The organism is Kocuria coralli (assembly GCF_008831305.1).
Classification (GTDB): domain Bacteria; phylum Actinomycetota; class Actinomycetes; order Actinomycetales; family Micrococcaceae; genus Kocuria; species Kocuria coralli.
Window position 1 is genome coordinate 1 of sequence record NZ_ML708619.1, and the last position, 55,969, is coordinate 55,969.

General features: G+C 68.3%; 53 protein-coding genes and 3 tRNA genes (1 of these 56 cut by a window edge). 37 read left to right on the top strand and 19 right to left on the bottom strand.

Annotated features, from left to right (window positions below):
• Positions 1-1,240: 1,240 nt before the first annotated feature.
• Entirely contained in the window at positions 1,241-1,882 is a 642-nt protein-coding gene (locus FCK90_RS09330; RefSeq protein WP_181954264.1) for a YveK family protein, read from the bottom strand.
• A gap of 500 nt (positions 1,883-2,382) precedes the next feature.
• On the opposite strand from FCK90_RS09330, the gene FCK90_RS09335 reads away from it, so the two are divergent.
• Genes FCK90_RS09335 through FCK90_RS09360 form a run of 6 tightly spaced genes read left to right on the top strand, consistent with a single transcriptional unit; the run spans position 2,383 to position 8,716 of the window.
• Positions 2,383-3,849: a hypothetical protein gene (locus tag FCK90_RS09335; protein ID WP_158034043.1), complete on the top strand. Its 1,467-nt coding sequence runs from the start codon at positions 2,383-2,385 to the stop codon at positions 3,847-3,849.
• 50 nt (positions 3,850-3,899) lie between these two features.
• On the top strand, positions 3,900-4,982 hold the full coding sequence (locus tag FCK90_RS09340) for a glycosyltransferase family 4 protein (protein WP_181954265.1): 1,083 nt from the start codon (positions 3,900-3,902) through the stop codon (positions 4,980-4,982).
• Positions 4,979-6,061, top strand: a complete 1,083-nt coding sequence (locus FCK90_RS09345) for a prenyltransferase/squalene oxidase repeat-containing protein (protein WP_246180115.1) — start codon at positions 4,979-4,981, stop codon at positions 6,059-6,061. The genes FCK90_RS09340 and FCK90_RS09345 overlap by 4 nt, the downstream gene beginning before the upstream one ends.
• On the top strand, positions 6,042-6,887 hold the full coding sequence (locus FCK90_RS09350) for a WecB/TagA/CpsF family glycosyltransferase (protein WP_181954266.1): 846 nt from the start codon (positions 6,042-6,044) through the stop codon (positions 6,885-6,887). The genes FCK90_RS09345 and FCK90_RS09350 overlap by 20 nt, the downstream gene beginning before the upstream one ends.
• On the top strand, positions 6,877-8,154 hold the full coding sequence (locus FCK90_RS09355) for a lipopolysaccharide biosynthesis protein (protein ID WP_158034046.1): 1,278 nt from the start codon (positions 6,877-6,879) through the stop codon (positions 8,152-8,154). Before FCK90_RS09350 ends, FCK90_RS09355 begins: the two co-directional genes overlap by 11 nt.
• A 58-nt stretch (positions 8,155-8,212) precedes the next feature.
• Positions 8,213-8,716, top strand: a complete 504-nt coding sequence (locus tag FCK90_RS09360) for a phosphoribosyltransferase (protein ID WP_158034047.1) — start codon at positions 8,213-8,215, stop codon at positions 8,714-8,716.
• Positions 8,717-8,813: 97 nt separating this feature from the next.
• Here FCK90_RS09360 and FCK90_RS09365 read toward each other — a convergent pair whose 3' ends face one another.
• Positions 8,814-9,965, bottom strand: coding sequence for an acetate/propionate family kinase (locus FCK90_RS09365; RefSeq protein WP_158034048.1), 1,152 nt, complete (start codon positions 9,963-9,965; stop codon positions 8,814-8,816).
• Positions 9,966-10,083: 118 nt separating this feature from the next.
• Positions 10,084-12,177 carry a phosphate acetyltransferase gene (gene pta, locus FCK90_RS09370; protein WP_158034049.1) on the bottom strand — a complete coding sequence of 698 codons (2,094 nt, stop codon included), beginning with the start codon at positions 12,175-12,177 and terminating at the stop codon, positions 10,084-10,086.
• A 217-nt stretch (positions 12,178-12,394) separates the two neighbouring features.
• On the opposite strand from pta, the gene FCK90_RS09375 reads away from it, so the two are divergent.
• Genes FCK90_RS09375 through FCK90_RS09385 form a run of 3 tightly spaced genes read left to right on the top strand, consistent with a single transcriptional unit; the run spans position 12,395 to position 14,247 of the window.
• Positions 12,395-12,727, top strand: coding sequence for a thiamine-binding protein (locus FCK90_RS09375; protein WP_158034050.1), 333 nt, complete (start codon positions 12,395-12,397; stop codon positions 12,725-12,727).
• 7 nt (positions 12,728-12,734) lie between these two features.
• A complete protein-coding gene (locus FCK90_RS09380) occupies positions 12,735-13,352 on the top strand; it encodes a GNAT family N-acetyltransferase (RefSeq protein ID WP_158034051.1) in 618 nt (205 codons plus the stop codon).
• 1 nt (position 13,353) lies between these two features.
• Positions 13,354-14,247, top strand: a complete 894-nt coding sequence (locus FCK90_RS09385; protein ID WP_158034052.1) for a spermidine synthase — start codon at positions 13,354-13,356, stop codon at positions 14,245-14,247.
• 42 nt (positions 14,248-14,289) lie between these two features.
• Here FCK90_RS09385 and FCK90_RS09390 read toward each other — a convergent pair whose 3' ends face one another.
• Positions 14,290-15,762, bottom strand: a complete 1,473-nt coding sequence (locus FCK90_RS09390) for an NCS2 family permease (protein WP_158034053.1) — start codon at positions 15,760-15,762, stop codon at positions 14,290-14,292.
• A 274-nt stretch (positions 15,763-16,036) separates the two neighbouring features.
• On the opposite strand from FCK90_RS09390, the gene FCK90_RS09395 reads away from it, so the two are divergent.
• A complete protein-coding gene (locus FCK90_RS09395; RefSeq protein WP_246180117.1) occupies positions 16,037-16,837 on the top strand; it encodes an HAD-IIA family hydrolase in 801 nt (266 codons plus the stop codon).
• 19 nt (positions 16,838-16,856) lie between these two features.
• Here FCK90_RS09395 and FCK90_RS09400 read toward each other — a convergent pair whose 3' ends face one another.
• Together FCK90_RS09400 and FCK90_RS09405 are read right to left on the bottom strand one after the other, a co-directional pair.
• Positions 16,857-17,294, bottom strand: coding sequence for a YchJ family protein (locus FCK90_RS09400; RefSeq protein WP_158034158.1), 438 nt, complete (start codon positions 17,292-17,294; stop codon positions 16,857-16,859).
• A gap of 117 nt (positions 17,295-17,411) precedes the next feature.
• Entirely contained in the window at positions 17,412-17,636 is a 225-nt protein-coding gene (locus FCK90_RS09405) for a hypothetical protein (protein ID WP_158034055.1), read from the bottom strand.
• Positions 17,637-17,789: 153 nt separating this feature from the next.
• Here FCK90_RS09405 and FCK90_RS09410 point away from each other — a divergent pair, with 153 nt between their 5' ends.
• Positions 17,790-18,458, top strand: a complete 669-nt coding sequence (locus tag FCK90_RS09410; RefSeq protein ID WP_158034056.1) for an HAD hydrolase-like protein — start codon at positions 17,790-17,792, stop codon at positions 18,456-18,458.
• A gap of 89 nt (positions 18,459-18,547) precedes the next feature.
• Here the strand turns inward: FCK90_RS09410 and FCK90_RS15385 are convergent, their stop codons facing one another.
• The 4 genes from FCK90_RS15385 to FCK90_RS09430 all read right to left on the bottom strand — a co-directional run bounded on the left by FCK90_RS15385 (position 18,548) and on the right by FCK90_RS09430 (position 22,576).
• Positions 18,548-19,069: a glycosyltransferase family 2 protein gene (locus tag FCK90_RS15385; RefSeq protein ID WP_181954267.1), complete on the bottom strand. Its 522-nt coding sequence runs from the start codon at positions 19,067-19,069 to the stop codon at positions 18,548-18,550.
• Positions 19,070-19,542: 473 nt separating this feature from the next.
• Positions 19,543-20,319: a glycosyltransferase gene (locus FCK90_RS09420; RefSeq protein WP_220433312.1), complete on the bottom strand. Its 777-nt coding sequence runs from the start codon at positions 20,317-20,319 to the stop codon at positions 19,543-19,545.
• 227 nt (positions 20,320-20,546) lie between these two features.
• On the bottom strand, positions 20,547-21,596 hold the full coding sequence (locus tag FCK90_RS09425) for a glycosyltransferase (RefSeq protein ID WP_158034058.1): 1,050 nt from the start codon (positions 21,594-21,596) through the stop codon (positions 20,547-20,549).
• Positions 21,593-22,576, bottom strand: coding sequence for a glycosyltransferase family protein (locus tag FCK90_RS09430; RefSeq protein WP_158034059.1), 984 nt, complete (start codon positions 22,574-22,576; stop codon positions 21,593-21,595). The genes FCK90_RS09425 and FCK90_RS09430 overlap by 4 nt, the downstream gene beginning before the upstream one ends.
• 160 nt (positions 22,577-22,736) lie before the next feature.
• On the opposite strand from FCK90_RS09430, the gene FCK90_RS09435 reads away from it, so the two are divergent.
• The 5 genes from FCK90_RS09435 (at position 22,737) to FCK90_RS15390 (ending at position 27,560) form a co-directional block, all read left to right on the top strand.
• Positions 22,737-23,735, top strand: coding sequence for a WcbI family polysaccharide biosynthesis putative acetyltransferase (locus tag FCK90_RS09435; protein ID WP_158034060.1), 999 nt, complete (start codon positions 22,737-22,739; stop codon positions 23,733-23,735).
• An 11-nt stretch (positions 23,736-23,746) separates the two neighbouring features.
• The gene (locus FCK90_RS09440) at positions 23,747-24,757 is read left to right on the top strand and encodes a glycosyltransferase family protein (RefSeq protein WP_158034061.1); all 1,011 of its coding nucleotides are present in this window, start codon (positions 23,747-23,749) and stop codon (positions 24,755-24,757) included.
• Positions 24,754-26,052, top strand: a complete 1,299-nt coding sequence (locus FCK90_RS09445) for a glycosyltransferase family 2 protein (protein WP_181954268.1) — start codon at positions 24,754-24,756, stop codon at positions 26,050-26,052. The genes FCK90_RS09440 and FCK90_RS09445 overlap by 4 nt, the downstream gene beginning before the upstream one ends.
• A gap of 92 nt (positions 26,053-26,144) precedes the next feature.
• Positions 26,145-27,308 carry a glucose-1-phosphate adenylyltransferase family protein gene (locus tag FCK90_RS09450; RefSeq protein ID WP_158034063.1) on the top strand — a complete coding sequence of 388 codons (1,164 nt, stop codon included), beginning with the start codon at positions 26,145-26,147 and terminating at the stop codon, positions 27,306-27,308.
• A 75-nt stretch (positions 27,309-27,383) separates the two neighbouring features.
• Complete coding sequence (locus FCK90_RS15390) at positions 27,384-27,560, top strand: hypothetical protein (protein ID WP_181954269.1); 177 nt, start codon at positions 27,384-27,386, stop codon at positions 27,558-27,560.
• A 140-nt stretch (positions 27,561-27,700) separates the two neighbouring features.
• On the opposite strand, the gene FCK90_RS09455 is transcribed toward FCK90_RS15390, so the two are convergent.
• A complete protein-coding gene (locus FCK90_RS09455; protein ID WP_158034064.1) occupies positions 27,701-28,306 on the bottom strand; it encodes a pyridoxine/pyridoxamine 5'-phosphate oxidase in 606 nt (201 codons plus the stop codon).
• 242 nt (positions 28,307-28,548) lie between these two features.
• On the opposite strand from FCK90_RS09455, the gene FCK90_RS09460 reads away from it, so the two are divergent.
• The 8 genes from FCK90_RS09460 (at position 28,549) to FCK90_RS09495 (ending at position 37,951) form a co-directional block, all read left to right on the top strand.
• A complete protein-coding gene (locus FCK90_RS09460; protein WP_158034065.1) occupies positions 28,549-30,246 on the top strand; it encodes a nitrite/sulfite reductase in 1,698 nt (565 codons plus the stop codon).
• Complete coding sequence (locus FCK90_RS09465; RefSeq protein ID WP_158034066.1) at positions 30,243-31,004, top strand: phosphoadenylyl-sulfate reductase; 762 nt, start codon at positions 30,243-30,245, stop codon at positions 31,002-31,004. The genes FCK90_RS09460 and FCK90_RS09465 overlap by 4 nt, the downstream gene beginning before the upstream one ends.
• A 112-nt stretch (positions 31,005-31,116) precedes the next feature.
• Positions 31,117-32,058, top strand: coding sequence for a sulfate adenylyltransferase subunit CysD (cysD, locus tag FCK90_RS09470; RefSeq protein ID WP_158034067.1), 942 nt, complete (start codon positions 31,117-31,119; stop codon positions 32,056-32,058).
• Positions 32,058-33,479, top strand: a complete 1,422-nt coding sequence (locus FCK90_RS09475; RefSeq protein WP_158034068.1) for a sulfate adenylyltransferase subunit 1 — start codon at positions 32,058-32,060, stop codon at positions 33,477-33,479. The genes cysD and FCK90_RS09475 overlap by 1 nt, the downstream gene beginning before the upstream one ends.
• Positions 33,480-34,733 carry an ABC transporter substrate-binding protein gene (locus tag FCK90_RS09480; protein WP_158034069.1) on the top strand — a complete coding sequence of 418 codons (1,254 nt, stop codon included), beginning with the start codon at positions 33,480-33,482 and terminating at the stop codon, positions 34,731-34,733. It abuts the gene before it with no gap.
• Positions 34,730-35,557 (top strand): ABC transporter ATP-binding protein, encoded by an 828-nt coding sequence (locus tag FCK90_RS09485; RefSeq protein ID WP_158034070.1) that lies wholly within the window; start codon positions 34,730-34,732, stop codon positions 35,555-35,557. Before FCK90_RS09480 ends, FCK90_RS09485 begins: the two co-directional genes overlap by 4 nt.
• Entirely contained in the window at positions 35,535-36,458 is a 924-nt protein-coding gene (locus FCK90_RS09490) for an ABC transporter permease (RefSeq protein WP_158034071.1), read from the top strand. Before FCK90_RS09485 ends, FCK90_RS09490 begins: the two co-directional genes overlap by 23 nt.
• An 89-nt stretch (positions 36,459-36,547) precedes the next feature.
• Positions 36,548-37,951 (top strand): FAD-dependent oxidoreductase, encoded by a 1,404-nt coding sequence (locus tag FCK90_RS09495; protein WP_246180119.1) that lies wholly within the window; start codon positions 36,548-36,550, stop codon positions 37,949-37,951.
• 51 nt (positions 37,952-38,002) lie between these two features.
• On the opposite strand, the gene FCK90_RS09500 is transcribed toward FCK90_RS09495, so the two are convergent.
• The 3 genes from FCK90_RS09500 to FCK90_RS09510 all read right to left on the bottom strand — a co-directional run bounded on the left by FCK90_RS09500 (position 38,003) and on the right by FCK90_RS09510 (position 41,127).
• Positions 38,003-39,076 carry a hypothetical protein gene (locus FCK90_RS09500; RefSeq protein WP_158034072.1) on the bottom strand — a complete coding sequence of 358 codons (1,074 nt, stop codon included), beginning with the start codon at positions 39,074-39,076 and terminating at the stop codon, positions 38,003-38,005.
• A gap of 225 nt (positions 39,077-39,301) precedes the next feature.
• Positions 39,302-40,654 (bottom strand): D-arabinono-1,4-lactone oxidase, encoded by a 1,353-nt coding sequence (locus FCK90_RS09505; RefSeq protein ID WP_158034073.1) that lies wholly within the window; start codon positions 40,652-40,654, stop codon positions 39,302-39,304.
• Between the two features lie 122 nt (positions 40,655-40,776).
• Complete coding sequence (locus FCK90_RS09510) at positions 40,777-41,127, bottom strand: metallopeptidase family protein (RefSeq protein WP_246180121.1); 351 nt, start codon at positions 41,125-41,127, stop codon at positions 40,777-40,779.
• Positions 41,128-41,176: 49 nt separating this feature from the next.
• Here FCK90_RS09510 and FCK90_RS09515 point away from each other — a divergent pair.
• The 3 genes from FCK90_RS09515 (at position 41,177) to FCK90_RS09525 (ending at position 41,612) form a co-directional block, all read left to right on the top strand.
• Positions 41,177-41,249 (top strand) — tRNA-Glu (locus tag FCK90_RS09515).
• Between the two features lie 162 nt (positions 41,250-41,411).
• Positions 41,412-41,485, top strand: a tRNA-Asp gene (locus FCK90_RS09520).
• Between the two features lie 54 nt (positions 41,486-41,539).
• A tRNA-Phe gene (locus FCK90_RS09525) sits at positions 41,540-41,612 on the top strand.
• 137 nt (positions 41,613-41,749) lie between these two features.
• On the opposite strand, the gene FCK90_RS09530 is transcribed toward FCK90_RS09525, so the two are convergent.
• Complete coding sequence (locus FCK90_RS09530; RefSeq protein ID WP_158034075.1) at positions 41,750-42,532, bottom strand: PH domain-containing protein; 783 nt, start codon at positions 42,530-42,532, stop codon at positions 41,750-41,752.
• Positions 42,533-42,592: 60 nt separating this feature from the next.
• On the opposite strand from FCK90_RS09530, the gene FCK90_RS15395 reads away from it, so the two are divergent.
• Positions 42,593-43,099, top strand: coding sequence for a hypothetical protein (locus tag FCK90_RS15395; RefSeq protein ID WP_181954270.1), 507 nt, complete (start codon positions 42,593-42,595; stop codon positions 43,097-43,099).
• Positions 43,100-43,116: 17 nt separating this feature from the next.
• On the opposite strand, the gene FCK90_RS09540 is transcribed toward FCK90_RS15395, so the two are convergent.
• Positions 43,117-43,989: a DUF8083 family protein gene (locus FCK90_RS09540; RefSeq protein ID WP_158034076.1), complete on the bottom strand. Its 873-nt coding sequence runs from the start codon at positions 43,987-43,989 to the stop codon at positions 43,117-43,119.
• Between the two features lie 7 nt (positions 43,990-43,996).
• Complete coding sequence (locus FCK90_RS09545; protein WP_158034077.1) at positions 43,997-44,803, bottom strand: exodeoxyribonuclease III; 807 nt, start codon at positions 44,801-44,803, stop codon at positions 43,997-43,999.
• A 467-nt stretch (positions 44,804-45,270) separates the two neighbouring features.
• Here FCK90_RS09545 and FCK90_RS09550 point away from each other — a divergent pair, with 467 nt between their 5' ends.
• Positions 45,271-46,461 (top strand): putative glycoside hydrolase, encoded by a 1,191-nt coding sequence (locus FCK90_RS09550; RefSeq protein ID WP_181954271.1) that lies wholly within the window; start codon positions 45,271-45,273, stop codon positions 46,459-46,461.
• Positions 46,462-46,488: 27 nt separating this feature from the next.
• Here FCK90_RS09550 and nadE read toward each other — a convergent pair whose 3' ends face one another.
• Positions 46,489-47,310, bottom strand: a complete 822-nt coding sequence (gene nadE, locus FCK90_RS09555; protein ID WP_158034079.1) for an ammonia-dependent NAD(+) synthetase — start codon at positions 47,308-47,310, stop codon at positions 46,489-46,491.
• Positions 47,311-47,496: 186 nt separating this feature from the next.
• Here nadE and FCK90_RS09560 point away from each other — a divergent pair, with 186 nt between their 5' ends.
• The 6 genes from FCK90_RS09560 to FCK90_RS09585 all read left to right on the top strand — a co-directional run bounded on the left by FCK90_RS09560 (position 47,497) and on the right by FCK90_RS09585 (position 52,239).
• Positions 47,497-47,895: a TOBE domain-containing protein gene (locus tag FCK90_RS09560; protein ID WP_158034080.1), complete on the top strand. Its 399-nt coding sequence runs from the start codon at positions 47,497-47,499 to the stop codon at positions 47,893-47,895.
• Positions 47,892-48,728, top strand: coding sequence for a molybdate ABC transporter substrate-binding protein (modA, locus tag FCK90_RS09565; RefSeq protein ID WP_158034081.1), 837 nt, complete (start codon positions 47,892-47,894; stop codon positions 48,726-48,728). The genes FCK90_RS09560 and modA overlap by 4 nt, the downstream gene beginning before the upstream one ends.
• A gap of 101 nt (positions 48,729-48,829) precedes the next feature.
• Positions 48,830-49,615 (top strand): ABC transporter permease, encoded by a 786-nt coding sequence (locus FCK90_RS09570; protein ID WP_246180137.1) that lies wholly within the window; start codon positions 48,830-48,832, stop codon positions 49,613-49,615.
• Positions 49,612-50,247 carry an ATP-binding cassette domain-containing protein gene (locus FCK90_RS09575; RefSeq protein ID WP_158034082.1) on the top strand — a complete coding sequence of 212 codons (636 nt, stop codon included), beginning with the start codon at positions 49,612-49,614 and terminating at the stop codon, positions 50,245-50,247. The genes FCK90_RS09570 and FCK90_RS09575 overlap by 4 nt, the downstream gene beginning before the upstream one ends.
• Positions 50,248-50,386: 139 nt before the next feature.
• Entirely contained in the window at positions 50,387-51,427 is a 1,041-nt protein-coding gene (locus FCK90_RS09580; RefSeq protein ID WP_158034083.1) for an NAD(P)-binding domain-containing protein, read from the top strand.
• Positions 51,424-52,239 (top strand): enoyl-CoA hydratase, encoded by an 816-nt coding sequence (locus FCK90_RS09585; RefSeq protein ID WP_158034084.1) that lies wholly within the window; start codon positions 51,424-51,426, stop codon positions 52,237-52,239. The genes FCK90_RS09580 and FCK90_RS09585 overlap by 4 nt, the downstream gene beginning before the upstream one ends.
• A 121-nt stretch (positions 52,240-52,360) precedes the next feature.
• Here FCK90_RS09585 and FCK90_RS09590 read toward each other — a convergent pair whose 3' ends face one another.
• Complete coding sequence (locus FCK90_RS09590; protein WP_158034085.1) at positions 52,361-54,142, bottom strand: AMP-binding protein; 1,782 nt, start codon at positions 54,140-54,142, stop codon at positions 52,361-52,363.
• Between the two features lie 349 nt (positions 54,143-54,491).
• Here FCK90_RS09590 and FCK90_RS09595 point away from each other — a divergent pair, with 349 nt between their 5' ends.
• Entirely contained in the window at positions 54,492-55,700 is a 1,209-nt protein-coding gene (locus tag FCK90_RS09595) for an acyl-CoA dehydrogenase family protein (protein WP_158034086.1), read from the top strand.
• 103 nt (positions 55,701-55,803) lie between these two features.
• A protein-coding gene (locus tag FCK90_RS09600; RefSeq protein WP_158034087.1) for an SDR family NAD(P)-dependent oxidoreductase crosses the window boundary here: on the top strand, positions 55,804-55,969 show its 5' end (the start). 602 nt of this gene lie beyond the right edge of the window; 166 of the gene's 768 nt are visible here — the first part of the coding sequence; its start codon is at positions 55,804-55,806; its stop codon lies beyond the right edge, outside the window.

The following is a 55,969-nucleotide window of genomic DNA, read 5'->3' on the forward strand; positions in this document are numbered from 1 at the left end:
CCCCGTCCCAGGCGGCCACGTTCCGCAGGGTCTTCCCCCATGCCGAGGTCAGCAACTTCTACGGCCTCAGCGAGCGGACCGTCTTCGCCGTCATGCACCGCGACTGGGGCTCCCATCCCGAGCCGCTGTACGGGATCACCGAGATCCTGAAGGAGGACGGCACCGCCGCCCAGGTGGGCGAGCGCGGGCGGATCATCACGACGGGACTGCGGCTCCATGGCCAGCCGTTCCTCCGCTACGACACCGGCGACTCCGCCGAAGTGGTGAGTTTCAACGAGTGGGGCGACCCCACGTTCCGGGAGATCAAGGCCCGCCGCGGGCGGGAGGGACTGGTCCGCGCCGACGGCTCCCTGTTCCCCACCACGTCTATCGTTATTCATGGGCATCAGTTCCTGTGCGTGAACCGTTTCAGGTTCCGTCAGGACGAGCCCGGCAAGGTCGTGCTCATGGTCGAGCCCTCCGCGTCGGCCACCCAGGAGGAGCTCGATGAGTTCTACGCCACCATGGTCAGCCGCACCAGGGGACAGGTCANGCCACCACGCCCCTGAACGTCCATGGGCATCAGTTCCTGTGCGTGAACCGTTTCAGGTTCCGTCAGGACGAGCCCGGCAAGGTCGTGCTCATGGTCGAGCCCTCCGCGTCGGCCACCCAGGAGGAGCTCGATGAGTTCTACGCCACCATGGTCAGCCGCACCAGGGGACAGGTCACCCTCGGACTGGAGATCGTGGACCGCCTGGAGGTCCCGCCCAATGGCAAGCGGCGCCTGGTGGACCAGAACATCCCGGGCGTGGTGACCACGTGGGCCTGACACGCTGAGCCCTCGCCGCTGCCCCCGATCTCTCACGGTGCAGCAGTCTGCATTCGTGCTCGGCGTCGAGTTTCGGTGGGACCCATAGGGAGGATGAGTGCCCTCGCTCACCCGATAGGGAGAAGTCACCTGCCGAGCACGTCGAGATGCCCCAACATGTGGCTATCGTCCTACAGGCGCAGAAGCATCAACCCTGATGCCGTACCGTGATCTCCCAAGTCAGGTCACGCAATGCGGTATGGTGCACTCAATGGCGATACCGACAACTTGACAAGCCAGTAGCCATCAGTTCTGCCGTGGGGGCGGCGAGGGCGGCGGTACTTTCGACTGTTCGTCCTCTCTTGTGGCTGGCTAGGGGAGACTATGATTTCTGTNAGGTGCTGATCGGGGGCAGCGGCGAGGGCTCGAACAGCAGCCGCGTGCCGGTCAGGTTCAGGGCCGCCGGCTGGGATTGTTCTTGGGGCGGCCCAGGCTGACGGCCGCGATGATCCCCAGCAGAAGGCCCACCGAACCCCCGATGGCGTAGACCAGAGGTACGGAGAAACTGGACGGTTCCTCGGGGACCGTGGGCTCACCCGCCGGGACGACCTCGATATTCTCTCCGGGCAGGGGAACTCCGGCTGAATCGGCCAGAGCGTCACGCCATGCCACGGCCAGTTCGGTGGCTTGCTGGGGAGTGGCCGCCGTTGCAGTGATTTCCAGCCCTGTGGTGTCCGGGCTGGCCACTACGCGAACGTCGTCCAGCAGGGTGTTCGTAGGAGTATCCAGGTTCAGTTCATGCTTGACGGTGTCGGCGACCACCACGGAGTTGCCCAGGGACTCGTAGGTTGCGGCTCTCGACTTGGCGAGTTCTTCGGCGGCCAGGCGATCGGCGGCGGTGTCTTCAGCGGCCGCGGTGCGGACCAATGCGGTGGCGACCGACTCGTATTTCGGTTCTTGAGTTACCGAGAATGCCAGGCTGAGTCCCAAGCCGAGCAGCAGCCCGAGCAGGGGCAGCCACCATCGCTTCCATACTGCATGGCCCACTTCCCGGGTGGTGATCTCGTTCGTCTCGTACGGAGATGATTCGCGCAACTTTTGCTTCCCCCCACCGAATCCCCTATTGGGCTTCGGGATGGTTTGTTGAGGCATGACTTCTCTCCTAGTCAATGCGTTGTTCTTTCGTAGCCCGCGGGGCGGGCCTGCCCGGGATCCCCGCTCCCGCTCACCCGCATGGATCGTGCGGTGGTTGTCGCGAACGCGTATTTCCCCGTCGTGGTTCGCTCCCCAGCGGCCACAAGCACGCCCAATGTTAAACCCCACGAAATAACCATGAACGAAAACACATATTGTTAACTGCTCAGTAGTGCACTTTGGTGGACAACTCCCGGCGCGAGTCGGGGCGCGATGCCCGATCGTGCAACGATGCTAGGAGCCCATGGGGAGTGGGCAGATAGTCGATGAGGCTCCGGGGCGCCCGTGGCATCCGTCCTTGGGGAAGGACGGATGATCCGATACGAGCGCCCGGAGCCCGGACCGAGGTCGCCACGCGTCGCGTACTGCGTCGGCGACCGCTGAGGGGGAAGAAGCTTGCATTGGTTGAGGTAGCCACGGTCCTAACCGTGATCCTCGCCCTGCTCATGGGTGGGTTCGCGGTGCTGTTGTTGGGAACCGCGGCTTTCGTGCACCCCAAGGTCACCGCGGGTCTGATCGTGTTGATCACGATGCTGTCCCAGACCATTCAGACCGTGACGGGAGTGAACGCGCTGGGTTACGGGGATGAGTTGGGCGTGCTCCTGGCTCTCCTCCTTTTCACGGGGCGGCGGCTGTATCTCAGGGGCTCCATCCGGTTCTACCCCGCGCTGTGGTTCTTCCTGGCCTTCGCTCTCCTGGGCGTCGTCAGCAGCATCGTCAACGATGTGTCCCTAGGCACACTGGCCACCGGGGGCTTCCTGTTTCTCAAGGGTCCCGCGCTGGGCTTTGCCGTGGCTCAGCTCGACTGGCGCCGCGAGGATATCCCGCACCTGATCCGTGCGGGCGTCATATTTATCCTGTTCGTACTGGTCACGGTGGTGATCAACGCAGTGCAACCGGCGGCGTGGAATGCCTTCATCGGACGTGTAGCCACTATCAGCGAGCGGGCCGGATTCAGCAGTCTCACGGGACCGTTCGACCACCCCGTCGGGCTGGGTACCATGATGTCCATGGCCTTCCTGGCGATACTGCTGTATCGCCAGCTGGTGCGGAAGGGCGTCTTCAGCTTCGCCCTGCTCTGCGCGACCGGTCTGACCTGCATCGCGGCGTTCAGGCGCAAGTCGATCGCGGCGGCAACGATCACCGCTGTGGGGATGCGCGCGATGCTGCCGGGGCCTAAGGCGCTGTACCTGGCCCTGCTTGCCGTATTGATCCCGGCGGCCCTGATGATCGGCTGGGACCCGCTGACTGCCGTCGTGCAGAGCACTTATCAGGAATACACGGAAAACGTGGTCGAGACCGCCCGGGTTCGCATGACCGTGGACTCCGTCGCCCTCAGCCTCGGCGCCTTTCCGCTCGGAGTGGGTTTCGGGCGGTTTGCCTCCTTCACCGCAGGGGAGAACTACAGCCCCCTGTACCAGGATTTCGGATACCAGTGGATCTACGGCATGGGACCCGGCGAGCGAGGAGGCTTCCTCTCGGACACCTTCTGGCCGGCGCCGCTGGCCGAGACGGGGCTCCTGGGTGCCCTGTGCTACGCCGGCGGGCTCTACCTGCTCGCCGTGACGGGCTGGCGCCTGATGCGCCGGTCACCGTCGAGGCGCGTGCGCTGGATGGGTGCTGTGACCGTCGCCTGGTTCGTGACCCTCGGGATCGAATCCGTGGTGGCGCCGGTGTTCGTCTCCCCGCCCATGTTCGCCCTGCCCTTCGTGGCTGCAGGTATAGCCACGGCGCTGACCGCAAGTCTCAAGGAAGCAAGCCCGGATGAGCCCGCAGGTGAAGCAGAGCTTTCATACGAGTCTGGTGAGGAACGCGCCGTCGCACCATGGAATAACCAGCCGCCGACCATCACGGAGGGTAGTCGATGAAGGTCCGTATCGTAGGCCCGGCACCGGGCTCCACAGGTGGGGTAGGGGTGATGTCCTCCTACTTGGAGTCGACGAGTTCGCAGCGCACCTCGCTCGAGTTCATCGAATCCGGCGGGGCTCCGGGACCAAAACTGTGGCGACTCAAGAATTTCGCCATGGCCATGCTCGCGGCTCTGCGGAAAGGCGGTGATGGCGATGTCTGGGTCCTGCAACTCGCCTCAGGCGGCAGCACCTGGCGCAAGCTACTCGTGAGCTGGGTGCTGCGCGCTCGGAAGAAGCCCTATCTGCTCCATCTGCACGGTGCCGCCTACCCTATGTTCTTGAGCGGCCAGCCCGCCATGCTGCGGCGGGCGATTCTCTCGTTCTTCCAGCATGCGACCGCTGTGCTGGTTCTGGGATACGAGTGGCGTGACTTCGTGTCCCGGGAGCTGCGAGTGACGGCGGACCGGCTCGTCCTGCTGCCCAACGCCGTGCCAGGTCCTGAGATGCTTCCGACTCGGTCACTTCCCGTGCGGGTCCTCTTCGCAGGGCGGGTGGGCGTCCGGAAAGGCGCCCCCACCCTGCTGCAGGCGTGGGCTCAAGTGGAGACAAGCGGCCGCGCCGTCCTGGTGCTGGCCGGCGATCTCGACGACCCCGACGGGACCATCGCCGAGGCCGTCAAAGCCTCCACTGACGTTGAGGTCCTGGGTTGGCTCGACAGCGATGGCCTGCGCGAGCAGATGGCCCTGGCCCAGGTCCTGGTACTGCCCAGCCAGGTCGAGAACCTTCCCCTCTCCCTGCTCGAGGGCATGGCGTGGGGACTGGCCCCGGTGGTCACCCCGGTGGGTGCGGTTGCCGAGGTGGTTCAGGACGGCCGGGACGGACTCCTGGTCCCCGTCGACGACGCCGATGCCCTGGCCGCGGCGCTCCGGCGGGTCATCTCCGACGACGACGACCGGGCCCGTCTGGCCCGGTCCGCCCGGCAGAGATGGGAGACCGGTTACACGCTGGAGAGCTATCGGCCGAGGTTCGACGACATCGTCGAAGCCGCCCGCCGTCGTCACACCGCAGAACGTATCGCAGAACACGGAGCAGAACACGGGCGCGGCCGGCGGAGAAGCCGTGCCGCCCAGAGGAAGGGGAGGACATCGTGAGACCGCAGACCATGCTGGATCCGCAGCTGCAGCGCCAGGTGGAGGATTCCCTGCGCCAGGCCTTCCGCTTCGCCCGGATCCGGGATTTCGCCGGAACGGACCCTTACGACGGCCTCCTCTCGCCCCACGCCCGCCTGCTGCGGGGCCGCAGGGCCCGGCAGGCCTGGGTGCAGGCGCATAAGCGCAGCGGGCAATGGCTGCGCGATCTCACCGACGTGCCGCCCGTGCGGATGACCAAGGGCATGGCCCTTTTCGCCCACGCCGCGGTCCTCGACGGGCAGGACGACCTGGCCGGGAGCCTGGTGAGCCGGATCATCGGTGAACACGGGGCCGGTCCGTGGGGCTATGAGTTCGACGTCCAGACCCGCTGGGCCTTCTATCCGGCCGGCAGCCCGAACGTCGTGGCGACCACCTTCGCCCTGCGCGCGTTCCGCGCCACCGGACGGCTGGAGGAGGCGAGCCCCGCGGTGGCCGAATGGCTGGAGGGCCAGTTCCTCGACGGGTATTTCCGGTACACCACGACCTCCGACCGCCTGGTGCACAACGGGTCGCTGCTGGCCGCGGAGAGCCTGGCGATGCTCGGGGGCGACCGGGCCATGATCCAGGCCGCGGTCGACCGCACCGTCGCCGCCCAGGCCGCGGACGGGTCGTGGCCCTACGGAGAGGGGCCCGGGCTGGAATGGATCGACAGCTTCCACACGATCTACAACCTGGACTCGCTCTGGGCCCTGCGGGAGGCCGGGTTCGAGACCGGGGAGGTCCTGGAGAGGGGGCTGCGCTTCTGGGCGGATCACTGCCTGGACGGCGCCGGTATCCCGTTGTACTACGCGGACGCCGAACGTCCGTCGCAGGATGTGCACAACGTCGCAACCACCGTGGGCTTCATGGCCCGGGCGGCGGAACGGGGATGGTCGATCCCGGACCCGCAGCCGGCGGTTCGACACCTCCTGGCGTTGCAAGGAGACGATGGCGGTTTCCGGAGTTCGGGGACGGGACTGCCGCATATGAGATGGAACCAGGGCCATGCAACGCTCGCCCTGGCCGGATGGGGGAACAGCAATGAGCCAGCCGACTCGTGACCGAGACGTCAACAGTCACTCCGACAGCGGTTTCGACAGCTACGACCACGGCGACCAGGTCCAGCCGCCGAGGCAGCCGCGCCGCAGACCCCGCCGTGATGTCATGGGCGTGGGAATCGACCCGCTGACCATGGACCAGACGGTCGAGAGGCTCAAGAGCCTGATGACCGATGGCGGGCACCACAACCACCTGTCGATCAACGCCGCCAAGATCGTCTCGGCGAAAGAGGACTGTTCCAAACGCCGCGAGTTCAATGCCGCGGACATCGTCAGCGCCGACGGTCAGGCGGTCGTCTGGGCTTCCAGGCTCCTGGGCCGGCCGGTGCCCGAGCGGGTCGCGGGTATCGACCTGATGAACCGCCTGGTGGATCTCTCGGCGGCCGAGGGGCAGCGCATCTACCTGCTCGGCGCTCAGCGGGAGGTCGTGGATGCGGTGGCCGAGGAGTTCGCCGGCCGTGGTGCGAATATCGTGGGCAAGCACGACGGATTCTGGCGTGACGAGGGCCTGACCGACGAGGACATGGCCAAGCTCATCGGCGATCTGCACGTCGATCTCCTGTTCGTGGCCGTCCCCTCACCCATGAAGGAGGACTTCATCTACGGGCAGCGCGACCTCATGGGCGTCGGCGTGTGCGTGGGGGTGGGAGGTTCCTTCGACGTCGTCGCCGGGCAGACCAAGCGGGCTCCGGAGCTGGTGCAGAAGCTCGGCATGGAATGGGCCTTCCGGCTGGCGATGGAGCCGCGCCGCATGTTCAAGCGCTACGCCGTGGGCAATACCAAGTTCCTCTGGTACCTGGCGAAGGACCGCACCAAGAGTGGCGAGTGACAGGGCGGCCGGCGCTCGTGTGCAATCGCTCGCAGTCCTCGCGATCCGCATCGGCGGAGCCGTTCTGCAGATGCTGCTGGTCGCCGTGGTCGCCTTGCGGTTCCCCGTCGAGGACGTGGGCCTGAACGGGCTGGTATGGTCCATCGCGCTCGTGGCCCGGATGGCCGGCACCTTCGGGCTGGACACCTCAGGGGTGCGCGAGCAAGCGCCCCTGTGGGCGGCCAACCACCGCAGGCGTGCCCGGATGCTGGCGCGTCGCGATACCCGCACCGTCCGGGTCATCTGGTCCTCCGTGGGCGCCGCCGCGCTCGTGACGGCGGTGGCCGCCGAGATCATGGGCTACCCCGGGCGCTGGCTGCTCGTGTTCTGGGCCGTGGCCACGGCCTCGGCCTTCGCCCGCCTCTTCATGGTCCAGCGCATGGCGCGGCAGATGCCGGTGGCCGGGCAGTTCCTGGAATCCGTGGCGCTGCCCTTCTTCGGGCTGGCCGCAGCGCTGACGGCCTCCTTCACCAGGCCGGAGCTGCTGATCCCGGGCCAGATCGCCGCCTTCGTGCTGACGGCGGTCATCATGTGGTGGATCTCCCCCGTCCCCGGGCGGCGCATGTCCCACTACCGGGACCGAGGGGAGGACGTGCCCCGAACCCCGTGGCGCGTGGCCCTGCCCCTCGGCATGGGTGCCGCGCTGACGGCACTGTGCGTGCGCGGGCCCATGTTCGTGCTCTCGGCGCGATCGCTGGCGATGGCCGGTACCTACGACGTCGCCCAGCGCATCCAGTCGGCCGGGGCCATGGGAACCTCGGCGGTGACCACCGTCTTCAGCCCCCGGATCGCGGTCTCCGTCCGCGACCGCGCCAGACTGTGGCGACTGGTGGGGGAGGCCGCCGTCGCCTCGGCGATCCTGCCGGCGCTGCTGCTGATCTTCCTGCTGGTGGCGGGGGAGCGCTCGCTGGTGGCCCTGCTGGGCGAGGAGTACAGCGGCACCTGGGGTGCCGCCGTCATCCTGGTGATCTCCACGCTGATCAATGCCACCACGTCCGCCACCAGCAACGTCCTGATGCTCGGCGGCTACGAACGGTGGTTCATGCGCATCGCCGGGGTGCAGCTGCTGATCGTGGTGGGAGGGGCCTGGCTCACCGGGGCGGACACCGCTCCGGCCATGGCCGTGTGGGTGCTGGTGGGGGAGGTCTTCCGGTCGGCCGCCATGGCCACGGGCTATGCGCTGCACCTCCGCTCGCTCAAACGCCATGAGGTTCCCGCCTCGGGATGACCGCACCGGCGAGGTCATGGGGATGCTGGAAACCCGCGGACCCGACTAGGGTTGGTCCATGGCCTATCACGCGGATTCCACCGAGCTTGAGAACAAAGAGATCCTGACCTGGCAGGGCTTCGGCGATGCCATCCGAGAGCAGGCTCAGGAGATCGCCGACAGCGGCTTCGAGCCCGATCTGATCATCGGTGTCGCCCGTGGTGGCCTGGTGCCCGCCGGGGCGCTCTCCTACGCGATGGGCGTGAAGCTCCTCGACGCCGTGAACGTCGAGTTCTACACCGACGTGCACGAGACCCTGCCGGACCCGGTCCTGCTCGCGCCCATGCTCGACGTCGACTCCATCCGGAACAAGAAGGTCCTGGTGGTCGACGACGTCGCCGACTCCGGCCGCACGCTGGCCCTGGTCCTGGAACTGCTGGCCGGGTTCGGCGCCGAGTGCCGCAGCGCGGTGATCTACTCCAAGCCGCGGTCCATCATCGAACCGGACTACCTGTGGAAGGCCGTGGACGAGTGGATCGTCTTCCCATGGTCGGATCTGCCGCCGGTCACCGCCGCGTCCTGACGCTCCGCCGTCGTCGAACGGCCCGAGATGTGAGTTGAGCCGCCCATCAGCCTTGATGGGCGGCTCAACTCACACCTGGGCCGGGTCCTCCGCGCGATCAGCCCTTGATGAGCTCCGCCGTGGCCTCGGCGATCGCACGCTCCTCGTCGGTGGGGACCACCAGGACGTCCAGGGCGGAGTCCGGAGTGGAGATCGGGCGGACCTCCCCGGAACGGAGCTCGTTGGCCTCCGGGTCCAGCTTGATCCCCAGGGCACCCAGGCGGTCGACGACCATCTTGCGGAAGGTGTGCGCGTTCTCGCCGATGCCCGCCGTGAAGATCAGGGCCTCCGCTCCGCCGACGGCCACGTGGTAGCCCCCGATGTACTTGGCCAGGCGGTAGGCCGCCATCTCGAGCGCCAGCTGGGCACCTCCGTCGCCCGCCGCGGCGGCGTTGTCCACCTCCCGCATGTCGGAGTGCCCCGCGATCGCCTTCAGCCCCGACTCCTTGTTCATCATGTCGTCCAGCTGCTGGGCCGTCATGTCCGGGTCGCGGCGCAGCATGGCCGTGATGATCGAGGGGTCGAAGTCGCCGGTCCGCGTCCCCATGATCAGGCCCGCCAGCGGGGTGAAGCCCATGGAGGTGTCGTAGGACTTGCCGTCCTTGATCGCCGTCACGGACGCGCCGTTGCCCAGATGGGCAACGATCGCGTTGAAGCTCTCGCGGTCCCGGCCCAGGTACTCGGCGGCCAGCCCCGTGACGAAATCGTGCGAGGTGCCGTGGAAGCCGTAGCGGCGGACGCCGTACTCCTTGTACATCTCGTTGGGCAACGCGTAGCGCCACGCGTGCTCGGGCATGGAGCGGTGGAAGGCCGTGTCGAAGACGCACACCTGCGGCATGTGCGGCCACTTCGTCTGGATGGCGCGCAGCCCCAGGGCGTGGGCCGGGTTGTGCAGCGGCGCCAGGGGAGAGAGCCGCTCGACGGCGCGGATGATCTCGTTGTCCACCAGGACCGGATGGGAGAACCGCTCGCCGCCGTGGACCACGCGGTGGCCGGCGGCGTCGATCCGGCGGTCGCCCAGCTCCGCCTCGATCCGCTCGGCCAGGATGTCCAGCGCCTGGGTGTGGTCCTCGATCTCCGAGGTGCCGATGTTCTCGATCAGCCCCTTGGTGACCACGGTGCCGCCGGCGTCCCCGGCCGGGTCGTCCGCCATCTCGCGGACCTGGTACTTGATCGACGACGAGCCGCAGTTGACGACGAGGATGAGCATGAGTCACTTCTTCCTGCGACACCCCACGGGGTCGCGTGCTGGCGGGACCTGGAGAACGGCCCCATGGTGCAGGACGCGTCGCTGTGAACCCAGGGCCGGGTCGGTTTCTACGGGTTGATCACATGGTCTGGGCCTGGATGGCGGTGATCGCCACGGTGTTCACGATGTCCTCCACGGTGCAGCCGCGGGAGAGGTCGTTGACCGGCTTGCGCAGGCCCTGCAGGACGGGACCCACGGCCACGGCGCCCGCGGACTGCTGTACGGCCTTGTAGGTGTTGTTGCCGGTGTTCAGGTCGGGGAAGACGAAGACCGTCGCCTGTCCCGCCACGGAGGAGCCGGGAAGCTTCGACTTGGCGATCGAGGCGTCCACCGCGGCGTCGTACTGGATGGGCCCCTCGACCTCGAAGTCCGGGTTGGTGGCCTTGACGATGTCCGTGGCCTCGCGGACCCGCTCGACGTCCGCACCGGCACCGGAGCCGCCGGTCGAATAGGACAGCATGGCGACGCGCGGGTCCACCCCGAACGCACGGGCCGTGGCCGCGGACGCTGTGGCGATGTCCGCGAGCTGGGCGGCGTTCGGGTTGGGGTTCACGGCGCAGTCGCCGTAGACGAGCACCCGGTCCTCCAGGCACATGAAGAACACCGAGGAGACGATCTTGACCCCTTCGGCGGTCTTCACGAACTCCAGTGCGGGGCGGATGGTGTTGGCGGTGGTGTGCACCGCACCAGAGACCATGCCGTCCACGTCGCCGAGCTGGACCATCATGGTGCCGAAGTAGGATCCGTCGCGCATGCGCTCCAGGGCGGCCTCCTTGGTCACGCCCTTGTGCTTGCGGTACTCCACATAGGCATCGGTGTACCGGTCGATCTTCTCCTGGTCGTTGAGGTGATCCACCAGGGTCAGGCCGTCGTCGTCGAAATCCAGGTTGATGCCCTGGGCGTCGCACAGCTTGGCCACCTGCTCGGGATCGCCCAGTATGGTTATGTCGCAGAAGTTGCGGCGGTGGATGATCTCGGCGGCGCGCAGCACGCGGGGGTCGTCGCCCTCGGGGAGCACGATGTTCTTCCGGTCGGACCGGGCGGCCTCGACGAGGTCGTGCAGGAAGCGCAGGGGCGTGCGGCGGACCGGGCGCTCGAGATCCAGGCGCGAGACCAGCTCACGGGAGTCGATCCGGCGGGACCACTCGCCGAGCGCGGCCGCGGACTTGCGGGGGCTCGCGGAGCTGAGGCGGCCACGGGTCTGGGCGACCCGCTTGGCGGCCTTGTAGGTGTCGTGCCCGGTGGTCAGCACGGGGAAGGGCGCCGTCTGCATGAAGGACTGGACCAGCTCGCCGGGCAGCAGTCCGCCGGTCAGCAGCATGCCTGCGGGTGTCGGACGTCCCGGTGACAGCGCGGCCGCCAGGCAGGACATCAGCACGTCGGAGCGGTCGCCCGGCACGATGACGAACTCGCCGTCGACCAGCTGGTCCAGGAAGTGCTCGACCGTCATGGCCGCGATCTTCACGCCGTTGATGTCACGGTCCAGGGGCACGGAGGACAGATCCGTCCCGAACCCCGCCGACTCGACGAGCTCCTCGACCGTGGGGCTCGCGACGGCGGGAACCTCCGGGATGACGTAGACGGGCAGCTGGTGCTGGCCCCGCGGGGCCGTCTCGGTGACCTCGTCCACCCACTCTGCGGGGCAGCGGTTGACCATGATCGCGAAGATGTCGCAGCGGGCCTCGCGCAGCTCGGTGCGGGTGACCTCCACGGCGTTGAGGATCTGGTCGGGCGCCTCCGTCTGGTTGGCACCGATCACCGCGAGCACGGAGCAGCCCATGTCGTTGGCCAGCCGCGCGTTGAGATCGAACTCCGCGATCGCGGCGTTGTGGGCGACCATGTCCGTGCCGTCCACCACGATGACGTCGCAGTGCGTGGCCATCTCGGTGTAGATCGCCACGGCCTGCGAGTCGAGCTCGTCGTAGTCGCCGCGGGCCAGGATCTCGCGGGTCCGTGCGAGGGAGACCGCGCCCCGGCAGCGTTCCGGCGGGAGCTCGAAGGTCTCCGCGATCAGCTGCAGCAGAGGATCGTCTTCCGGGGCGTCGCCGGCGTGGACCGCGCGGAAGAATCCCACCCGATCGGAGTTCTTGAACAGGGTGTCCATCAGGCCCAGGGCGACGAGGGACTTGCCCGACAAGGGCGTCATGGCGCTGAGATAAATGCCGTTGGTCATGCGGGGGCTCCCCGTCCGTGAGGCGTCATGGATGCTGGCGCCAAGCCTATAGGCGTTACCCCCTCACCGCACCGGGTATTGCTCCGCGTTCCGAGTGGCCCCGGGCCGGGGATCTCGCGTGAACCCTCGCTGTTGTCCCGCATCGGAGGCTGATGCGGGACAACAGCGAGGGTCCGGCGGTCTGTCCCACTCATCCCCGGCGTGCGACCATGGACACATGATCGTCGCATTCTCCGTTTCGCCCATGGGTGGGGACAACCCCGATGCCTCGGTGCACGACGCCGTGGCGGCCGCGGTCCAGGTGGTCCGCGAATCGGGGCTGCCGCACCAGACCGATTCCATGTTCACCTCGATCGAAGGCGAGTGGGACGAGGTGATGGACGTGGTCAAAAAGGCCACCGCCGTCGTAGGCCGCTACGGCCCGCGGGTCTCGCTGGTGCTCAAAGCCGACATCCGTCCCGGGCACGCCGGCGAGATGACGGGCAAGATCGACCGACTGGAAGCCGCCATCCAGCGGCAGCAGCTCGAGCGCGGGCCCTCCGATCAGTGACCTCCGCGTGAAGCCCGCCGGTTCCGGCCCACGGGTTGGACCGCGGACTCACGACGACGGCGGCCGGCGCCCCGTCTTCAGCCTGCGAGAGGCCACGGCCCGGGACGCCGAGGCCCTGACCGCGCTGCGGCGCCGCTGCCAGGTGCAGACCTACGGTCCGCTCTTCGGCCGGCAATACGTCCGCTCGATCCAGTCCGCGCCGTCGGGGGCGCCGGATGAATATCCGGCTGGGCAGGCCGGGGCCGAGGATCGCGGGCATATCGCCGAGCCGTCCACGCGCGTGGTCCTGGCCCATGACAGGGACGGCGAGCCGGTCGGCTTCGCCATCGCCGCCGACGGCCCCGCCGACTGGGAGTACGGGCTGGTCGGGGACCAGGAACCCTGCCGCGAGCTGGTGAGCCTGTACACGGTCGACGCGGTTCACGGCACCGGCCTCGGCGCCCGTCTTCTCGAGACGGTGCTGGATGACCGGAGCGCCGCGGAACCCGTCTACCTGTGGGTCATGGAGGGCAACGACCGGGCCGTGGCGTTCTACCGCAAGCACGGGTTCGTGCCCCTGGAGGACGGCTTGCCGTGCGAGGGCGCCTGGGCGGGTCAGCGGACTTTCCGTATGAGGAGGGGCTGAGATGGGCCGTCGTCGCCAGGCCAAGGCCGGCTCGCAGTCCTCGGCGAGCGCTCATGCCGGGGTCTGGGAGGTCGAGACGGGCACGGTCGAACTCGTTCCCGACGATCTGGCCCCCGGCGCCTGGACGGTGCTGGTCAACGGCGTCCCCTCGTCGCATATCGACCCGGCCCGGCCGGAGCGCCTGGATTTCGAGTACATGCGGTGGATGGCGGAGGTGCTGCGCATGTACGTGCCGGCCCACCTCGATCCGCAGCGGCTGAGGCTCCTCCATCTGGGTGGTGGGGCGTGCTCCATGGCGCGCTGGGTGGCGCAGGAGTGGCCGGCGGCCCGGCAGGTCGTGGTCGAACTCGACGGCCGTCTGGTGGAACTGGTCCGCGAGTGGTTCGACCTGCCCCGCGCGCCGCTTCTGCGGATCCGCGCCGGAGAGGCCCGGGCGGTCACCGAGTCGCTGACGGAGAGCTCGCGGGAGGTGGTCATCCGGGACGTCTTCGCCGGGGCGGTCACCCCCGAGCCGCTCACCACGCTCGAGTTCACCCGTCAGGTGGAGCGGGTGCTCACCCCGGAGGGGATCTATCTGCTCAACGTCGGGGATCACCGGGACCTGCGCGGCACCCGCGAGGAGCTCGCGGCACTGCGATCGGTGTTCGAGCACACCGCGGCGGTCGCCGACCCCGCCATGCTCAAAGGCCGGCGGCGCGGCAATGTCGTCCTGGCCGCCTCCCACCGCCCGCTGCCGGAGACGGGGTCGCCCGAGGCCGCCGCCATGACGCGGTCGCTGCTCATCGACGCGGTGCCCGCGCAGTACAAGGACGCCGCCTGGACCCGGCGGCTCACGGGAACGGTCGCGCCGCGCCTGGACCCGCCGTCGTCGGAGGAAGCCGGCACCCGGCACTGAGCACCGGTGCGGTGCGGGCCGGCACGGATGCTCAGGGCGGACTCAGTGCATCCAGCCCTCGATCACGCCCACGCCGAAGAAGACGACGAAGGCGATCCCCACGATCCACATCAGCGGGTGGATCTCCCGGGCACGACCCTGGATGACGCGGATGAAGACGTAGGAGACGAACCCTGCGCCGATGCCGTCGGCGATCGAGTACGTGAAGGGCATGACCACGAAGGTGAGGAAGGCGGGGACGGAGATGCCCCAGTCCTCCCAGTCGATGTGCACCACGTTCTTGGCCATCAGGAAGCCCACGACCACCATCGCGGGTGCCACGGCCTCGAACGGGACCACCTGCACCAGCGGGGTGATGAAGGTGGCCAGCAGGAACAGGACGCCCGTGATGATGTTGGCGAAGCCGGTGCGGGCGCCCTCGGCGATGCCGGTCGAGGACTCGACGAAGATCTGGTTCGAGGAGACGGACCCCGCACCGCCGGCGATGGCGCCGGCGGCATCCACGAGCAGGACCTTGTCGACGTTCTCGATCCTGCCGTCCTTGATCAGGCCGGCCTGATCGGACAGGCCCACCATGGTGCCCATGGCGTCGAAGAAGATCGACAGCAGGATCGTGAAGATCAGCAGGAGCGCGGTCATGGCGCCGAGCTGGCCCAGCGCGGCGATCGGGCTGGCCTCGCCGAACAGGGACAGGTCCGGGAAGGACAGCAACGCGGTGGGGTTCTCGGGGACCACCAGGGACCAGCCCGTGGGCGCCTCGACGGAGGAGCCGGAGGGGACCACGGCCTCCAGGATGTGGGCGAAGATCGTGCCGATGATGACGGCGATCAGGATCCCGCCCTTCACGTTGCGCACCATCAGCGCGACCATCAGCAGCAGGGTCACGATGAACACCAGGGTGGGCCAGCCCACCAGGTGACCGCCGATGCCGAGGTTCACCGGCACCGTCGTGTTCGCGTCGTCGGGCATGCGGCGCACGAAGCCGGCGTTGACGAATCCGATCAGAGCGATGAACAGGCCGATGCCCACCACGATCGCGGTCTTCAGCGATGACGGGACGGCGTTGAAGACCGCCGTCCGGAATCCCGTGAGCACCAGGATGAACATGAGCGCCCCGGCCCAGACCACCAGCCCCATGACCTGGGGCCAGGTCAGATCCGGGGTGGTCGCGATGGTCACGGCCAGGAAGGCGTTGACGCCCAGGCCCGTGGCGATGGCGAACGGCGACTTGGCGAAGACGCCCATCAGGATCGTCATGACCCCCGCGATCAGGGCGGTCATCGCGGCTACCCGCTCGACGCCCAGGACGTTCCCGTCGGCGTCGGGGCCGAGGCCGAGGACCAGGGGGTTGAGCACCACGATGTAGCTCATGGCGATGAAGGTGGCGATGCCGCCTCGCACCTCGCGGCTCATGGTGGAGCCGCGGTCGGTGATCTTGAAATAGTGGTCCAGGAGGCCGCGGTCCTTGGAGGGAGGAGCGGTGACTGTGCTGGACCCGGAATCGGTGTGCGACATGGTGGTGGCTCCGAGTTCGGGAGAGCTGCGGTACACGAACCCGGCAAGCCTACGCTCAGCTCACAGTGAAATGGCGGTGAGCGTGGTTCACCTCACGTGCACGGGTCCGGGGTGGGCGGAGGCGACATCTTGGCCCTTTCCCGGTGACGTGACTCCCAATCGTTGGTCCGGGCAGACGATCCCCTCTACCGTGAGATGCAGAGGCGGCGGGCCGTCGTCGTTCTGGTCCTCACGGAAGGCAGGAGCCATGGAAGTTGCACGGACTCAGCGACTCATGACCACGAATTCGTGGTTGACCGACATGGACGGCGTGCTCGTCCGGGAGGAATCGGTCATCCCGGGAGCCGCCCGCCTGCTGGAGATCTGGCGCGACCGCGGTCAGAAGTTCCTGGTGCTGACCAACAACTCCATCTACACCCCGCGGGACCTCTCCGCCCGGCTGGCCCGGTCGGGGTTGAAGGTCGGGGAGAACGAGCTGTGGACCTCGGCGCTGGCCACCGCGGAGTTCCTTCGGGACCAGGCGGCCGGTCACCGCGCGTACGTCATCGGCGAGGCGGGTCTGACGACGGCGATGCACGAGGCGGGTTTCGTCCTCACCGACAACGACTGCGACTACGTGGTCCTGGGCGAGACCCGAACCTACTCCTTCGAGGCGATCGCCACGGCGGTGCGGCTGATCGAGGGCGGGGCGCGGTTCATCGCGACCAATCCGGACACCACGGGGCCCTCGCCGCACGGCCCCCTTCCGGCGACCGGGGCGGTGGCCGCGATGATCTCGGCGGCCACCGCCCGTCAGCCGTACATCGTCGGCAAACCCAACCCCATGATGTTCCGTTCCGCGTTGAACCGGATCGGGGCCCACTCGGAGACCACGGCCATGCTCGGCGACCGCATGGACACGGACATCATCGCCGGCATGGAGGCGGGGCTGGCCACGTTGCTGGTCCTGAGCGGAGTGACCCGGCGGGACCAGGTGGAGACCTTCCCCTTCCGGCCCAGCGCCGTCATGGAGTCGGTGCAGGACCTGGTCAACCTGCTGGAGATGCCCGGGCCCGACGGCTCCGAGAAGGGCTGACCGCAGCCGGAGGGAGGGATCAGCCGGAGATGATGTTGCCGTCCACGTAGAACCACTGGCCGTCCTGGCGGCGGAAACGCGAGTTCTCCCGCTGGGCCCCGCGGGGAGCGTCGGTTCCGGACCTGGGCCGGTAGTAGGCGGTGAAGTCGACGGTGCCCCATTCCTCGAACGGCCCGCCACCCGTGGTGCCGTGGATGTCCAGGCGGTACCACCGCAGGCCGGGGTCCAGCTCGATCCTGTCCGGGCGGTTGGCCTGGTACCAGGTCCGCAGCAGATAGTGCTCGTGGCCCACGGCGAAGGCGGAGAAGCGCGAGCGCATGAGCGCCTCGGCGGTCGCGGCGGGCCGGCCGTCGTGAAGCGGCTGGCAGCAGTTGCCGTAGGTGTCCCCCGAGCCGCATGGGCAGCGGCTGCCGGAGTCCGTCCTCGTGGCGCTCTGGGCGTTCACCGTGTGATGCATGGATTCCCCGCTCGTCGTCGTAGCAGTCATCTCGATCCGTACTGTCGCACATCCCGGACTCGATGCACCGCTCTGCCCGCATGTATTTCTCCGGCTTCACGCCATCGGGTAGGGGACTCAGTCGGGGTCTTTTCCGGTGTTCTTCTGCCCGAATCTCCCGCCGATGAGAACCAGCAGGGAGCCGATGGCGAAAATACCGAGGGGGACAAGAATCGACTGTTGATTGAAACTCGCCCATGACACTCCCAGCGCCCAGAGGCCGAGATTCAGGGCGATCGCAATAAGACAGCCGACTCCGAGCCCCAGGATCGCCGGCCTGGCTCTGGTGTTTCTGCCGTTCATGTTCCGCTCCGCCTCTGTGGCTCGTCGCGGAGTTCACCATATTCATGCCTGCGGCGCTTACGGCAAATCGTCTGTCACAGATCGGCGGGCGGCAGCAATGCCTCCCTCCCAGGATGGTCGGCTGCCTCCGCGGAAGCTCTTAGGGTAGGGGATATGGCTAAATCACCCTGGTCCTGTGTTCTGTGGGATGTCGACGGCACCATCGCGGACGCCTCCGCGGGTATCGCGCCGCGGATCGCCCAGGTCCTCGACGAGATCGGCGAACCGCCCGTTCCGGCGGATCAGATCAACCAGTGGATCGGCCCGCCGATCCTCGAGTCCTTCGAGCGCTTCGCCGGGCTCTCCGGACCGCAGGCGCGCGAGGCCGTCGCCCGCTACCGAGGGCTCGCGGCGCAGCAGGGTTACGCGTCGTCGGTGCGGTTGTACGACGGCGTCCCGGAGCTCGTGCGCGAGCTGCACGCCGCGAAGGTGCCGCAGTCGACCGCCAGCACGAAACCTCAGAACCAGGTCGCGGCGATCCTCGAGCACTACGGCATCGAGGGGTGCTTCGAGGCGATCCACGGGGCCGACCCCGACCCGGAGGCCCTCGATACGAAGTCCGAGGTGCTCGGCCGAGCCCTCGCCGACCTCCGGGCGGGCGGGTTCGACGTGTCGAATCCCGTCCTGGTGGGGGACCGGCATCACGATATCGACGGCGCCGCCCACCACGGCGTACCTGTCATCTTCGCCCGCTGGGGTTTCGGCTCCCCGGCGGAGGAGTCCGGGGCCATGGCCGTCGTCGACTCCCCGGCCGCGCTGCGCCCCCTCCTCCTCACGGAGTGAGGCCGCCGGTTCGCCGGCCACGACGATCTCCTAAATTGTCAGTGAGTGCGCCACTTCTGAGGGTAGTTCTCCGACCCGAGCGCAGCTGATCAACTGTCGGCCGACCCGTCCTGCAGTGACTCGGCCGGGTCGCAGACCCACCGCTGGCCGTCGTGATGGGCTAGCCCAAGCCTGTGGAATTCCTCCAGCCATCCGAGCATGGGCCACCAACCCCAGCGGTCGAAGAAAAGGCCTGCGTTGTTCACGATGTCCTGAAGGTGCTCTACAGGTGGCGAAGAAACCTGGTGCCACTGGTGATATGCGTGAGCGCCACCGACCCAGAAGAGGGGAATTGAGTACCGTTCGAGGTTCATGGCGAAATCGGTGTCTTCACCCCCGTAGCCCTCGTACTCTTCACAGAATCCGCCGAAGGCCCTGCGAAGGTAGATCCATTGCGAACTCGAGACGGCAAAGGACAGGGACCAGAAAAGGCTGTACTCCCCAGTGTCCGCTAGACGTAGGCTGCCGTCCGGCGGATCCGGCCTGGCGCGGTGGGGCGCTGTCAGATTAGGCAGATGTTCCCAGGCGTCAGGATGATCCAAAGATGGCGTGTGGCGGGGCAGGTAAGTCACCGGGCCGCAGTAGATGCCTCCGTGGGCCGGATGGAATGCGCCTTGGTGGACGGGCTCGCCAGTCGTCGTACTGTGCGGATCTCTCGTGGTTCTGCCCCGGCAGCCCGCGACTGCGAGTTCGTAGAACCTGCCCAATCCGGGCCCTGGAACGCAGTCTGCATCCAGGAAGACGATGACATCCGCTCCTGCTTCCACAGCTGCGTCGCCAGCAGTATTGCGTGCCCGCGCGAGATTGAGGCGTTCCGTTCCCGTGTGGTCAATGAGATGGGAGCCTGGCACCTCAAAAGGTTTATCTCCGATGAGCACAGTGTGGTGTCTCGCAGATGACATCCACCGATTCCGTCCCTGCACCTGGTGCAACACGTGGGGACGCCGGTGTGGCGAGCACACGGTCACCACATGTGTTTGCAGTCCGTCAGCGGAACGTTCCCCTGAGTAGTGCGTATCACTGTTCTTCTCGGCATCCGGATAGTTCACCTGGCCACCCCCAGGAGGACTTGAGCAGCTCGAGATGCCGCGCCAGCCGTCTGCCACCGCTCCCAGCCGGGGTCCGTTCCGAGAGCATGCTCGATCAAAGCCGGCCATCGTTCGACACTGTTCACCTCATGCCAATCCGGTTGTAGGACCACCGCGAGACCGCTGGCTGCCAGCGTTTGCGCCGTTGCCTGTTGTTCTTCGAAGGGTCGTGTCTGAGGGACGACCACTGCCCGTTTGCCCAGGGCCGCCAGGTCCGCCACGGAGTTCTGCCCGGCGGCGCTGACCACGACATCCGCTGTTGAGATGGCGCGGAAGGGGTCGGTGACCCAGGAGTTCTGGCCGATGAGCTCACAGGAGTGTCCAGCTGCTCTCAGGCATTCCGCGACGCCCTGCCAATAGGCGGTAGGGGCATCCGTCCCCCCGGCGCCGAGCATGATCGTCACCGATCCCGCGTCCCCCGTCTCAGTAGGGCGCCTGAAGGTCTCCTTGGGGTAATAGCTGTCCGCGAACCTGCTGATCCCGCCCACTCGATGAACCCGGGGGGCGATGTCGTTCAAGTGCACGGGGAGAGGGACCCAATCGGGCCATGCCGCGATGACCGCATCGGCGAGTCCGTATCCCAGTGCGTGAGGCCGATCGGCGCGCACACCCGGCATGGCCTGTACGGTGACCGGAATACCCATGGCGCGGACGAACACAGCCATCTCCACGGAGACATCGACGTGAAAAGCGACCGGACGATGGATATCGACCCACCGGGCGACCTCGGCCATCCGCCGCGCCAGTCCTTCATGACGGGGCGGGGCCCAGTGCAGGCAACCGTGCGCAGTCAGCTGATCATGGCTCAATGTGCTGGGCGATGGGGCGTCCATCGGCAGGATGACATCGGCGTTCGGATGCGATGAAAGAACCGTGGTGTCCGTTGCCCCCGACAGAGCTGTCGCGATGGCTCGGCATCGCGTGATGTGTCCCGACCCCTGATGGTGGGCGTAGAAGCCGATCATCGCGTCAGCACTCCTTCGAAGAGCGTCAGATATCGCTCCAGCATGGTGTGGATGTCAAAGCGGCGCACAGCCGTCCGGCGTGCGTGTTCGCGTGGTTGCTGCAGGGCGGCTCGGGCTGCCCTGACGAGGTCGTCGACGTCGCCCGGTACCGCCAAGTGAGCCGGTGAATCCTTCAGGACCTCAGTGACGCCGCCGCGGGCGAATGCCGCTACTGGGGTCCCGCAGGCCAGGGCCTCGATAATGACCAGTCCGAAAGGCTCGTCCCATTCAGGGGTCACGAGGGCTACATCGGCGTGTCCGACAGTGCGGGCGATCTCCTCGGGAGGCAGAGAACCTAGCCATCGGATGTCCGGACCCAGGCGCGGTGCGATCTCCTTCCGGAAATACGGGGGTTCGACGCATCGGCCGATCAGCGTGAGGGGTAGGCCCAGCCGACGAGAGACATCGATGGCGATATGCGGGGCTTTCTCCCTGGTGATGCGCCCGAACCACACAACCCCTTGCCCGCCTGGCCCCGGGCGCCACTGGTCGGTGTCGACGCTGTTGTGGATCACGTCGACCGGTGTGGGGATGCGCCACTGGTCCGCGGTAAATCTGCTGACCGCCGTGAACCGCCCATTGGAGGGGCCGAGGGTGTCCACGATCTGCTGGAGTTCGGGTTGCGGCGGCACGTGCAAAGTGGTGATCATGGGCGGTGCCTTCCCAGGGTCCATGACCAGCATGGCGGGGTGAACGCTGTTGTTGTGCACCAGGTCGTAATCGGACCGCTCCAAGAGCTTGCGCACCCGCCGGTATGCGGCGGCTTCGGACTCCATTGCGCCCGGCGGGTAGGCGTCGTCCCGCGCCGAAGCTTCAAAGCCCGTCCAGTCGATGCCTGGGAATTCCAGTGACTGTATATGTCCGATCGAGCCGCGGGCGGCGAACAGGTCGACCTCCACACCGCGCAGACGTAGGGCGCTGACCAGCCGATGGACGAAGACCTCGAGTCCACCTCCGAACGGTGGCGCGATGGGAAGACGTGAGGGGCCGACGACGGCGATTTTCATTGATCCCCTCCTAGTGGGGTGTTTTGGAGACGGCGCGGACCGTGACGCCGAGCATCGGAGTAGATGAGGCGGTGGGCTCCGAGGATCTGCTGATGCTGTGCGAGACGATCACCCCCGAAAGACAGAGGACCCAGAGCGATGGCCCGCGAGACCGCCGAGGCAGCGCTGGAACCATCACCGGTCGAATAGAGCTGGATGGCACCGTGGCGGTCCGCCTGCCCCCCGTAGTGCCCGCAATCCGGTGCGACGACGGTGACGCTTAGATCGCGGCACATCTCCAGCCACCCGGAATGACTGCCGCGCAGATAAGGAAGAACGGCAACGTCGAAGGCAGCCAGTGTCTCGTGCAGCAGCCTGTCTGGCATGCGTTCGTGGAGGTGTACCCGAGGATGCGTCCAACGGTCCATCGCGTGCAACAGGGGGTGCTCGGCAGAACTGCGGTGAGCGAAAACGTGCACCTCGGTCTCGGGTGCCCCGTGGGCGAGATCCAGGAAGAAGGCCGGGTCCGTGACCGTGTTGGCGCGGACGTCCTTCAGGAAGATGCAGACCTTGCGACCGGTCCGGTGCGGCATATGTCGGGAGGCGATCTGGAAAGCGAGGGGAGGTGCGACGACGAACGGGTGAGGAATGACAGCCGGTCGACTGCCGTACAGCGCCTCGACTTCGAACGCCGCCGAATCCGTGAGCGTCACCACGTGCCGTGCAGCAGGTACGAGTTCGCTCAGCCGGGCGTAATGCGACGTCTGGTCGACGAGGTGCGGATTGTCCAGGTCGTGGACGGTCAAGATCAGCTCGATGCCGAGTTCGCGGCAACTGGTGACGAAGGTTCGGACCTGCGCCGGCGTGCGGTGTTCGAAACCGAAATGCAGGTGAACCGCGTCGATGCTCCGGGCGTGATCCGATAGGGCCGCGGGATCCAGTAGGGGGTGCGGGAACCACTGCCCGGGTCGGGCCCCGGGCGGGACAGCGGGGGCGACCACGACGATGTGGTCCTCGCCGGCAAGCGGCGGTGGTATGACGGCGTCCACGTAGGGGTGATGGGCTGGAATGGGTGCTACACGGAAAACGCCTGGCCGGGCCGGAGATGGGCCGCTCATGGGGTCGCCGGCCCGCGGCGGCGGCCGTTCGTAAGATCGGGGCATGGAAGAACGAGCGCGCCGCCACCACTACCGAGACTTCTATGCTTTTCGTACCGGTCGCGGCCACCCGACCGGACATAACCTGAGCGGCGGAGGGGCAGCCACTGATCTGCCTTTGCTGGTTGTAATCGGAAACTGCCAGGCGGAGTCGTTGCGGGTGCTGCTCGAATGCAGCGCTGCGGTTCGCAGCATTCGCGTTCCGCCTGTGTTCGAATGGACGAACGAGGATGTGGCGGTCGCGCATCGACTCCTGCGCCGTGTGGATGTCCTGATCGTTCAGCCCATCCGCAATGACTACCGATCTCTCGCATGCGGGACGGAGCAGCTGGAGGCACTACTGGCCCCGGGTGCGACCAGCATCCGGGGCCCCGTTCTACGTTTCGCAGGGCTGCACCCCTTTCAGGTGATCGCTCGTGATCCTGTCAATCCGTCGTGTGATCCACCCCTGGTCCCGTACCACGACCTGCGAGCACTCGTAGCAGCTCACCGAGGGCAGCTGCGCAGGGAAGAGGGCCCGGATTTTTCAGGGATTGATGAGTCTTCTGTCGATCTCCTCGCACTGCGAGCAGCGGCGAAGGAGTCGGTCGACCAGCTTCGCTATCGGGAGACGGCTCACGGGACGATTCGGATGACGGATGTGCTTGAGAGGTATCCGCATTGGCACACCATCAACCACCCGGATAACAGTACACTTACAATTCTGGTCGAACGGGTTCTCGAAACTTTTCTCGGCGGCTCGAGAGCCGGTTCGCCGGGCCGTGAATTGCTGCGGTCTATCGAAGCCCCGGTCCAGTCGGAGCTGGCGAGACGGCTGGACGTCACCTTGCGACCCGATGCCACGGACCAGTGGCGGCTCGGATACGGCCCGGATGCCCGCTGCATCCCCCATAGCGAGGTGGTCGACGCCCACCTCGATTACTACAGGCACCGACCCGAGCTGGTGTCCAGCGCCATGAGACGGTACAAAGAAAGGATCGAACTCCTGGGGCTGGCCCCGTGAGTACTTGAACTATGGCTGAAACTATCGCCCACATCATCTGTGGGCCGCCGGAGCATGGTGTCTCCCGCTACGCCAGGCACCTGTTGCACCAGCTCACGACCGCGCAGGGTTTACGAGGCGGCCCGGTTCGGCACGACTGGTTCAGTCCCTCGGATGGCAGTGGATCTAGCGATCTGGTCCATGTCACCTTCACCGACCATCTCTTCGGCCCTGATCCGGACGCCGCGGTCAAGAGGATTCTTGGTCTCCTCGACGGACGTCCGTTGAGCCTCAACCTTCACGACATCCCGCAGGTCGAGGAGGGGGCGCAGAGGTTCGACCGGCGACGCCGAGCCTATGAGGAGCTGGCCGGTATCGCTTCGATCGTCGTCGTCAATTCCGACCATGAAGCTCGCGCGGTCAAAACGTACCCGGCCGGCCAGAGGACTCGTCTGGAAGTGGTTCCGCTGCCCCTGGAGGCCCCGGCTGGCCCATCCGCTTCCCGACAGCGGGTTTCCGACCGAGGGCAGGCTCCTCCCATCATCGGATTGATGGGTTTCGTCTATCCCGGGAAAGGGTATGAACGAGTGATCCATTCAGCACCCGAAGGGGCAAGCATCCGGGCCATCGGAAGCGTTGTAGCCGGTCATGAGGGCTACGCCCAGCAGCTCAGCGCTGCTGCCGCGCGGCGTGGCATCGGTCTGGAAATCACGGGGTTCGTGCCGGATTCCCGCCTTTCCTCCGAGCTGGCGCAGGTGACCGTACCGGTTTGCCCCCATCTGCACGCCTCGGCGTCGGGCTCGTTGAACACCTGGATCGCCCACGGGCGCCGGCCGATTGTTCTCGAAGGACCGTACATGCAGGAGATTGCGCAGCGGTGGCCGGGTTCACTGAGCCTGTGCCGACCTGAAACCCTAGGGCAGCACCTCGTCCGGGGTATCCAGGATCCTGGTTACACGCGCGCCTGGCGGCCTTTGCCGCAGTGGGGGTGGGCGGAGGTGGCCTCGGCCTATACCCGGATCTGGCGGGGGGTCCAAGGGTGACCCCGGAACTCGTAAGCGATCGGCAGGGGCCGCCCGCGGTTTCCGTGATCATCGCTTACTTCAATGATCCGGAGGGCCTGGACGCGGTGCTCGGTGGCCTCCGACAACAGACGTACCCCGGCTCGTTTCAGGTCATCGTGACCGATGACGGCTCGACGATCCCGCCGCCGGTCGTCCACGGTGCTGAGGGTCCCGGAGGGACCGAGGTAGTCGTCGTGCATCAGGCAGACCGCGGTTTCCGCCTTGCCGCAGCACGCAATCTCGGCGCGCAGGTGGCGACAGGTGAGGTGTTGGTTTTTCTCGACGGGGACACCGTGCCCTGCCCGGGGTATCTATCCGCGGTGACGGAGGCACTCGAGACGGCACCGAAGTCGGTAGTGGTCGGTACTCGCACCCATCTGGACATGGATGTGGAGCCTCCTCGCGACCTCGGCGAACCAGGCTGGCTCGCCGAAGCGTGGTTGACCACGGATCACCTTCGCGGTGGTGATGAGACGAACTTCCGATTCATGATTGGCGCCGTCCTCTCCTGCCGACGCGAGGTATTCGAGACCATCGGCGGCTTCGATGGGAGCATCGTGGGTTACGGAGGCGAGGACTGGGAGTTCGCCTGGCAGGCACACTTAGGGGGTTTCGACCTACGCCACGAACCGCAGGCCGTCGCCACACACCGCGGTGCGGATTGGGGTGCTCGCAACCGGGCGGATCCGGTTGAGGCGATCCTCCAGAAGAACGCGGAGACAACTCGCCTGTCGCCGAAGATCACCCATCCGACGATGCGTGCTGCGGGTGTCCTCCACGCCGTCCCCGATATTCATGTCTTATGGATTCCGGGTGATGGTGAACGCCGATGGAGGGCTGGCGTCACGGCAGTCGTCCTGACGAGTCTTCTTGCTGCAGGTGACGTGCGTGTGCAACTCGTGACCCAAGAGAATCTGGACCTTTTCGAAGCGGACCCCCGCGTCGAAATACACCACGATCTGCCCGGCGCAGGCAACCGGGCTCAGGCGGGAAGGAGCAGGGCCCGCCCGCGGTTCCGGGTCGAGTTGCTGGCTCCCTGTCAAATACCTGCTGGCGGTCTCCAGTCGGTATGCGAGCAGATTGCCACGAGCGGCAGTTGCGCGGATGTTGTGAATGCCCGGGGGAAACTCCTTTGCCGGGTTCGCCCCGAGCGAGCAGTCGCTCAAGGGCGGACAGGCCTGAACCGCGTGGTCCGGGCGTGGAGCGTGATTCAAGAGGATATTAGTCTCGAGGACGAGTTTCGCCGCTCGGGCCTGGCCCGCCTGAAACAGTAGGCTTATAGTTGCAGCGTTGTGATGACGCTCGTCGGGGAACCCAATAGCGTAACTGTTTCCTCGAATGCATATCCAGGCGGAAGGGAAGACTCATGCAGATCCCCCGGACACTCGCCCTGATCCTCGCCGGCGGCAAGGGATCCCGGCTGGAGGCGCTGACCGACAAGAAGGTCAAGCCGGCGCTGCCGATCGGGGGGACCTACCGGCTGATCGACGTGTCGATGTCCAATCTGATGCACTCGCACATCTCGGACGTCTGGGTGATCCAGCAGTACCTGCCGCACAGCCTCAACGTGCATCTGGACAACGGGCGTCCCTGGGACCTCGACCGGACTCACGGCGGGTTGCACGTCCTCCCGCCCTTCCAGGGTGCCGACGGCGAGGGGTTCGCCCAGGGCAACTCGGATTCGATCTACCGGCAGCGCGACCTGATCCGCGACTTCGACCCGGACCTGGTGCTGGTCCTGAGCGCCGATCACCTCTACACCATCAACTTCCTGGACGTCATCGACACCCACGTCAGGGAGCAGGCGGATCTGACCATGGTGACCACGGTGGTCGACGAGGATCCCTCCCGGTATTCGGTGGTCCAGTCGGACAACCGCGGCTCGGTGATCGGCTTCCAGTACAAGCCCGACGAGCCCGAAGGACACGTCGTGGCGGGGGAGATGTTCCTCTTCAGCGCCGACTCGCTGCTCGAGGCCCTCGACGTCCTCCACGAAGAGCACGGCCGGCTCGAGGACTACGGGCACGACCTGCTCCCGTGGTTCGTCTCGAACCGGAAGGTGACCGAACACCGCCTGGACGGGTACTGGCAGGATCTGGGGACCCTGCAGTCCTACTGGACCGCGCACATGCAGCTCCTGGACGACGACGGCGCGGTCCTGGACGATCCGCAGTGGCCCATCCTCTCGGCGCAGCCGCAGCTCCTTCCGGGGCGCGTGGCCGACGGCGCGACGGTGCGCGACAGCATGGTGGCCGCCGGATCGAGGATCGCGGGCACCGTGGAGCACTCCGTCATCGGCCCCCGCACGATCGTCGACGAGGGTGCCGTGGTCCGCCACTCCGTGCTCCTGGACGGCGTTCACGTCGGACCGGGCGTGGTCCTGGAGAACGTGATCGCCGACGTCGGAGCGGATATCACGGGCGGCTCGCAGCGGGGCACGGCGGATGCCGTGACACTGATCGACGGGGACGGGCTGGTGCACGTCGCCGAGAAGTTCGACCGGAGCGCCACGCTGCCCCGGGGGTTCTGACGACCAGTGGATCTCGTTAGCGCAGTCGACAACCCATGACCCGACAACCCATCCGTACAGTGAAAGGACAGTCCGATGCAGCAGAACGACCCCCAGTCCACCGCGGCCGGCAAGGGCGGCGACTCCATCAGCATGAGCCCTGACGAGGAGCGCGAGTTCGCCGAGTCCAACCAGGACGAGGCCGAGCCCGCTGACGAGGGAGTGGGCGCGATGACCGATGAGCAGGACATCGATCCGGCCACGGAGAACTGACCGCTCCCCCGCTGAGTAGCGACTTGAGCCACCCATCGGCACCCCTGTTCCGCCGAGTAGCGAGTTGAGCCGCTGATCAGCGCCGACAGGCGGCTCAACTCGCTACTCGGCGGGAGGGAAGCCCCCATGGCGCACCACGCTCAGGGCTGCAGGCGGGTGGCCGACCACGATCCCGCGCGGCGGTCGTACCGCAGCCGTCGATGCACCTCGTCCTCCCGCCACTGCCAGAACTCGAAGCAGTCCGGGACCAGGCGATAGGCCACCTGATGGTCGGGGCGCCGTAGCGGCTCAGCGCGCCCGCGCAGTTCCTCGCACTGGGAGCGCAGCTCCTCCTCCGAGGCCAGCGGGGCGCTCTGGGCGGAGACGATGGCCACGGCCCTGGCCGCCTCCGATCGCCCGTCGAAGTACCGGTCCGCGATCTCGGGCGGCAGCTGGCCGACCCGTCCCAGCACCTCGACCTGGCGCATGACCTCGCGCCAGTAGAAGTTCATGCTCGCTCGCGGGTTAGCGGCCAGCTCCCGGCCCTTACGACTGGTCGTGGAGCTGGTGAAGATCAGGCCGTGCTCGTCGACGTCGCGCAGGATCACCACCCGCTGTGACGGCCCGCCGTCGTCACCCGTCGTGGCCAGGACGACCGCGCGGGGGCCGGCCACCTGCCTCGCGTGGGCATCCGCGAGCCAGGCGCGGAACAACTTCAGCGGATCCGCCGCGGGCCCGGTCGATGGCCATGCGGTGCTCTCGGACATGGGCACTCCCGGTCTTGATCTGTGACGTTGACGACGCTATGACATCCCGCTATGACGTCCATAGGACATCCACGACGACGCCGCAGGCCGGTTACCCCGCCGAGTAGTGAGTTGAGCCGCCCATCAGCGCCGATGAGCGGCTCAACTCACTACTCGGCAGGGGTAGGGACCACCGTCCCGCTCTATGACTGTTTGTGACGATAAACGTGACCCCGCAGGGTCGGGCAGCGTTCACTGGACTGATGACAACTTCCACCCCAACGCGCCCTACGCGTGCGCGCAAGCCCAAGCCCGAGGGCCAGTGGAAAGTCGATGGCCAGGACCCCCTCAACCACAACGAAGAGTTCAAGGCTGCCGACGACGGCTTCCATGTTCGCGCCCGGATCGAGGAGAAGTACTCCAAGGAGGGCTTCGCCTCGATCGACCCAGACGACCTGCACGGACGCTTCCGCTGGTGGGGTCTCTACACCCAGCGCAAGCCGGGGATCGACGGCGGTAAGACCGGCTCCCTGAGCGACGCCGAGATCGAGGACGAGTACTTCATGATGCGCGTTCGCCTCGACGGCGGCACGCTCACGCGCGACCAGCTCAAGACGCTGGCGACGATCTCGACCGAGTTCGCCCGCGGCACCGCGGATATCACCGACCGGCAGAACATCCAGTACCACTGGATCCGCGTCGAGGACGTCCCGGAGATCTGGCGGCGCCTGGAGGAGGCCGGGATGGACACGGTCTCCGCCTGCGGTGACGTCCCCCGCGTGGTCCTCGGCTCCCCCGTGGCCGGGGTGGCCCAGGACGAGATCATCGATCCCACACCCGTGATCGAGGTGCTCAAGAAGGAGATCCGCAAGCTCGAGTTCTCCAACCTGCCGCGGAAGTACAAGACCGCGATCACCGGATCCCCCGCGCTGGACGTGGTCCACGAGATCAACGACTGCTCGTTCGTCGGCGTCGTGCATCCCGAGCACGGCCCGGGCTACGACCTCTGGGTGGGTGGCGCGCTGTCCGTGCAGCCCTTCCTGGGACAGCGGCTGGGCGTGTTCGTGAGGGAGGACCAGGCCCTGGACGTCTGGAAGGGCGTCACCGGGATCTTCCGCGACTACGGCTACCGCAGGCTGCGCAACCGCGCGCGCCTGAAGTTCCTGGTCAAGGACTGGGGCGTGGAGAAGTTCCGCCAGGTCCTGCAGGACGAGTACCTGGGCTATGAGCTGCCCGACGGCCCCGCCCCCGAGCAGCCCACCGAGCCCGGCGACCACATCGGGGTGCACAAGCAGAGCGACGGCCGCAACTTCATCGGCGTCGCGCCCCGTGCCGGCCGGGTGCCGGGACGGCTGCTGCACGAGATCGCCGATGTGATGGAGCGCTTCGGGTCGGACCGGCTGCGCACCACCCCGCACCAGAAGCTGCTGATGCTGGACATCGCCGACGCCGACGTCGATGCCGCCGTCGAGGCCCTCGACGGCCTGGACCTGCCGACCAGGCCTGGGCCCTTCCGCCGGACCACGATGGCCTGCACGGGCATCGAGTTCTGCAAGCTGGCCATCGTGGAGACCAAGCAGGTCGCCTCGGACGTCATGGACGAGCTGGACCGCCGTCTCGACGACGTCGACCTGCCCGCGCCGATCACGGTGCACATCAACGGCTGCCCGAACTCGTGCGCTCGCATCCAGACCGCGGACATCGGGCTCAAGGGGCAGCTCCTGCCCACCGAGGACGGCGGCCAGAAGCCGGGCTACCAGGTGCACCTGGGCGGCGGTTTCTCCTCGGCCCACCGCGGCATGGACGCCAGCCTCGGCCGTACCGTGCGCGGCCTGAAGGTTTTCCAGGACGAGCTGGCCGACTACGTGGAAAAATTGACCCGGCGCTTCCTGGAACAACGGGAGCCGGAGGAGAGCTTCGCTGCATGGACGATCCGTGCTGAGGAGGACGATCTGAAATGACTGCTTCAACCATCGATGCACCGGCCCGCGGCGAGCAGCAGCTCCGCGAGCTCGCGGCTGCGGGGGCCAGGGAGCTGGGCGCCGAGCTGAGCTCCGAGGGAACCGCCCCCGCCGTCGGCGAGGCCGACCATATCGCTGCCATCCGCTGGGTCGCGGAGAACTTCCCCAAGGCCCGGATCGCAGTGGCCTGCTCCATGGCCGACGCCGTGCTGCCCGCCCTGGTGGCCGATCAGGTCCCCGGTGTCGACGTGCTGTTCCTGGAGACCGGCTACCACTTCCCGGAGACCGAGGGCACCAAGGAGGCCGTGAAGGTCATGCTGGACGTCAACGTGGTCGACGTCATGCCCAAGCTGACCGTGGCCGAGCAGGACGAGGAGCACGGCAAGGACCTCTTCTCGGTCGACCCGGCCGCGTGCTGCCGGATGCGCAAGGTCGAGCCGCTCGCCGAGGCCCTGGAGGGCTACGACGTCTGGTTCACCGGCGTGCGCCGCGACGAGTCGCCGACCCGGACGAACGCTCCCATGGTGGCCTTCGACGAGACCCACAAGATCGTCAAGGTCAACCCGATGGTGCGCTGGTCCCTGGACGAGCTGACCGACTACAGCAACAGCAACGGCCTGCCCATGAATCCGCTGCTGTCCGACGGCTACCTGTCGATCGGCTGCGCACCGTGCACCCGCCGCGTGGCACCGGGGGAGGATCCCCGAGCCGGCCGCTGGGCGGGCACCGACAAGATCGAGTGCGGCATCCACCTCTGAGTCCGACGCGGCCGGCAGCTGCGGGAGGCCCCGCAGCTGCATCCGGCCGTCCCACCACACCCGCCCGCCAGGGCCGCCCGGAACGGGCTCATCAGCCAGGAGAACATCATCCATGACGCAGACCCCCGACACCGCGGTGCGTGATCACGCCGCGGCCACCGGTGAACAATCAGCGCTCGACGCGCTGGAGTCCGAGTCCATCCACATCATCCGCGAGGTGGTGGCCGAGTTCGACCGCCCCGCGATGCTGTTCTCGGGCGGCAAGGACTCCGTGGTCATGCTGCACCTTGCGGCCAAGGCCTTCTGGCCCGCCGCCATCCCGTTCCCGGTGCTGCACGTGGACACGGGGCACAACTTCCCGGAGGTCCTGGACTTCCGCGACCGCACGGTCGAGCGCCTCGGACTGCGCCTGGTGGTCGCCTCGGTGCAGGACTACATCGACGACGGCCGGCTCACCGAACGCGCCGACGGCACCCGCAACCCGTTGCAGACCGTGCCGTTGCTCGACGCGATCATGGACAACAAGTTCGACGCCGTCTTCGGCGGAGGCCGCCGTGACGAGGACAAGGCCAGGGCCAAGGAGCGCATCCTGTCGCTGCGCGACGAGTTCGGCCAGTGGGACCCGCGCAACCAGCGTCCCGAGTTGTGGAACCTGTACAACGGCCGGCACACCGCGGGCCAGCACGTGCGCGCGTTCCCGATCTCGAACTGGACCGAGCTGGACATCTGGCGCTACATCGAGCGCGAGAAGATCGAGCTGCCGCCCATCTACTTCGCCCACGACCGTGAGGTCTTCCGCCGGGACGGCATGTGGATGGCCGTGACGCCCGTGTCCCGGCCCAAGGAGACCGAGCCGGTCGAGGTGCAGAAGGTCCGCTACCGTACCGTCGGCGACATGTCCTGCACCGGAGCCGTGGTCTCCGAGGCGGACTCGGTGGGCGACGTCGTCGCCGAGGTCGCGGTCTCCACGCTGACCGAGCGCGGCGCCACCCGCGCCGACGACCGCCTCTCGGAGGCCGCGATGGAGGACCGCAAGAAGGACGGGTACTTCTGATGGCCGCCCTCGACACCGCTACCGCAACCGACATCCACGAGAGGCTCGACCCTGTGACGGAAACCTCCACGATCGACCCCGGATCGCTCTTCCGCTTCGCCACGGCCGGCTCGGTCGACGACGGCAAGTCCACGCTGGTGGGCCGGCTTCTGCACGACGCCAAGGCGATTCTGGCCGATCAGCTCGAGGCCGTGGCCCGGACCTCGGCCGAGCGTGGATTCGGCGGCGGCTCCGGTCAGATCGACCTCGCGCTGCTGACCGACGGTCTGCGCGCCGAGCGGGAGCAGGGCATCACGATCGACGTCGCCTACCGCTACTTCGCGACCGACCGCCGCTCCTTCGTGCTGGCGGACTGCCCGGGGCACGTGCAGTACACCAAGAACACGGTCACGGGCGCCTCCACGGCCGATGCCGTGGTGCTGCTGGTCGACGCGCGGCACGGCGTGGTCGAGCAGACCCGCCGTCACCTGGCCGTCACGGCCCTGCTGCGCGTGCCGCACGTGATCGTGGCCGTGAACAAGATCGACCTGGTCGACTACTCGCGCGAACGCTACGACGAGATCGTGGAGGAGATCTCCGCCGTCGCCGGAACCCTCGGCGTCGAGCGGCTCAAGGTCGTCCCGGTCAGCGCGCTCGAGGGCGACAACGTCGTGAACGTCTCCGAGCGGACCCCGTGGTACACGGGCCCTGACTACGACGGCCGCCCCCTGCTGCGGATCCTCGAGGAGCTGCCGACCCTGGACGAGTCCGGCTCGGGCGAGGCGCGCGCCTTCCGCTTCCCCGTGCAGTGGGTGATCCGCCCGCAGGGCGGCGTGGCCCAGGGCGTGGACCCGGAGTCCACCCGGGACTACCGCGGATACGCCGGGCAGATCGCCTCGGGCACCGTGGCCGTGGGCGACGAGGTCGTCGTGCTGCCCTCGGGACGCACGACGACGGTGACCGGCATCGACGTCGCCGGGACCGCCTCCGAGCCCGGCGGGGCCTTCCCGGGGGAGCAGCTCCAGCAGGCCGCCGCGCCCCGCTCCGTGACCCTCCGCCTGGCCGATGAGCTCGACGTGGCTCGCGGCGAGCTCATCGCGGGTGCCACCCCGGCACCGCCGGAGCCCGTGCAGAGCTTCACGGCGCGCCTGGCCTGGCTGGGCGCCCAGCCGCTGCAGCCGCGTGTCCGCGTGCTGCTCAAGCACGGTACGGCCACGGTCCAGGCCATGGTGGTCTCTGTCGAGGGGCGGGTGGACCTGGAGACCATGGAGCTCTCGCCGGCCACCGCCCTGGAGCTCAACGACCTGGGCACCGTCACCCTGCGCACGGCCTCGCCGCTGCCGCTGGACGACTACGCGGACCTGCGCCGTACGGGTGCTTTCCTGCTGATCGACTCCCAGTCCGGCAACACGCTGGCGGCCGGTCTGGTAGGGGAAAGCTGAGTGGCGCCGGAGAACGAACGAGGGGCCGGAGAGCGTCCGCCGATCCGGACCGAGGTCCGCACGGCGGGTGTCGACAGGAAGCGGACGGGCCGCCGCCGTCTCGGCTGGCCGGCTGTGATCGCGGGGCTGGCGATCCTGTGCGTGGTCACGGTGACCGCCACCGTGCTGCGCGCCAACGGGACCCTGGACGCCCTGGAGCAGGCGGTCACGGAGACCTCGGACGCTGAGGAGATCACCCTGGGCTATTTCGGAAACCTGACGCACGGGCCGGCGCTGGCCGGCGTCGAGCGCGGGTTCTTCGAGGAGGCCCTGGGCGACACGGAGCTGTCCACGCAGGTATTCAACACCGGGCCCACCACGATCGAGGCGATGAACTCCGGTGAGGTGGACATCGCCTTCATGGGGCCGAACCCCGCGATCAACTCGTTCGTGCAGTCCGGCGGCCAGTCGGTGACGACGGTCGCCGGGGCGACCTCCGGTGGCGCGCAGTTCATCGTCTCCGACGACGTCGCAGGGGAGGACGACCTGGCCGGACGCACCTTCGCCACCCCGGACTTCGGCGGAACCCAGGACGTGGCCCTGCGCGTCTGGCTGCAGGACCGCGGCTACGAGGTCGACACGGGCTCCCCCGAGTCGGTGTCCATCACGCCCATGCCCTCGGGCCAGGCCTTCCAGACCTTCCGGCAGGGCTCCATCGACGGTTTCTGGGGGCCGCAGCCGTGGGTGACCCGCATGGCGCAGGAGGAGGGCGGCAACGTGCTGGTCGACGAACGCGATCTGTGGCCCGACGGCCGGTACCCCACCACGATCCTGGCGGTGCGCACCGAGTTCCTGCAGCAGCACCCGCAGACGGTGGAGAAGCTGCTCGGCGGTCTCGAGGACTCGGTCGACTACCTCGACACGGCCGAGACCTCCGAGGTGATCGAGACCTTGAACGACGGTATGGAGGCCGCCCGGACGGAGCCCCTGGAGCCGGAGACCATCGCGGCCTCCCTGGAGGCCATGGAATGGACGACCGATCCCATGGAATCGACCTATCCGACGCTGCTGGAGAACGGCGTGCAGGCCGGCACCACCCAGGACGCCTCCCTGGACGGGTTCGTGGACGACACCTATATCAACACCGTGCGGGAACAGCGCGGGCAGGAGCCCGTGGGCGGTGAGCTGGCCGCCGCCGTCGTTCCCTCGGGGGCGCAGGGCTCCGCGAGCGCCGGGGGTTCCCTCGGCTCCGGCGGACGGAGGCACGCCGCATGAGCACGACGACGAACGCCGCCCCGGCCGCGGCGTCCTCGCCCGCGCCCGAAGCCGTGATCCGCCTGGAGAACCTGGGCAAGACCTTCGTGGCCGGCGACGGCCCCGTGCTGCAGGGCCTCGACCTCTCGATCCAGCGGGGGCAGTTCGTGGCTCTCCTGGGCGCCTCGGGATCGGGCAAGACCACGCTGCTCAACGTCGTCGCGGGCCTGGAGGACCCCACGGAGGGCTCCGTGTCCGCGCCCGCGCAGGGTGCGGCGATGATGTTCCAGGACGCCGGGCTGTTCCCCTGGCTGACCGCGGGGAAGAACGTCGAACTGGCGCTCGAACTGGCGGGCATCCCCAAGGCGGACCGCGCCGATCGCGTCCAGGAGCTGCTCGAACTCGTCCGGCTGCCGCAGGTCGCCGACAAGCGCCCCCACGAGCTCTCGGGCGGCATGAGGCAGCGCGTGGGCCTGGCCCGGGCGCTGGCGCAGGAACGGGAGGTGCTGCTCATGGACGAGCCCTTCTCCGCCCTGGACGCCATCACCCGCGACCTCCTGCAGGACGAGGTGCTGCGCATCTGGGAGGTCACGGGCCGGACCATCGTGTTCATCACCCACAACGTCTCCGAGGCGGTGCATCTGGGACAGCGCGTCCTGCTGCTGTCCTCGCGCCCCGGGCGGATCGTGCAGGAATGGGACACGGGGCCCTGGAAGGATCCCGATTCCTACGGGTTCGAAGCCAGCGGCCAGTCCCGGGAGGAAACCCTGGACGAGCTGACCCGCACCATCACCCACCGGCTCAGGGAGGAGATCGGACGCCATGCCCGCTCATCGCGAACCTGAGCTCGACGGCTCGGTCTCCACCGCAGCCACGGACCGGGACGGTTCCGGCCGGGACAACGCCGCGGCACTCGCGGGCCTGGATGCCCTGCAGTCCCGCGGGGGACAGAGCCGAACTGCTGCGGAGATCTTCCGCACCCGGGTGGCCCCGCCGGTCGTCGCCCTGCTCGCCGCCGTGATGGTGTGGCAGCTGGTCGTCGCGATCGTCGACCCGCGCCCGGACATCATGCCGGGACCCCTGGAGGTCGGCCGTCAGATCGCCGCTTCCGTGGCGGACGGCACCCTGCCCGGCGCCCTGGCCACGTCGCTGTGGCGCGGGCTCAGCGGCTTCCTGGTGGCGGTCCTGGTGGCCACGCCGCTGGCGCTGCTGATCGCCCAGTGGGCCGGGCTGCGCAGCGCGGTCGGCCCCCTCATCACGGGGCTGCAGGTGCTGCCCTCGGTGGCCTGGGTTCCCGCGGCCATCGTCTGGTTCGGGCTCTCGGACGCCACCGTGTACTTCGTGGTGCTCATGGGCGCCATCCCGTCGATCGTCAACGGCATGCTCTCGGGCATCGACCAGATCCCGCCGCAGCTGCTCAAGGCCGGCCGGGTCCTCGGCGCCGACGGCTGGCGGCTGGCCGTCAAGGTGATCCTCCCCGCTGCCATGCCCGGTTACGTCGCCGGGCTCAAGCAGGGGTGGGCCTTCTCCTGGCGTTCGCTGATGGGCGCCGAGCTCATCGCGATCGGCGGATCCATCGGATTCGGCCTAGGCTCGTTGCTGGCGCAGGGCCGGACCGTGTCCGACATGGCGATCGTGCTCACCGCGGTGCTGAGCATCCTGCTCGTCGGAATCATCGTCGAGCTGCTGTTCTTCAATCCCTTGGAGAAGCGCCTTCTCCGCGGGCGGGGCCTCCTGGCCCGCTGAGAGACGCACCGGCGGCATCCGTCCGCCGTCGTCATCGAACCTTGCTGTACAACCGGGGCTCACGGGAGCGCCGAGAAGAGAGGAAACCAGTGGTAGAGACCATCCCGGGTAAGCGTCCATTGCGCGTGGCTGTGATCGGTGCCGGTCCGGCCGGGATCTACACCGCGGACATGCTGACCAAGTCGGATGCGGTGAAGAACGGCGAGATCGAGGTCGCCATCGATCTCTTCGACCGTTACCCCACCCCCTTCGGGCTGATCCGCTACGGCGTTGCCCCCGACCACCCCCGCATCAAGGGCATCGTGACCGCGCTGCGCTCGATCCTGAGCCGCGGCGACATCCGCTTCTTCGGCAACGTCGACTACGGCTCCGACCTCACCCTCGGTGACCTCAAGGAGTACTACGACGCGGTCGTGTTCTCCACCGGCGCCGTCGACGACGCCCCGCTGGAGGTCCCGGGCGTGGAGCTCGACGGCGTCTTCGGAGCCGCCAAGTTCGTGGCCTGGTACGACGGCCACCCCGACTACCCGCGCACGTGGCCGCTCGAGGCGGAGAAGGTGGCGGTGATCGGCAACGGCAACGTGGCGCTGGACGTGGCTCGCGTCCTGGCCAAGCACGCCGACGACATGCTGACCACGGAGATCCCCGGCAACGTCTACCAGGGCCTGAAGGCCAACCCGGTCACGGACGTGCACGTGTTCGGCCGCCGCGGCCCCGCGCAGATGAAGTTCACCCCGCTGGAGCTGCGCGAGCTGGCCAAGGTCCCGGATGTGGACCTCATCGTGCACGGCGAGGACATCTCGGAGGAGCACATCTCCGAGGCGGCCGCCGGGGATAACAACCAGACCAAGGTCATGCTCAAGACCCTGCGCAAGTGGCTCGAGGACGATTCGCCCAAGACCGCCTCCCGGCGCCTGCACCTGCACTTCTTCCAGCGTCCCGAGGAGGTCCTGGGCGAGGACGGCAAGGTGACCGCTCTGCGCACCGAACGGACCCGCCTCAACGAGGACGGTTCGGTCTCCCCGACCGGCGAGTACATCGACCACGAGGTCGGCGCGATCTACCACGCGATCGGCTACCTCGGCTCGCCCCTGGCCGAGATCCCGTTCGACCTCCAGCGCGGCGTGATCCTCAACGACGAAGGCCGGGTGCTGGACCCGAACGGCGTGGTGCACCCGGGCGTGTACGCGACCGGGTGGATCAAGCGCGGCCCGGTGGGCCTGATCGGCGCCACCAAGTCGGATGCCCTGGAGACCATCACCCACCTGCTCGAGGACGTCCCCACGCTCGAAGGCGCCGACCACCCGGAGCAGGGTGCGATCAAGCACGCCATGGAGGCCAAGGGGATCGAGTTCACCACCTGGGACGGCTGGCTGCAGCTGGACGAGTACGAGCAGCACCTGGGCGCCTCCTCCCACGACGCCGAGGGCAACCCCCGCGAGCGCGTCAAGGTGGTCGAGCGCGACGAGATGGTGCGCGTCTCGCGGGCGTGATCACCGGCCGGCCATCCCGGCCGAGTCGTGACTTGAGCCGGTAGTTCCGGCTCAGTGGTGAGTTGGGCCGCCCATCGGTTTCGATGGGCGGCCCAAGTCGCATCTGACTGGTGGTATGGTTCGCCGCGCCGCGTGGGCACGCATGCCATGACGATTCAGCAACGACGGCGGGCCTCCGCGACCAGGTCCAGCAGTCCGGGCGGTCCGCCGCGCCACGGAGCGGAGATCCCGGTCCGTGGCGCGGACCTCCTGCCAGCCGGCAGCTGCCGTCGCCCGGGCCCGTTCGATGTCCCGGACCCGCTGCTCCGCCGAGTCATGGTGCGGGCCCTCGAGCTGGAGGCTCAGCCGGTGGACGGTGTCGGCGAGGTCGGGCCACACGGGCCGGAAGCCGGGTGCGCGGAGTTCGAGGTCGGTGACCCAGTCGCCGTCGTCGTGCTCGGCGAGGAGCAGGCGGGCGCGGGTCTCCATGGCCGAGTCGACGCCTGCGGCTGCGCGGGTGAGGGCCCGGCGGACCCTCGCCACGCCACGGTGCCCTTTCCAGCGAACCAGGCCGGCTTCCAGAGCGGCCCGTGACCGCAGGGGGACCAGCCCGGCCCTCGGCCCGTATCCGTGCTCGCAGATCACGCCGTCGATCAGGCCCACCAGCTGGTCGTCGGAGAGCAGAGGCCTGCCGTGGTGCTGCATGGCCGCGATGTCGACTAGTGTGCGCGCCGGGCCGGTGAGCAGGACGGCGTGGGCGCACAGGATGTCGTCCGCGGGCAGACGGCTCAGATGCCCCGCGATCCGGTCCCCGGTGGGGCGGTGGCGACCGCTGATCCGGGTCAGGTGGATCGGACGGCTCATGCGCAGCGGACCCGGCAGACGAAGCGCCAGCAGCACCCCGGCCGTCACGTGGCTGGCCACGGTGTCGGGCTTCGTGTGCTGGATGGCGTAGAGGTCCTCCAGGATCCGGGCCGCAGGATCTCCGGGTTCGGGCCTATCCGTGCGGGCCCAGACGCCGCGGGTCACCAGCTCGTAGGCGGGATTCTCGAGCTGATGCCGGGTGAGCCCGAGTGCGATGGCCTCGGCGCGGGTGAAGCTGCGGACCGGGATCTGGCTCGGCGGGCGATGAGGGGGAGTGGGCATGCCCCCAGCGCATCAGGCCGTCGGGCCTGAGCCGAGGACGCGATCGGCTCTGGGGGTAACCGCTCCTGGGGGCGGGTGAGCGTCTCAGTCTGTGGAGCCGTCCGTCCGGGGCGGAGGAACCAGGCCCGGACGTCGTCATCCTTCTCCCCCGCCGAGTAGTGAGTTGAGCCGCCCATCGAGGATGATGGGCGGCTCAACTCGCTACTCGGCGGGAAAGGGGAGGGCTCAGACCCCCAAGAGGCGCCGCGTGGGCTCCGACAGCAGCACGCCGTCCGGGTCCAGGTGCTCGCGGATGCGCAGGAAGTCGTCCCAGTGCTTGTACTTCTCTGCCAGCTCGGCGGCTTCGAGAGTGTGCCGCCCACCCCAGTGGGGGCGGGCGCCGTGAGCCAGGAACACGGTCTGCAACTCGTCGAAGAGTTCCGGTGTCCACGTACGCCAGAACTGACGGACCGAGATCCATCCCGTGTAGCGCCCCTGCGCCGGGGACAGCCAGGCCTCCTCGGGTGCTGCACACCGTACGGTCACGGGCAGGCCCAGATAGGAGCCGCGTTTCTCGAGGGTCTTCTGGACATCCCGGAAGGCCTCGGTCAGATCCTCGAGGGGCACCGCCCACTCCGTCTGGACGTACTTGACCGGCCGGGCGGAGGAGAAGACCTTGTAGGACAGGTCCGTGAAGGCCCGGGAACTCACGGCCAGGGTGTCCAGGCGGTTCAGGCCGGGGATCGCCTTGGGCGCCCAGCTGGCCAGCCGGTTCAGGCCCAGCGGCAGCCCGCGCCGCAGGACCGTGTCGTCCATCCGCCGGACCGTCTGCGCGACCTTTGAGCCGGGCTTGGCCCACTCGTCGGGCAGGCGATGCAGGCGGGTCATGATGTGGGAGTGGGTCGAGCCCGTCACGGGGTTCCAGAAGAACTCGAAGTGATCGGCCGAGGCCATCCGCTCGCCCACGGCATCGACCAGCTGGTCCACCGGTTCCTTGAACTCGGCCGAGTGCAGACGATAGGTGGGCTCGCACTGGAAGGTCACGCTCGCCACCACGCCGATCACCCCCAGGCCGGCGCGGGCGGCCTGGAAGACCTCGCGGTTCTTGGCCGGTGAGCACTCCAGGACTTCGCCCGAGGCGGTGACCAGGGTCAGCGCGCACACCTGACCGGACATCGACGGGTAGCCCGTCCCCGTTCCATGGGTGGCCGTGGACACGGCCCCCCCCACCGTCTGATGCAGGATGTCGGGAAGGTTGGAGAAGGCCAGCCCCTCGCCTTCGAGGATCCTGGCCGCCCGGATCAGGGTGGTCCCGGCCAGGAAGCGGGCTTGATTGGTCGTGCGGTTGATCTCCAGCAGACCGGTGAGTTCGGTGAGGTCAAGGCGCACGTCACGGGGCGCGGCCAGTTCGCTGAAGCTGTGCCCGGAACCCGCCGGTCTCAGCCCGGCGCCGGATTCCCGGACGGCGACGACGGCCTCCACCAGCTCCTCGAGCGAGCGCGGCTGCACCGTACGGACCTCGTCGATCTGGTGAGTGCGATCCCACGTCCTCCAGGTCCCCGCGTTCACCTCTGAAGGCAAGCCGAGTGGCTGGTTCATCGTTGAGCCTCCCCTCCCTACGGCGGCCGCCACCGATGGCGACGCACCCAACCATCATTGCACCAAGAACATGTGAGTTTCCTTATTCTGGCGGGGGCGGAGGTGAAAACCGGTGCGGCTCCTCACCCCCACCCCAGGCCATGGAGCCGGGACTCGGGGATTCCGAAGAAGTGCGCGATCTCGTGCACCACGGTGACCGTGATCTCGTGGACCAGTTCCTCGCGCGTGGAGCACATCCGTTGCAGGGGTCCCTGGAAGATGTGGATGGTGTCCGGCAGGGAGCCCGCCCAAGAGGAGTCCCGCTCGGTCAGCGGCACGCCCTCGTAGAGTCCGAGCACACCGGGGGAATGGTCAGGGGGTTCGGAGCCGATCAGGATCACCACGTTCTCCATCGCCCGGAAGAGCTCGTCCGGGATCAGATCGATGGCGTCGTCGACCGCGGTCTCGAAGTCCTTGCGCGAAAACTGAATCACACTCTTATTGTGAATGCTGGTACAGTGAGCGATCGTCCGCGAGGACAAGGCCCCCATCGTCTAGCGGCCTAGGACACCGCCCTTTCACGGCGGCGGCACGGGTTCGAATCCCGTTGGGGGTACTCCATCGGCGATCACCACGTTGCCGATGCGAGCGAGAATGCGCGCCCATCCGGTGCGGGTACTCGTTCGATTTGCCTCCGGGGGTGGTGCTGATGCTAGTATCTCTCCTCGTTGGAAAACGGTGAAGGCCACGGAAAGCCGTGGATTTCGCCACCACACCAGGCCCTGTAGCGCAGTTGGTTAGCGCGCCGCCCTGTCACGGCGGAGGTCGCGGGTTCAAGTCCCGTCAGGGTCGCAAAGACGGCGTCAGCGAGAGCTGAGCGCCGTCTTGGCATCCTCAAGGATGCCCGGCTCTGTAGCTCAGTTGGTAGAGCGTACGACTGAAAATCGTAAGGTCACCGGATCGACGCCGGTCGGAGCCACAAGGGTGATCATTACAATCACCCCAGAAACCCTCGCGTAGCTTCTACATCGCGGGGGTTTTGCCTTTCCCCCGCCAGGTCCTCTCCGCTTGTCGCAGCACTGCGACGACGCTCTGCGCCGGACCTCTCTGCCGGGGCTACGCCTCGCCCACCAGCCGGTTGACCTCCGCCACGAACGTCCGACCGGCCGGTCCGGCCGCCCCGTGCCGTTCGATGCGGCGCCCGCCGGTCAGGTGCACCACGATCGTGATCGTGTCAGCCGAGGCCGGGGAGGTCGTCTCAGCGCCGAGCACTTCGGGCATCGGCGCCTCGTCCTCGAAGCGCCATCCCATCATGCCGGGGGCGGCGACCAGCACGCTCCGTTCCGTCACGACGAGCGCGCACCGGCTCGTACCGCGAGCCGCTGCGCACATCACGGAGGCGGTGATGTTCTCCGGTGCCTCTACCGGCAGCGAGGCCCTGTACCCGGCCGGCGAGGAGCCGTCGAGCGTCTCGGGGCCGGGCAGCACCGGTTCGGGAGGTGCGCCGCCGCTGATCAGATGGCGCAGCAGCGCGACGACGAGCTCGGCCTGCGGCCGGTCGTCGCTGACGATCTCGAAGGTCGGCTCGGAACGTGTATGGACCTGCAAGGACCCGGAGAGCGTGGTCGGGAGGTACTCGGCCTCGACGATCTCCGGGATCGCCGCCTGCCCGAGGACCCGCCAGCCGCGGAAGAGCTTGCGTCGTGCCACCAGGACGCGGCGGTCGGTCACCAGCAGGAAGGGGTTCGCATCGGATCGGGTATCCCCGACGAGCACCTCGTGCACGATCTCGTCGGCCGCCAGCAGCTTCTCCGGCAGGTCGACGGTCTGAGTGTCATAGGGCTTCGTGATGCGCGAGGTCGCTGCGAGGAAGGTCTGCTGGGATCGTGTCCAGGCCATGGCTCGCACTGTACCCGCCTATGGGGCGTGGACAGCGGCTTTCTCTCGTACCCTGGAGCCGTGAAGGGATCCGTTCGCGGGAAAGCAGGCAGCAGGCGCCGCTCAGGGGTGATGATCGGCGCGGCCCTCGTGTCGGCCGTCGTCGTCAGCGGATGCGAGGCCGACTACCCGGTCCAGGAGCATTCTCCGGAGCCGGAGACGACCGTCTCCGAGCCCGCTCCCGTTGCGGCACCAGGTGACGTCGACGAGTGCTTCGCCGTGGCAGACGCTTATCTCTCCGTGACCCTGCTCGGGCTGGAGGCCGAACCGGACGGTGACGACGAGGCTCTCGGACCCCGGACCCTGGGGGAGGCCGCAGACTCCATCGACGACGCCTTGGCCTCGCTGCCCGAGGACGTGCGGAGTGCCTTCCGGGATGCCGCCGAGGAACTGCGCAGCGACGGGGACGGCCTGAGCCCTCAGGAGCTGATGGACGTGCGCGATGTCCTCGAGCCCGTCCCCACGTGGCTCAACGACCACTGCTCCACCCTTCCCGTCGAAGAGGTCGATTCCATGAAGGTGGACTGACCGAGGCGGAGTGACGGTCAGCTGGCGTGCTCCAGATGGGCCAGGGGCATCCACCGCATCATGAGCCGCCGGAGGGCCACCCCGGCGCTGTCGAGATCGCCGTCGTCGATCAGATGGATGGCATCGTCGAAGTCCAGCGGGCTGCCGTCGGGCTGGATCGAGTCCGCGATGGAGCCGTAGTCCAGGCAGATGAGGGAGGCGGCGGAGAAGGTCGCCGACCACTTGGCCAGGCGGCCGAGGTCCTCCGCGAGCTCCTGGAGGTCGTCGTGTTCCAGCTCGCCCAGCACCTTCGCGCTCCACGCCGCCCGGCGGGCGGCCACGTCCGCGGGAACGGCCAGGCGGTGGGTGATCTCACCGTCGTGATCGGCCGGAGCGCGGTCCTCGTCCTTGAAGAGGGCGAACCAGCTGATCGGCACGCTCCAGTCGGATTCCCGGGCGTAGACGGGAAGGAAGTGCTCGGGCTCTGCGGACCGCCCGCGGTCGCGGATCTCGTCGTCCTGCAGGAGCAGGGTGATCAGGGGGTTGGCGCTCTTCTGCTCGGCGGTCGAGACCAGCTGCATGGTGCGCCGCAGGCGCTGCGGTGCGTGGTACACCGGGAAGTCCGGCGTATCGCTCAAGAGTTCTCGACGAGCCAGGGGCGCGGTCGAGAAGGGGAGCCGCCACAGCGGGTCCTGCGTGGGCGGCAGGGCGCCCCGTTCCTGGGCGGCCAGGCGCGTGAGCTCTTCCGCCAGCTGGGTGCCCCCGCCGGTCTCCGGGGAGACGGCGCGCGGGACGAGCGGGGCGTAGATCTCGTCCAGGTCGGCTTCGGCCACGTAGACGCGCAGGCTGAAGCGTTGCGGCACGCCCGTGGCGCCCCGCCAGGCGGTTCCGGCGTTGAGCAGCGGTGCCATGACCTTCTCAGGACCCGACGTCGATGATCACGGGGGCGTGGTCGGAGGCGCCCTTGCCCTTGCGCTCCTCCCGGTCGATGGAGGCGTCCACGACCTTCGCCGCGAGCGCCGGGGAGCACAGCTGGAAGTCGATGCGCATCCCCTCCTTCTTGGGGAACCGCAGCTGGGTGTAGTCCCAGTAGGTGTACACGCCGGGCCCCGGGCGGTACTGCCGCACCACGTCCACGAATCCCGTCTCCAGGAACGCGTTGAAGGCGGCGCGCTCGGGGGCGGACACGTGCGTCATCTGGTTGTCGATGAAGAACTGCATGTCCCAGACGTCCTCGTCGCGAGGGGCGACGTTCCAGTCACCGGCCAGGACGATCTCGGCCTCCGGGTCCTCCGCCAGCCACTGCCCGGCATGCCGGTTGAGGGTCTCGAGCCATGACAGCTTGTACGGCATGTGCGGGTCCTCCAGCCCCCGGCCGTTGGGCACGTACAGGGACCACACGCGGACCCCGTTGCAGGTGGCCCCGATGGCGCGGGCCTCCTGGACGGGCTCCTGATCGCCCTTGCCGAACACGGGCTGGTCCGGGAAGGTGCGTTCGACGTCATCGAGGCCGACCCGGGAGGCGATGGCCACCCCGTTCCACTGGCTCAGCCCGAAGTGGGCCACTTCGTAGCCGGAGAACTCGAAGACCTCCCACGGGAAGTTGTCGTCCCTCGCCTTGGTCTCCTGGATCGCCAGAACATCGACGTCCGACCGGTTCAGCCAGGCCTCCACCCGGTCGGCTCGTGCGCGAATCGAATTGACGTTCCAGGTGGCGATCTTCATGCGCTCCACCCTAGGCCAGATGCCCGGGCCTTGAGTTCGGGCGCCCTCGGGAGGCGAGGGTCTCCACGACCTCGGTCACCGAGGCTTGTAACTTTTGTCACCGAGCGAAATCTTGGCCGATGAGCACCGGATCCGCGGAGGTGGTCCGGCGCTTCCCAGCGGCGGTTGCTGACATGGGAAAACATGCGAAATCTAGGGCTTTGAGTGTGTAATCACGGACCTTTTGGCGTCCGCGGGCGGTGCCCAGGAGCATGTCGACACTCTTTCGGGGACGCCGATCGCGTTGTGCCGGGCCGTCGTCGTTCAGTACCAATGTCTTAGACGCGTCTGGGAGAGCACTGCGCGCTGCGCCACTGGGGGGTGGGGCAGGCAGGGACGCGTCCGATCCACGAAGCCGGCGAGCGAGCACCATCCTCGGTCGCCCGGCCACGCATTTCAGGTGCATCCGCAGCACCACAGGGGGGAATATGTCCGCAGTCAACGGGCACGGGGGAGGCGGAAGAACCGCACGGGGAGCCGATTCGATCGGCCCTGCCCCCATGGCCTGGGTCAGGTACAGCCCAGGGGGGACGGCGGCGATCACGGACACGGAAGTGGAGACGTGGGCGCCGCGCTGCCGGGTCGCCATCTTCGATGCCTGGGAGTCCGCTGCCGCCGAGCGGCTCAAGCTCATCTCCCCGGCGGTGACCGTGCTCTGCCGTAAGGACCTGGCCACCGTGGATGAGGCCGAGCCCGGGCCGGTGTACTCGTCCGGTGTCTCCCCGGAGCAGGTGCGGCGCAACGAGTCCTGGTTCGCCGTCGACCGGGCCGGTGACCGCGTCGGCTGGGGCGATCCACCCGGCCGGTGGCAGATGCGGGCCTGGGACCCTGCCTACCGGGATGCCTGGGTCTCCGCCGTGACCGCGGAGCTGGAGGGCTCGCCGTTCGACGGCGTTCTGACCGTCGGCGACATCGAGGAGACCCCGCGGCTGGACCTCCCGCTGCCGGACCTCGGGTCGACCACCCAGCAGCGCGAGGCCAACGACGACCTCATCGCCGAAGCGGGCGGGGCTCTCCGGGACATCGGCAAGATCCTGGTCGCCTCCGTGGGCGACGCCCGCCGCTCGCCACGGCGATGGGCCAAGCTGTCGGCGTGGGGCGGTGTGCTCGAGCCGGCATGGCTGAGCACGGTGGGCGGGCGCATCCTCGACCCCGGCACGGCCCGACAGCAGACGGAGCGGCTCAGCCTGGCCGGCCCGGACGCCGTTCCCGCCGACCCGCTGGTGGTGGTGCGCACCCCGGTCCAGGCCGATGCACCCGATGCTGACGACCTCACGGGAGCGGGGGAGAGCATGGTGCGCTACGGCCTGGCCGCCTATTGGGTGTTCGGCGGGGGACGCGGCGTGTACGGGGCGAGTTCGCCGGACGGCAGCCGCAGCCATTGGATACCGGAGATGGCCTGGGATCTGGGCGAGCCCATCCAGGAGCCGGAATGCGTGGTGAACCTCTGGACGCGCACCTTCACCAAGGGCCGCGCCGTGGTCAACCTGGCGAGCGACGGACGGCGGCGGCGTCACGTCACCCTGCCGAGCGGCTACGTGCTGCCCGACGGGAGCGAGCCGCCCACGCAGATGGTGCTGGGGGCCCACGAGGGGCTGGTCCTGCGCAGGGACTTCTGACCCCGGCCGCTGCCCCTCAGCGTCCCCTCAGCGCCACCAGGTGTCGAGGATGCTGACCGGGGTGGTCCGCTTGTGCCGGGTGGACAGCCAGCGGGCCTCGATCTGCCCCGCGATGGCGTCGTCGACGTCCTTGCCCTCGAGGTAGTCGTCGATGTCGTCGTAGGTGATGCCGAGTTCGGTCTCGTCCGTCTGCCCCGGGGCGCCGTCGAGCAGATCTGCGGTGGGCACCTTGTTCCACACGGATTCGGGTCCGCCCAGATGCTTGACGAGCGAACGGATCTGGCGCTTGTCGAAGCCGAAGTTCGGCAGGATGTCCGCCCCGCCGTCGCCGAACTTGGTGAAGAAGCCCGTCACGGACTCCGCGCCGTGGTCGGTGCCGACCACGAGGAGGCGCCGTTCGCCGGCCAGGGCGTACTGCGCGACCATTCGGGCCCGGGCCTTGACGTTGCCCTTGTTGTAGTCGGTGATCGCTCGGCCGGTGGACTCCTCGAAGGCCTCGACCATGCCGTCCACGGCCGGTCCGACGTTGAAGTCGACCACCTCGTCCGCCTGGATGAACTGCAGGGCGATCTGGGCGTCGTCCTCGTCGTGCTGGACGTTGTAGGGCAGGCGTACGGCCACGAAGACCGCACCGTACTCCTCCTCGCGCAGCCGTTCCGCCGCGAGCTGGCACAGCCTGCCCGCCAGAGATGAGTCGACTCCGCCGGAGATGCCCAGGACGAATCCTCCGGCTCCCGTGGCCTTGGCGTAGTCGCACAGGAACTGGACGTGCTCCTCGATCGCACCGGCGGGATCGATGGTGGGCGCGACGCCCATTTCCTCGACGATGACCTTCTGCAGTTCGCGCATGCGGCCATGGTAGCCAGGGTGTGTTTCACCGTGGTGTCGGTGATCTCCGGAGTGCGGAAGCGCGCGAGAGCACTCGACATCGGGAGAATCCCGGGCGCTGGGCACCTGCGTTCGCATATCTGATTTGACGCCGTATACCAGGGCAACAAGTTAATCTCCGCCCGTATCTGCGGGTATGGTGCGCTCATGGCCACCTTCTCCGTGACTGACGCGGCCCACTTCCTGGGAGTCAGCGACGACACCGTCCGCCGCTGGATCGCCGCGGGCAGGCTGACCGGCTCCAAGACTCCCTCCGGCCACACGGTCGTGGACGGTCTCGAGCTGGCCCAGCTGGTCAGGGAGCAGGCCGTCTCACCCGCCGACCCGACGCATGTCTCCAGCTCCGCCCGCAACCGCTTCGTGGGGCTGGTCACCGCGGTGACCTCGGACACGGTGATGTCGCAGGTCGAGCTGCAGTGCGGGCCGCACCGGGTGGTGTCGCTCATGAGCACGGAGGCCGTGCGGGATCTCGGCCTCGAGCCGGGGGCGGTGGCCACCGCAGTCATCAAGTCCACGAACGTCATGGTGGAGGTACCGGGCGCATGAACATCTTCCGTCGCAGTCCAGATCGTCGCAGTCCAGATCGCGGGCCGGGCCCGGGCGGGTTCACCCGGAAGACGACGACAGCCTTGGCGGGCGGGGTGATGCTGAGCCTGGCCCTGGCCGGCTGCGGCTCCGGGGGCGGTGACGACGCCACCGAGGAGGAGCAGACCCTCTCCGTGTTCGCCGCGGCCTCCCTGACCGACTCGTTCGAAGACCTGGCAGGCGAGTTCGAGGAGCAGCACCCCGGCGTCGACGTCGAGCTGAACTTCGCCGGATCGTCCACGCTGGTGACCCAGCTGCAGGACGGCGCTCCGGCCGACGTGTTCGCCTCCGCCGACGAGGCCAACATGGACAAGGCCGTGGACGCCGGACTGGTGAATGGGGAGCCCAGCATCTTCGCGACCAACCTGCTGACCATCGCGGTGCCCGCGGGCAACCCGGCGGGGATCACCTCGTTCGAGGACCTGGCGGGGGAGGGCGTCAACGTCGTGGTGTGCGAGCAGCGCGTGCCCTGCGGTGCCGCGACGGAGCGGATCGAGGAGATCACGGGCACCACCCTGAGCCCGGTCAGCGAGGAGAGCGCGGTGACCGACGTGATGGGCAAGGTGACCTCCGGCCAGGCCGATGCGGGAGTGGTCTACAAGACGGACGTCACCGCCGCCGGCGATGCCGTGGAGGAGGTCGAGATCGCCCAGACCGAGGAGGCGATCAACCGGTACCCGATCGCCGCGCTCGAATCGTCCGCCGACGCCGACCTGGCCCGTGAGTTCATCGACTTCATCCAGGGCTCGCGTGGCCAGGAACGGCTGGCCGAGGAGGGCTTCGGAGCTCCGTGACGGCAGCGTCATCGTCGGAAGCACGAGCTCCCGCGGGCGACGACGGGACGTCGCGGTCCGGCGGACCCTCCGGGCGGGGCCGCCGCAGGCCCCGGTCCTACCTGTCGCTGCCATGGTGGGTCACGATTCCGGCCGTTGCGGGCGCCCTGTTCGTCGTCCTGCCCGTGCTGGGAATGCTCCTGCGGGTCGATCTGAGCAGCTTCTGGGGCCTGATCACCTCCGAGTCCTCGCTGGCCGCCCTGTGGCTCAGCCTGCGGACGGCGGCCACCAGCACGGTGCTGTGCGTGCTGCTCGGGACACCGCTCGCACTGGTGCTGGCCCGCTCCAGCTTTCCCGGCCAGCGGTTCCTGCGGTCCCTGATCCTGCTGCCCCTGGTGCTCCCCCCGGTCGTGGGCGGTATAGCCCTCCTGCACGTCTACGGGCGGGCCGGTCTGCTGGGGCAGCATCTCGAAGTCATGGGTCTCTCGATCGCCTTCACCACCACCGCCGTCGTGATCGCCCAGACCTTCGTCTCCCTGCCCTTCCTGGTGGTGGGGCTGGAGGGCGCCCTGCGCAGCGCGGGCACCCAGTACGAGGGGCTCGCCGCCACGCTGGGGGCGGGGCCCGGGACCGTGCTGCGGCGTATTACCCTGCCCCTCGTGCTGCCGGGCCTGGCCTCCGGAGCCGTGCTCGCCTTCGCCCGGAGCCTGGGCGAGTTCGGGGCCACCCTGACCTTCGCGGGCTCGCTGCAGGGAGTCACCCGCACGCTGCCGCTGGAGATCTACCTCCAGCGGGAGACGGATCCCGACGCCGCGGTGGCGTTGTCCCTGGTGCTTGTGGCCGTGGCGATCGCCGTCGTGGGGCTGTCGGCACCGAGAGCACGTGCCGCGGCCAGGGGCGTGCGATGAGCCTGACGTTCCGCGCGCGCATCCCGGAGCGCGAGGTCGAGGCCGAGTTCGAGCTCGGCCAGGGGCGCACGCTCGGCATCACCGGTCCCAACGGGGCCGGGAAGTCCACCATTCTGGGGGTGCTGGCGGGTCTTCTGATCCCCGCCTCCGGCCGCGGCACGGTCGGGGGGCGCGTGCTCTTCGACCTCGACGACGCCGGCCGCGGTACCTGGGTGCCCCCGCATCGCCGGGGCGTGACGCTCATGGCCCAGCGTCCCCTGCTGTTCCCCCACCTGACGGTGCTGGAGAACGTCGCGTTCGCCCCACGATCACGGGGGCTGGGACGCAGCGCAGCACGGGACAAGGCCATGCAGTGGCTCGAGGACCTGTCCGCCACGCGTTTCGCCGACCGGCGCCCCGAGGCTCTCTCCGGAGGGCAGGCGCAACGCGTGGCCCTGGCGCGTGCGCTCGCCGCCGAACCGGAGGTCCTCCTGCTCGATGAGCCCCTCGCCCCCGTGGACGCCGGCGGCAAGACCGAGCTGCGCGAGCTGCTGGTCCGGGTGCTCGCGGGGAGGACGGCGGTGGTGGTCAGCCACGACCCTCAGGATGTCGGGGAGCTGGCCCAGGAGGTTCTTGAGCTCGGCGGACGATGACAGCCGCCCGCCCCGACGGTGGCACGCAGCGGCGAGCCTCACTAGGGTGTGCCGTGGGGCACATCAGCGGTCGCGCGGCGAGGAAGCCGGCCCCATGGCCCATGGTGACCCCGGAGACCAGACATCCAGGAGATCAGTCATGACCGGACATATAGCGTTCATCGGCCTGGGCAACATGGGCGGGCCCATGGCGGCGAACCTGGTGGCGGCGGGTCACCGCGTGGTCGGATTCGACCTCGTCCCGGCAGCCCTCGAGGCGGCTTCCGCACGAGGGGTCGAGGTCGCCGGGACCGGTGCGGCCGCCGCAGCGGGCGCCGATGTCGTGATCACCATGCTGCCCAGCGGCCGGCATCTTCTGGAAGCGTACGAAGGCGCGTCCGCGGCTGCCGAGGTCCCGCCGGCTCCAGGGGGAGGCGAGCCGGTCTCCGCGCCCGCCGCATCGGGTCTCCTGGCCGCCGCGCAGGCGGGAACGCTCTTCCTCGACTGCTCGACGATCTCCGTCCAGGACGCCCGAGCCGCTGCGGACCTGGCCCGGACCGCCGGTCACCGGCCGGTCGACGCGCCCGTCTCCGGCGGGGTGGTGGGCGCCGAAGCGGGGACGTTGACCTTCATGGTGGGGGCCGAGGACGCCGAGGCCCGCGCGGTGTGGCCGCTGCTCGAGGTCATGGGGAAGAACCTGGTCCACTGCGGCGGCTCCGGAGCCGGACAGGCCGCGAAGGTCTGCAACAACATGATCCTGGGCGCCTCCATGATCGCAGTCTCGGAGGCCTTCGTGCTGGGGGAGCGGCTGGGCCTGACCCACCAGGCCCTGTTCGATGTCGCCGCGCATTCCTCGGGGCAGTGCTGGGCGCTGACCACGAACTGCCCGGTGCCCGGCCCCGTCCCCGCCTCACCGGCCAACCGCGACTACGAGCCCGGGTTCATGGGCGCGCTCATGGCCAAGGACCTCGGCCTGGCCATGGACGCGATCGCCAGCACGGGTACCGGTGCCCGCATCGGGCCGCTGGCAGCGCAGATCTACCGCGCCTTCGCGGAGGAAGGCGGCGCGCACACCGACTTCTCCGCGATCATTAACACCATCCGCGAGGCATCGGATGCCCCGGCCACCAGCCGATCCGGTGGTGCGGCCGGCAATGCAGGTCACGACCCAGCCCCCGACAGTTCGGAGAACCCGGCATGAACACGCAAGACCCGGCGGACGGGACGAACCAGTCCGCGCAGCGATACCAGAACATCCGGGTGGAGACCCGGGAGCGGGTGGGTCTGATCACCCTGGACCGGCCCAAGGCCCTGAACGCGCTGAATGCGCAGACCATGCGTGAAACCGTGGCCGCGGTACAGGCCTTCGACGCGGACCGGGGCATCGGGACCATCCTGCTGACCGGCTCCGAGAGGGCTTTCGCGGCGGGGGCCGACATCAAGGAGATGGCGTCCCAGGACTACGCGGACGTCTACCTCGCCGACTGGTTCGCGGACTGGGACGGTTTCACCCGGGTGCGCAAACCCATCGTGGCGGCGGTCTCCGGCTATGCCCTGGGCGGCGGATGCGAGCTGGCGATGATGTGCGACGTCCTGATCGCCGCGGACACGGCGCAGTTCGGGCAGCCCGAGATAGATCTCGGCGTCCTGCCCGGCATGGGTGGCTCGCAACGCCTGACCCGCGCCGTGGGCAAGGCCAAGGCGATGGACATGATCCTCACGGGACGCCGCATGGACGCCGCGGAGGCCGAGCGTTCGGGCCTGGTCTCCCGGGTGGTCCCCGCCGACGAGCTGCTCGACCGAGCCCTCGAGGTGGCCGCGACCATCTCGACGCGATCGCTGCCTGCCGCGCTGGCCGCCAAGGAGGCCGTGAACGCGGCATTCGAGACCACCTTGGCCCAGGGCGTGCTGTTCGAGCGCCGGGCTTTCCACGCCGCTTTCGCCACGGAGGACCAGAAGGAGGGCATGGCGGCGTTCGCGCAGAAGCGCCAGGCGGAGTTCAAGCACCGCTGACCGCAGTATCAATTGCTGGACGAGTCGCCATTTCGCTCGCCAGACTTCGTCGAGTGGTCGATCACCTCGCCCATGAGCTCGGATGGGCGATCAAACTGACGGTTCGCCGGAGAGGGCGGCTTCAGTCCCGGGAACCGCCGAGCAGGTCGGAGTCGGTGAATTCCTGCCCGGTGGTCGCCGCACCGGCGTCGTCGTGGATCTCGGTCTCCCGATCGCGCAGCTCCACCCGGCGGAGCTTGCCGGACACGGTCTTGGGAAGCTCGTAGAACTCGATGCGGCGGATGCGCTTGTACGGGGCCAGTCCCTCGCGGCAGTGCTGCAGGATGCTGCGCGCCGTCTCCGCGGTGGGCTCCCAGCCGGAGGCCAGCGCGATATACGCCTTGGGCACGGAGAGGCGGATGGGATCCGGTGAGGGGACGACGGCGGCCTCGGCCACCGCATCGTGCTCGATGACCACCGACTCCAGCTCGAACGGCGAGAGACGGTAGTCGGAGGCCTTGAAGACGTCGTCGGCGCGGCCCACGTAGGTGAAGACCCCGTCCTCGGTACGGCTCACCACGTCCCCGGTGTGATAGATGCCGCCGCGGAACGCCTCGGCCGTCTTGGGCTCGTCCCCCCAGTACCCGGGGGTCAGGCCTACCGGCCGCGGGTCCAGGCGCAGGCACAGTTCGCCTTCGGTCGTGGATTCGGCGCCGGTTCCCTGATCGATGAGCACGACGTCGTAGCCGGGCAGCGCACGCCCCATCGACCCCGGCACCACGGGCCGCCCCGGGGTGTTGGCCACCTGCAAGGTGGATTCGGTCTGGCCGTAGCCGTCGCGGATCCGCGTTCCCCAGGCCCGCTCGACCTTGGCGATGACCTCGGGATTCAGCGGCTCGCCGGCGGCCACCACTTTGGCGGGAGGGTTCTCGAGCTGGGTCAGGTCCGCCTGGATCAGCATGCGCCACACGGTGGGCGGGGCGCAGAAGCTCGTGACCCCCTCGGCGTCCATCTGCGCCATGAGCGCCTTGGCGTCGAAGCGGCCGTAGTTGTACAGGAACACGGTGGCCTCCGCGATGAACGGGGCGAAGAAGTTCGACCAGGCGTGTTTGGCCCATCCCGGGGAGGCGACGTTGAGGTGGACGTCCCCGGGCTCCAGGCCGATCCAGTACATCGTGGACAGGTGCCCCACGGGGTAGGAGGTATGCGTGTGCTCCACGAGCTTCGCCCGGGAGGTGGTGCCGGAGGTGAAGTAGAGCAGCAGGGTCTCGTCGGCGGCGGTGGGCTCTTCCAGACTGAACGTCTCGGGTGCTCCGTAGGAGTCGGACCAGGCGAACCGGGGGTGCTCGTACTCGCCGTCGTGCCCGGGCAGGCGCTCGCCGGTGGCCTCCCCGATGCTGACGACGGCGAAGTCCCCGGCCACGGCGTTGAACTTGGGGGCCTGCGCCGCTGTGGTGATCACCCAGGAGGCGCGGCCGCGGTCGATGCGGTCCGCGAGGTCCCTGGGCCCCAGCATGATCGTGGTGGGGATGATGCGCGCCGCCAGCTTGGTGCAGGCCAGCATGGCCTCCCACAGCTCCACCTGGTTGCCGAGCATGAGCACCACATGGTCGCCGCGTCCGACGCCGATGCCGTCGAGCCAGGCCGCGAGCTGGGAGGAGCGCCGGGACAGGTCCCGGTAGGTGCGGCGCGTGGCGGAGCCGTCCTGTTCCACGAGGACCAGGGCCTCCTGGTCGCCGCGGGGTCCGGCCGCGATCTGGTCGAACCAGTCGTAGGCGAAGTTGAAGTGCTCGAAACGCGGCCATTCGAACTCCCGGTGGGCGGCGTCCAGATCGGTGCGCAGGGCCAGGAGCTGGTCGCGGGCGGCGCGGAAGCGTTGCGTGACGGAAGCGCCAGCTGCTGGGGTGTTCGAACCGGCGGTCATGGCGTCTCTTGTCCGTTCGTCGGGGTCAGGGATCGGGGCTGTCGGATACGGGAGGTGGTGGCGGAGCTGCGGGGCCACCGTCCGCGCGAGCGTGATCAGGGTCACGGAAAGGCTATGGGGGTGTCCCGCCGGTTGACAAGGGCGCCACGACGCCCTGGGGGCGCTGCGCCCCTTGCATCGCTGCGCCCTGGCATCGCTGTACCCGGAGGCGCGAGGGCGCGTTGCGCCGCCCGAAGCGCCTGGATAGCGTAGATGTGAGTCGGATCACCATATCGAGACGAGATCACTGCCTGGCCTCGCCGGGAGCGACCCTCACGGGAGGCACGGCAGCGACGGAAAGCGGGTCCACATGCCCCCGTTCGCCCGCGGGGAGTCCCCCGCCGTGGAACACCAGGTCGGCATCAGCCACTCCGAGATCGACCTCTTCCACTACGAGCACCTGCTCAGCGCCGGAGAGCGGCACGGCCTGCACGCCATCCGCGAGATGCTGCACCGTGAGGTCCGGCCGGTGGCCGCCGGGTTCTGGGAGCGCGAGGAGTTCCCCGCCCATCTGCTGCCCGTGCTGGCCGAGGCCGGCCTGGGCAACCTCGTCCTGTCGGGGCACAGCCCCCTGTTCATCGGCATGGTCTACGCGGAGGTCACGCGCGCCGACGTCTCCCTGGGCACCCTGGTGGGCATCCACAACGAGCTGATCCTCGGGATGATCGACGAACTGGGCTCCGCGGAGCAGAAAGCCCGGTGGCTGGACCGGCTCAAGGTCTTCGACGCCGTCGGGTGCTTCGCGCTCACCGAGCCGGAGCACGGATCCGACATCGCCGGCGGCCTGGAGACCAGGGCCGAACGCGACGGCGACGAGTGGGTGATCACCGGCCGGAAGCGCTGGATCGGTGCCGGCACCTTCGCGGACTTCGCCATCGTCTGGGCCCGTGACGCGGCGGATGGCCAGGCCAAGGCCTTCATCGTGGAGACCGATCGGCCGGGCTGGTCCGCCACCAAGATCGAGCGCAAGATGGGCCTGCGCATCATGCAGAACGCCGACATCGACCTCCACCGGGTGCGCATTCCCGCGGGGAACCTGCTGCCCGGTGGCGTGGGGTTCGCGGCCGCCAACGTCAAGCTCCGGGATTCCCGTGCCTGGGTCGGATGGCAGGGCGTGGGCGCCCAGATGGCCGCTTACGAGATCGCCCGCGACTACGCCGTCCGGCGGCATCAGTTCGACCGGCCCCTGGCCAAGTTCCAGCTCGTCCAGCAGGATCTGGCCAGGATCATGGGCGGTCTGTCGGCATCCACGGCGCTCATGGTGCGCCTGGCCGGGCTCCAGGACGAGGGCGGCTTCGAGATGGTCCACGCAGCACTGGCCAAGGCGACGACGACCGCCAGCGCCCGTGAGTCCGCTGCCCTGGCCCGCAACATCCTGGGCGGCAACGGGATCCTGCTCGATCACGGGATCGCCAAGGTCCTCAACGACGTCGAGGTGCTCTACACCTACGAGGGCACCTACGAGATCAATTCTCTGATCGTGGGCCGCGCCCTCACCGGTCAGTCCGCGTTCGTCTGAACGCCGCGTCCGCTGCCCGTCCCGCCGGCTCCGCGCGGGACCGGACCACCGCCCAGAGCCTGCCGAAACCCGCCGAAACCGACCGAGACCTCAGAGGAATCCCATGGAACTGCAGAACTCGAGCGCGATCGTCACCGGTGCGGCCTCCGGGCTGGGTGCGGAGACCGCGGCGTCATTGGCCGGCCGGGGCGTGAAGGTGGTCGGCATCGACCTCGACGCCGGCATCCGGAAGGCGCAGCAGGGCGGGACGGTACCGGACGGCGTCCGGC

Excerpts from the sequence above, each read along its gene's own strand:
- FCK90_RS09365 (WP_158034048.1), bottom strand. The coding sequence starts at position 9,965 with ATGCTCATCCTCGTCGTCAACTGCGGCTCGTCGTCGATCAAGTACCAG.
- FCK90_RS09410 (WP_158034056.1), top strand. The coding sequence starts at position 17,790 with ATGGCTAAATCACCCTGGTCCTGTGTTCTGTGGGATGTCGACGGCACC.
- modA (WP_158034081.1), top strand. The coding sequence starts at position 47,892 with ATGAACATCTTCCGTCGCAGTCCAGATCGTCGCAGTCCAGATCGCGGG.
- pta (WP_158034049.1), bottom strand. The coding sequence starts at position 12,177 with ATGACCAACGGCATTTATCTCAGCGCCATGACGCCCTTGTCGGGCAAG.
- FCK90_RS09530 (WP_158034075.1), bottom strand. The coding sequence starts at position 42,532 with ATGGCCTGGACACGATCCCAGCAGACCTTCCTCGCAGCGACCTCGCGC.
- FCK90_RS09385 (WP_158034052.1), top strand. The coding sequence starts at position 13,354 with ATGGGCCGTCGTCGCCAGGCCAAGGCCGGCTCGCAGTCCTCGGCGAGC.
- cysD (WP_158034067.1), top strand. The coding sequence starts at position 31,117 with ATGACGCAGACCCCCGACACCGCGGTGCGTGATCACGCCGCGGCCACC.
- FCK90_RS09580 (WP_158034083.1), top strand. The coding sequence starts at position 50,387 with ATGACCGGACATATAGCGTTCATCGGCCTGGGCAACATGGGCGGGCCC.
- nadE (WP_158034079.1), bottom strand. The coding sequence starts at position 47,310 with ATGCGCGAACTGCAGAAGGTCATCGTCGAGGAAATGGGCGTCGCGCCC.
- FCK90_RS15390 (WP_181954269.1), top strand. The coding sequence starts at position 27,384 with ATGCAGCAGAACGACCCCCAGTCCACCGCGGCCGGCAAGGGCGGCGAC.
- FCK90_RS09425 (WP_158034058.1), bottom strand. The coding sequence starts at position 21,596 with ATGAAAATCGCCGTCGTCGGCCCCTCACGTCTTCCCATCGCGCCACCG.
- FCK90_RS09455 (WP_158034064.1), bottom strand. The coding sequence starts at position 28,306 with ATGTCCGAGAGCACCGCATGGCCATCGACCGGGCCCGCGGCGGATCCG.
- FCK90_RS09575 (WP_158034082.1), top strand. The coding sequence starts at position 49,612 with ATGAGCCTGACGTTCCGCGCGCGCATCCCGGAGCGCGAGGTCGAGGCC.
- FCK90_RS09465 (WP_158034066.1), top strand. The coding sequence starts at position 30,243 with ATGACTGCTTCAACCATCGATGCACCGGCCCGCGGCGAGCAGCAGCTC.
- FCK90_RS09450 (WP_158034063.1), top strand. The coding sequence starts at position 26,145 with ATGCAGATCCCCCGGACACTCGCCCTGATCCTCGCCGGCGGCAAGGGA.
- FCK90_RS09475 (WP_158034068.1), top strand. The coding sequence starts at position 32,058 with ATGGCCGCCCTCGACACCGCTACCGCAACCGACATCCACGAGAGGCTC.
- FCK90_RS09390 (WP_158034053.1), bottom strand. The coding sequence starts at position 15,762 with ATGTCGCACACCGATTCCGGGTCCAGCACAGTCACCGCTCCTCCCTCC.
- FCK90_RS09560 (WP_158034080.1), top strand. The coding sequence starts at position 47,497 with ATGGCCACCTTCTCCGTGACTGACGCGGCCCACTTCCTGGGAGTCAGC.
- FCK90_RS09590 (WP_158034085.1), bottom strand. The coding sequence starts at position 54,142 with ATGACCGCCGGTTCGAACACCCCAGCAGCTGGCGCTTCCGTCACGCAA.
- FCK90_RS09375 (WP_158034050.1), top strand. The coding sequence starts at position 12,395 with ATGATCGTCGCATTCTCCGTTTCGCCCATGGGTGGGGACAACCCCGAT.
- FCK90_RS09500 (WP_158034072.1), bottom strand. The coding sequence starts at position 39,076 with ATGCCCACTCCCCCTCATCGCCCGCCGAGCCAGATCCCGGTCCGCAGC.
- FCK90_RS09400 (WP_158034158.1), bottom strand. The coding sequence starts at position 17,294 with ATGCATCACACGGTGAACGCCCAGAGCGCCACGAGGACGGACTCCGGC.
- FCK90_RS09505 (WP_158034073.1), bottom strand. The coding sequence starts at position 40,654 with ATGAACCAGCCACTCGGCTTGCCTTCAGAGGTGAACGCGGGGACCTGG.
- FCK90_RS09595 (WP_158034086.1), top strand. The coding sequence starts at position 54,492 with ATGCCCCCGTTCGCCCGCGGGGAGTCCCCCGCCGTGGAACACCAGGTC.
- FCK90_RS09435 (WP_158034060.1), top strand. The coding sequence starts at position 22,737 with ATGGAAGAACGAGCGCGCCGCCACCACTACCGAGACTTCTATGCTTTT.
- FCK90_RS09350 (WP_181954266.1), top strand. The coding sequence starts at position 6,042 with ATGAGCCAGCCGACTCGTGACCGAGACGTCAACAGTCACTCCGACAGC.
- FCK90_RS09405 (WP_158034055.1), bottom strand. The coding sequence starts at position 17,636 with ATGAACGGCAGAAACACCAGAGCCAGGCCGGCGATCCTGGGGCTCGGA.
- FCK90_RS09490 (WP_158034071.1), top strand. The coding sequence starts at position 35,535 with ATGCCCGCTCATCGCGAACCTGAGCTCGACGGCTCGGTCTCCACCGCA.
- FCK90_RS09550 (WP_181954271.1), top strand. The coding sequence starts at position 45,271 with ATGTCCGCAGTCAACGGGCACGGGGGAGGCGGAAGAACCGCACGGGGA.
- FCK90_RS09395 (WP_246180117.1), top strand. The coding sequence starts at position 16,037 with ATGACCACGAATTCGTGGTTGACCGACATGGACGGCGTGCTCGTCCGG.
- FCK90_RS09420 (WP_220433312.1), bottom strand. The coding sequence starts at position 20,319 with ATGGCCGAGGTCGCCCGGTGGGTCGATATCCATCGTCCGGTCGCTTTT.
- FCK90_RS09460 (WP_158034065.1), top strand. The coding sequence starts at position 28,549 with ATGACAACTTCCACCCCAACGCGCCCTACGCGTGCGCGCAAGCCCAAG.
- FCK90_RS09485 (WP_158034070.1), top strand. The coding sequence starts at position 34,730 with ATGAGCACGACGACGAACGCCGCCCCGGCCGCGGCGTCCTCGCCCGCG.
- FCK90_RS09340 (WP_181954265.1), top strand. The coding sequence starts at position 3,900 with ATGTCCTCCTACTTGGAGTCGACGAGTTCGCAGCGCACCTCGCTCGAG.
- FCK90_RS09585 (WP_158034084.1), top strand. The coding sequence starts at position 51,424 with ATGAACACGCAAGACCCGGCGGACGGGACGAACCAGTCCGCGCAGCGA.
- FCK90_RS09440 (WP_158034061.1), top strand. The coding sequence starts at position 23,747 with ATGGCTGAAACTATCGCCCACATCATCTGTGGGCCGCCGGAGCATGGT.
- FCK90_RS09545 (WP_158034077.1), bottom strand. The coding sequence starts at position 44,803 with ATGAAGATCGCCACCTGGAACGTCAATTCGATTCGCGCACGAGCCGAC.
- FCK90_RS09360 (WP_158034047.1), top strand. The coding sequence starts at position 8,213 with ATGGCCTATCACGCGGATTCCACCGAGCTTGAGAACAAAGAGATCCTG.
- FCK90_RS09540 (WP_158034076.1), bottom strand. The coding sequence starts at position 43,989 with ATGGCACCGCTGCTCAACGCCGGAACCGCCTGGCGGGGCGCCACGGGC.